At 43.6% G+C, this 57,671-nt stretch carries 50 protein-coding genes and 2 pseudogenes (2 of these 52 only partly in view); 7 read left to right on the top strand and 45 right to left on the bottom strand.

All coding sequences use genetic code 11. From position 1 onward, the window contains the following. The 11 genes from CI595_RS22605 to CI595_RS22555 all read right to left on the bottom strand — a co-directional run. Positions 1-1,158, bottom strand: the 5' portion of a protein-coding gene (locus CI595_RS22605) for a DHHW family protein (protein ID WP_095175876.1). 3 nt of this gene lie to the left of the window's left edge; 1,158 of the gene's 1,161 nt are visible here — the first part of the coding sequence; its start codon is at positions 1,156-1,158; the stop codon falls past the left edge of the window. A gap of 90 nt (positions 1,159-1,248) precedes the next feature. Continuing rightward, a complete protein-coding gene (locus CI595_RS22600) occupies positions 1,249-2,640 on the bottom strand; it encodes an MBOAT family O-acyltransferase (protein WP_095175875.1) in 1,392 nt (463 codons plus the stop codon). 74 nt (positions 2,641-2,714) lie between these two features. After that, positions 2,715-3,185 carry a DUF4358 domain-containing protein gene (locus CI595_RS22595; RefSeq protein WP_095175874.1) on the bottom strand — a complete coding sequence of 157 codons (471 nt, stop codon included), beginning with the start codon at positions 3,183-3,185 and terminating at the stop codon, positions 2,715-2,717. 1 nt (position 3,186) lies between these two features. Beyond that, a complete protein-coding gene (locus CI595_RS22590) occupies positions 3,187-3,966 on the bottom strand; it encodes a GDSL-type esterase/lipase family protein (RefSeq protein WP_095175873.1) in 780 nt (259 codons plus the stop codon). A gap of 174 nt (positions 3,967-4,140) precedes the next feature. Continuing rightward, the gene (nikE, locus tag CI595_RS22585; protein WP_095175872.1) at positions 4,141-5,751 is read right to left on the bottom strand and encodes a nickel ABC transporter ATP-binding protein NikE; all 1,611 of its coding nucleotides are present in this window, start codon (positions 5,749-5,751) and stop codon (positions 4,141-4,143) included. A gap of 19 nt (positions 5,752-5,770) precedes the next feature. After that, positions 5,771-7,354: an ABC transporter substrate-binding protein gene (locus CI595_RS22580; protein WP_095175871.1), complete on the bottom strand. Its 1,584-nt coding sequence runs from the start codon at positions 7,352-7,354 to the stop codon at positions 5,771-5,773. Positions 7,355-7,409: 55 nt separating this feature from the next. Further along, positions 7,410-8,228: an ABC transporter permease gene (locus CI595_RS22575; RefSeq protein WP_095175870.1), complete on the bottom strand. Its 819-nt coding sequence runs from the start codon at positions 8,226-8,228 to the stop codon at positions 7,410-7,412. After that, positions 8,225-9,217 (bottom strand): ABC transporter permease, encoded by a 993-nt coding sequence (locus CI595_RS22570; RefSeq protein WP_095175869.1) that lies wholly within the window; start codon positions 9,215-9,217, stop codon positions 8,225-8,227. Before CI595_RS22570 ends, CI595_RS22575 begins: the two co-directional genes overlap by 4 nt. Positions 9,218-9,370: 153 nt before the next feature. Next, positions 9,371-11,362, bottom strand: coding sequence for an oxidoreductase (locus tag CI595_RS22565; RefSeq protein ID WP_095175868.1), 1,992 nt, complete (start codon positions 11,360-11,362; stop codon positions 9,371-9,373). A gap of 93 nt (positions 11,363-11,455) precedes the next feature. Beyond that, complete coding sequence (locus CI595_RS22560) at positions 11,456-12,319, bottom strand: LysR family transcriptional regulator (RefSeq protein ID WP_095175867.1); 864 nt, start codon at positions 12,317-12,319, stop codon at positions 11,456-11,458. A 75-nt stretch (positions 12,320-12,394) separates the two neighbouring features. After that, entirely contained in the window at positions 12,395-13,135 is a 741-nt protein-coding gene (locus tag CI595_RS22555; RefSeq protein ID WP_095175866.1) for a DUF3784 domain-containing protein, read from the bottom strand. 265 nt (positions 13,136-13,400) lie between these two features. Here CI595_RS22555 and CI595_RS22550 point away from each other — a divergent pair, with 265 nt between their 5' ends. The 4 genes from CI595_RS22550 to CI595_RS22535 are packed head-to-tail and all read left to right on the top strand — an operon-like array spanning position 13,401 to position 16,395. Next, positions 13,401-14,528, top strand: a complete 1,128-nt coding sequence (locus CI595_RS22550; RefSeq protein ID WP_095175865.1) for a helix-turn-helix domain-containing protein — start codon at positions 13,401-13,403, stop codon at positions 14,526-14,528. After that, a complete protein-coding gene (locus CI595_RS22545) occupies positions 14,525-14,725 on the top strand; it encodes a PLDc N-terminal domain-containing protein (RefSeq protein WP_095175864.1) in 201 nt (66 codons plus the stop codon). Before CI595_RS22550 ends, CI595_RS22545 begins: the two co-directional genes overlap by 4 nt. Further along, entirely contained in the window at positions 14,726-15,628 is a 903-nt protein-coding gene (locus CI595_RS22540; protein WP_095175863.1) for an ABC transporter ATP-binding protein, read from the top strand. Then, on the top strand, positions 15,625-16,395 hold the full coding sequence (locus CI595_RS22535; RefSeq protein WP_095175862.1) for an ABC transporter permease: 771 nt from the start codon (positions 15,625-15,627) through the stop codon (positions 16,393-16,395). The genes CI595_RS22540 and CI595_RS22535 overlap by 4 nt, the downstream gene beginning before the upstream one ends. 127 nt (positions 16,396-16,522) lie before the next feature. Here the strand turns inward: CI595_RS22535 and CI595_RS27420 are convergent, their stop codons facing one another. From CI595_RS27420 to CI595_RS22480, 11 genes are all read right to left on the bottom strand, one after another. Continuing rightward, positions 16,523-16,684 (bottom strand): flavodoxin, encoded by a 162-nt coding sequence (locus CI595_RS27420; protein ID WP_162291954.1) that lies wholly within the window; start codon positions 16,682-16,684, stop codon positions 16,523-16,525. A 34-nt stretch (positions 16,685-16,718) separates the two neighbouring features. Next, complete coding sequence (locus CI595_RS22525) at positions 16,719-18,995, bottom strand: glycoside hydrolase family 2 protein (RefSeq protein ID WP_095175860.1); 2,277 nt, start codon at positions 18,993-18,995, stop codon at positions 16,719-16,721. A gap of 200 nt (positions 18,996-19,195) precedes the next feature. After that, positions 19,196-19,609, bottom strand: a complete 414-nt coding sequence (gene atpC / locus CI595_RS22520) for an ATP synthase F1 subunit epsilon (RefSeq protein WP_065542036.1) — start codon at positions 19,607-19,609, stop codon at positions 19,196-19,198. A gap of 27 nt (positions 19,610-19,636) precedes the next feature. Then, the gene (atpD, locus tag CI595_RS22515; protein ID WP_095175859.1) at positions 19,637-21,025 is read right to left on the bottom strand and encodes a F0F1 ATP synthase subunit beta; all 1,389 of its coding nucleotides are present in this window, start codon (positions 21,023-21,025) and stop codon (positions 19,637-19,639) included. Positions 21,026-21,069: 44 nt separating this feature from the next. Continuing rightward, a complete protein-coding gene (atpG, locus tag CI595_RS22510; protein ID WP_095175858.1) occupies positions 21,070-21,969 on the bottom strand; it encodes an ATP synthase F1 subunit gamma in 900 nt (299 codons plus the stop codon). A 4-nt stretch (positions 21,970-21,973) separates the two neighbouring features. Next, complete coding sequence (gene atpA / locus CI595_RS22505; RefSeq protein ID WP_095175857.1) at positions 21,974-23,482, bottom strand: F0F1 ATP synthase subunit alpha; 1,509 nt, start codon at positions 23,480-23,482, stop codon at positions 21,974-21,976. A 5-nt stretch (positions 23,483-23,487) separates the two neighbouring features. After that, positions 23,488-23,991 (bottom strand): ATP synthase F1 subunit delta, encoded by a 504-nt coding sequence (atpH, locus tag CI595_RS22500; RefSeq protein WP_095175856.1) that lies wholly within the window; start codon positions 23,989-23,991, stop codon positions 23,488-23,490. Then, a complete protein-coding gene (atpF, locus tag CI595_RS22495) occupies positions 23,972-24,469 on the bottom strand; it encodes a F0F1 ATP synthase subunit B (RefSeq protein ID WP_095175855.1) in 498 nt (165 codons plus the stop codon). The genes atpH and atpF overlap by 20 nt, the downstream gene beginning before the upstream one ends. 19 nt (positions 24,470-24,488) lie before the next feature. Further along, positions 24,489-24,704, bottom strand: a complete 216-nt coding sequence (gene atpE, locus CI595_RS22490) for an ATP synthase F0 subunit C (protein WP_018594308.1) — start codon at positions 24,702-24,704, stop codon at positions 24,489-24,491. Between the two features lie 40 nt (positions 24,705-24,744). Further along, complete coding sequence (locus CI595_RS22485) at positions 24,745-25,413, bottom strand: F0F1 ATP synthase subunit A (RefSeq protein ID WP_330397474.1); 669 nt, start codon at positions 25,411-25,413, stop codon at positions 24,745-24,747. A gap of 390 nt (positions 25,414-25,803) precedes the next feature. Next, positions 25,804-26,541 (bottom strand): SIR2 family NAD-dependent protein deacylase, encoded by a 738-nt coding sequence (locus tag CI595_RS22480; RefSeq protein WP_095175853.1) that lies wholly within the window; start codon positions 26,539-26,541, stop codon positions 25,804-25,806. 162 nt (positions 26,542-26,703) lie between these two features. Here CI595_RS22480 and CI595_RS22475 point away from each other — a divergent pair, with 162 nt between their 5' ends. Further along, positions 26,704-27,579: an NAD(P)/FAD-dependent oxidoreductase gene (locus CI595_RS22475; protein WP_095175852.1), complete on the top strand. Its 876-nt coding sequence runs from the start codon at positions 26,704-26,706 to the stop codon at positions 27,577-27,579. A 94-nt stretch (positions 27,580-27,673) separates the two neighbouring features. Further along, positions 27,674-27,982, top strand: a complete 309-nt coding sequence (trxA, locus tag CI595_RS22470; protein WP_095175851.1) for a thioredoxin — start codon at positions 27,674-27,676, stop codon at positions 27,980-27,982. A 340-nt stretch (positions 27,983-28,322) separates the two neighbouring features. Here the strand turns inward: trxA and CI595_RS22460 are convergent, their stop codons facing one another. Continuing rightward, positions 28,323-28,994, bottom strand: coding sequence for a Crp/Fnr family transcriptional regulator (locus CI595_RS22460; protein WP_095175849.1), 672 nt, complete (start codon positions 28,992-28,994; stop codon positions 28,323-28,325). Between the two features lie 86 nt (positions 28,995-29,080). Here CI595_RS22460 and CI595_RS22455 point away from each other — a divergent pair, with 86 nt between their 5' ends. Beyond that, positions 29,081-29,773 carry a GDSL-type esterase/lipase family protein gene (locus CI595_RS22455; RefSeq protein ID WP_162291953.1) on the top strand — a complete coding sequence of 231 codons (693 nt, stop codon included), beginning with the start codon at positions 29,081-29,083 and terminating at the stop codon, positions 29,771-29,773. Positions 29,774-29,836: 63 nt separating this feature from the next. Here CI595_RS22455 and CI595_RS22450 read toward each other — a convergent pair whose 3' ends face one another. From CI595_RS22450 to CI595_RS22345, 22 genes and pseudogenes are all read right to left on the bottom strand, one after another. Continuing rightward, positions 29,837-31,234: an MFS transporter gene (locus CI595_RS22450; protein ID WP_095175847.1), complete on the bottom strand. Its 1,398-nt coding sequence runs from the start codon at positions 31,232-31,234 to the stop codon at positions 29,837-29,839. Between the two features lie 40 nt (positions 31,235-31,274). After that, positions 31,275-32,804: a carboxylesterase/lipase family protein gene (locus CI595_RS22445; RefSeq protein ID WP_095175846.1), complete on the bottom strand. Its 1,530-nt coding sequence runs from the start codon at positions 32,802-32,804 to the stop codon at positions 31,275-31,277. Positions 32,805-32,814: 10 nt separating this feature from the next. After that, complete coding sequence (locus tag CI595_RS22440) at positions 32,815-34,029, bottom strand: hypothetical protein (RefSeq protein ID WP_095175845.1); 1,215 nt, start codon at positions 34,027-34,029, stop codon at positions 32,815-32,817. 272 nt (positions 34,030-34,301) lie between these two features. Next, complete coding sequence (locus CI595_RS22435) at positions 34,302-35,366, bottom strand: helix-turn-helix transcriptional regulator (RefSeq protein WP_162291952.1); 1,065 nt, start codon at positions 35,364-35,366, stop codon at positions 34,302-34,304. 202 nt (positions 35,367-35,568) lie between these two features. Continuing rightward, on the bottom strand, positions 35,569-36,036 hold the full coding sequence (locus CI595_RS22430) for a low molecular weight protein-tyrosine-phosphatase (RefSeq protein WP_095175843.1): 468 nt from the start codon (positions 36,034-36,036) through the stop codon (positions 35,569-35,571). A gap of 170 nt (positions 36,037-36,206) precedes the next feature. Beyond that, positions 36,207-36,651: pseudogene (locus CI595_RS27500) on the bottom strand (tyrosine-type recombinase/integrase); the annotation flags it as partial. A gap of 57 nt (positions 36,652-36,708) precedes the next feature. Beyond that, positions 36,709-36,810: pseudogene (locus CI595_RS27215) on the bottom strand (hypothetical protein); the annotation flags it as partial. A 402-nt stretch (positions 36,811-37,212) separates the two neighbouring features. After that, the gene (locus tag CI595_RS22415) at positions 37,213-39,666 is read right to left on the bottom strand and encodes a restriction endonuclease-like protein (RefSeq protein WP_095175840.1); all 2,454 of its coding nucleotides are present in this window, start codon (positions 39,664-39,666) and stop codon (positions 37,213-37,215) included. Beyond that, positions 39,641-41,410 carry an McrB family protein gene (locus tag CI595_RS22410; protein WP_095175839.1) on the bottom strand — a complete coding sequence of 590 codons (1,770 nt, stop codon included), beginning with the start codon at positions 41,408-41,410 and terminating at the stop codon, positions 39,641-39,643. Before CI595_RS22410 ends, CI595_RS22415 begins: the two co-directional genes overlap by 26 nt. 41 nt (positions 41,411-41,451) lie before the next feature. Beyond that, positions 41,452-42,027 (bottom strand): hypothetical protein, encoded by a 576-nt coding sequence (locus CI595_RS22405; protein ID WP_095175838.1) that lies wholly within the window; start codon positions 42,025-42,027, stop codon positions 41,452-41,454. A 4-nt stretch (positions 42,028-42,031) separates the two neighbouring features. After that, entirely contained in the window at positions 42,032-45,289 is a 3,258-nt protein-coding gene (locus CI595_RS22400; protein WP_095175837.1) for a helicase-related protein, read from the bottom strand. A 3-nt stretch (positions 45,290-45,292) separates the two neighbouring features. Continuing rightward, the gene (locus CI595_RS22395; protein WP_095175836.1) at positions 45,293-45,943 is read right to left on the bottom strand and encodes a hypothetical protein; all 651 of its coding nucleotides are present in this window, start codon (positions 45,941-45,943) and stop codon (positions 45,293-45,295) included. 3 nt (positions 45,944-45,946) lie between these two features. Continuing rightward, complete coding sequence (locus tag CI595_RS22390) at positions 45,947-47,422, bottom strand: ATP-binding protein (protein WP_095175835.1); 1,476 nt, start codon at positions 47,420-47,422, stop codon at positions 45,947-45,949. A gap of 172 nt (positions 47,423-47,594) precedes the next feature. Next, positions 47,595-47,930: a PDDEXK family nuclease gene (locus CI595_RS22385; protein WP_147737759.1), complete on the bottom strand. Its 336-nt coding sequence runs from the start codon at positions 47,928-47,930 to the stop codon at positions 47,595-47,597. Between the two features lie 74 nt (positions 47,931-48,004). Further along, on the bottom strand, positions 48,005-49,141 hold the full coding sequence (locus CI595_RS22380; protein ID WP_095175833.1) for a MutH/Sau3AI family endonuclease: 1,137 nt from the start codon (positions 49,139-49,141) through the stop codon (positions 48,005-48,007). Positions 49,142-49,202: 61 nt separating this feature from the next. Continuing rightward, on the bottom strand, positions 49,203-50,588 hold the full coding sequence (dcm, locus tag CI595_RS22375) for a DNA (cytosine-5-)-methyltransferase (RefSeq protein ID WP_095175832.1): 1,386 nt from the start codon (positions 50,586-50,588) through the stop codon (positions 49,203-49,205). An 83-nt stretch (positions 50,589-50,671) separates the two neighbouring features. After that, complete coding sequence (locus tag CI595_RS22370; RefSeq protein WP_095175831.1) at positions 50,672-52,099, bottom strand: Sau3AI family type II restriction endonuclease; 1,428 nt, start codon at positions 52,097-52,099, stop codon at positions 50,672-50,674. A 1-nt stretch (position 52,100) separates the two neighbouring features. Further along, positions 52,101-52,583 carry a very short patch repair endonuclease gene (locus CI595_RS22365; RefSeq protein WP_033140455.1) on the bottom strand — a complete coding sequence of 161 codons (483 nt, stop codon included), beginning with the start codon at positions 52,581-52,583 and terminating at the stop codon, positions 52,101-52,103. A gap of 31 nt (positions 52,584-52,614) precedes the next feature. Further along, positions 52,615-52,956 carry a nucleotide pyrophosphohydrolase gene (locus CI595_RS22360; RefSeq protein ID WP_095175830.1) on the bottom strand — a complete coding sequence of 114 codons (342 nt, stop codon included), beginning with the start codon at positions 52,954-52,956 and terminating at the stop codon, positions 52,615-52,617. Between the two features lie 21 nt (positions 52,957-52,977). Continuing rightward, complete coding sequence (locus CI595_RS22355) at positions 52,978-54,561, bottom strand: DNA/RNA helicase domain-containing protein (protein WP_095175829.1); 1,584 nt, start codon at positions 54,559-54,561, stop codon at positions 52,978-52,980. Positions 54,562-55,388: 827 nt separating this feature from the next. Further along, positions 55,389-56,228 (bottom strand): DUF6602 domain-containing protein, encoded by an 840-nt coding sequence (locus CI595_RS22350; protein WP_162291951.1) that lies wholly within the window; start codon positions 56,226-56,228, stop codon positions 55,389-55,391. A gap of 327 nt (positions 56,229-56,555) precedes the next feature. Then, positions 56,556-57,671, bottom strand: partial view of an aldo/keto reductase gene (locus CI595_RS22345; RefSeq protein WP_095175827.1) — the 3' portion only. The gene runs 63 nt beyond the window's last position; the window shows 1,116 of its 1,179 coding nt (coding positions 64-1,179); its start codon lies beyond the right edge, outside the window — the gene reads right to left on this strand; its stop codon occupies positions 56,556-56,558.

The following is a 57,671-nucleotide window of genomic DNA, read 5'->3' as shown; positions in this document are numbered from 1 at the left end:
GCCGCCTTTGAGAACCATCTGTAAAGAAGTGTCGGAAAAGAACGTATTCGCATTGTACAGATATAAGACTTCCTGTATTTCCTCCACCTGCATCAGCTCCTCCAGATCCCCGTAATAATACCTTGGGTCCACCACTACGATCTTCCTGTACTGGGACGCCAGAAAGGGCAGATAACAGTTGGCATAGGAATCCTTCAGAACTAAAAGCTTCTTTTCTGACTGTGTCGGTGTCTCTATGCGGATGAGCGGATGGTTGCCGCCCAGAAAGCAGGCATATCCGTCTCTTGTATCCAGTTTTTCCGTATCATAAAAACTGGCTGTTTTTTTCTGCTCCTCCACATAATTGACAACAGAGGAAACCGTACCGTCTTTTGGAAGATATACTTCCAGTTCCTCCTTCTCCCCTGAACGAAAGCCGCTCTTTGCGGACAATGTACCCTGAAACTCTCCCGTAACAGGCAGTGCCTCAAACTTTACCTCTGTCCCTTTATAGTCCATCGTCTCCCCGGCCTCCAAAAACGCCAGGTACGCAGCTTCCGTGGTCCAGTGGTGGTCTGTTCTGTAATACAATTTTTTCTCTCTGTTCTTTTCCAGGACACCGCGCATGTCCAAAAATGTGATTCCCTGCCCCTCCAAATTTTTTCCAAGGGCATCCAGATACTTTCCCTGATCTGCAGCCGGGGCAAATGCAGGCAGCTTGTCAGAGAGAATTTCCACCGCATTTGGCACTACCATGGCATACTGTTTTATATCTTTATGTTCAGCAGCGAAATCTCCCATAGCTTTACAGGTTTCCTTCAGATTTTTTTCATCCGGCTCTGTGAAACCTTCGATCAGATATCCGTCCTTTCCCAGAAATACTCCGTTGGACTCCACTTTTCCGGTCAGACGGTCAACCCCGGCTTTTATCTCGATCCACATATCCCGCAGCAGAAACTGGTCACTGAAATAAGTCTCAAATTTCTCCTCATATCTGCCGGATACGATCTGTCCTGCATTTATCACGGGTGCTTTTTCCAACATTCGGTTTTCTTTCTCAGAAAAAGTCCTGTCTTTTGCGATCAGGCTTCCCAGAAAGAAAAAGGCAATGACTGCTGTAAAAACCCAGCCGGTTATAATTGCAGCCCTCCTGTGTAAAGTTTTATTTTTTTCATTCATGTATTACTCCGTTCTTCCGCTGCATCACACACGCGGAATTTCTCAAATTGTCACTGAAAGATCACGGTTCTCACAAAGCAGACCGTTACATTAAAAACGCAGATATAAAAACGGATGGTAAGAGCTGTAGACAAGACAGGCTGTACCCAAAAGGAATAATACTCCATAAAGCACCGCAGAACCCACTGTCGAATTTTGAAACCGGCTCTCCACAAATCGGTATAGTCCGGGTCCGCAGGCCGGTATACACAAAAGAAAGATCAGCAGATTCGTCTTCAGATAATACCATGTAGTCCCATCGGCAAATCCCGAAGCTCCCATTCCCACCAGCCGTTTCAGATAAATTCCTGCTTCCCCCAGTGAGTTGTGCGAGAACAGCATCCAGCCCACCATAACAAAGAGCATGGTATAGATCCTGGACATCCATGCGGGCAGTTTTTCCAGTCTGCTGCCCAGCAAATATTTTTCTGCAATCAGCAAAACCCCATAGTAAAGCCCCCATACCGGGAAATTCATGGACGCCCCATGCCACATCCCTGTGAGACACCACACAATGAGGATGTTACGGATATGTTTTCCCCTTCCCACCCGATTGCCGCCCAGAGGGATATAGATGTAATCCCGGAACCAGCTTCCCAGAGAAACATGCCACCTCCTCCAGAATTCTGTGATACTCTTTGAGGTATACGGATAGTCAAAGTTCTCCTTAACGGTAAATCCCAGCATCCTGCTGATTCCGATGGCCATATCAGAGTAACCGGAAAAATCAAAATAAATTTCCAAAGTAAAGGCAAACATGCCAATCCACGCAGTGAGCACAGTGATATCTCCCGCCCGGGCACTGATGTCTCCATATAAAGAAGCCAGTGTGTCAGCCAGCAGCACTTTTTTTGCCAGCCCCAGAATAAATCTCCTGGCACCATAACCAAGCTGCAGGGCATTCACCCTTCTTTTTTTCATCTGTTCCTTCATATCCTTATAACGCACAATAGGACCGGCGGTCATGACAGGGAAAAACACTGCATAGGCAGCAAAATCCGTAAATTTTTTCTCCGCTTCCAATCTGCCGTAATAGATATCAAAAAGGTAAGATATATTTTTAAACGTATAAAATGACAGCCCAATGGGAAGCGCCAGCTCTCTGACAGCGATCTGTGTATGCAGAAGGCTGTTTACCATCCCTGCTGCCGGTCCAAAATATTTAAAAAAGCAGAGCAGAAACACATCTACTGCTGCGGCAAATATAAGGTCCATTTTCCGGTGCCGTTTGTCCTGTACCGCGTTTTGGATCTGCAGTCCCATGATATAGTGGAAAACTGCTGAAAATATCAGCAGAACAAGATAAACCGGGTCTCCCCAGGCATAAAAAACCAGGCTGGCCGCCACAAGGAAAAGGTTTCTCCCTGCAGCAGGCAGCAGGTAGTATATCAGCAGTACTACCGGTAAAAATGCAAATATAAAAAACAAACTGTTCAGCAACATATATACTCTCCCCTATCCAGACACCGCCCGGAAATTTCTTCACGCGGCCCAAAGTCTCCGTCTTGACCTGTCCACTATCTGATCAAATCTAAAAATTCCTTTTTCCACTGCTGCGCATACTTCCCCGATGCATACAGCACATAACTGCCCCTTGTCTCCACTGCAGCCTCTGACAGAAGGGCCGTCTGGGACACCCCATATCCCTCAAAACTCTTCTTCTGCTCCTCCAGATGTACTTCTGCCCTGTCCAGTACCTCTTCCGCTCCTTGAGGGCTGTCTGCTTTTACAACCAGAAACTCATCCACAGACATGGGAGATTCCGCCTTATAAAAGAAATATCCTTCCAGATTTTTTGCCTCCAGTCCATAGAACCTGCGAAGCTCCCTTGCTCCGCATTTCTCCATGGTGGTAATGGTCTCGTCCTGCTCCATCTTAGCTGCTATTTCATCTATGGGAATGTCCTTTGCCCAGCCCCTTGTGCATAAAAAGCCAAGGTAAAGCGCCAAAAACACAAGGGTTCCCGCTTTCACCAATTTTATCTTCATTTTATAATCCTGCCGTATCCGCCAGATAGGACAGCCATGCCGGATAATAACTCTTGATCACATGGATGCCGTCTGGCTCATATATTCCGTCTTTGCCTTCTATCAGAAACGAACAGTCCACGTAGGTGTACCCGTCCTCCTGGCACATGGCCTGGAGCGCCTCATTAAACTGCCCGCAGTACGCATAACTGGGGGTCTCTTTTACTGCCTCTTTCGTTGCCGGAAGAATACTGTTGATGTAGACAGCCGCATCCGGAAGCCCTGCTTTCAGCCGTGCGATCTGCCGCCTGTATGCTTCAATGAACTTTTGGCTGTCCCCCTCACAGATTTCCATATCATTGGTTCCGAAAACAAAGAACACTGCAGTTGGGCGCAGTAAGACCGCAGTATCCACCAGGTCATCTGCCTGGCCTACACTGAGCCCCCTTTTGTAGAGAACCACATCGGTATCCAGAAACCCGTATTCCACTATGGATTCGGAAAAGGAATCCCCCAGTATTACCGCATTTTGAAACGCTCTTTTTAACTCTACCGTATCCCGCACTTCTTTCCGGCTGCCGCTTTGTTCATCCTGGCCTTCCAGATCTTTTAGAGCATTTTCCGTCTCCGAGATATCTGCTTTTTCCAGCGCAGCTACGGTCTTTCTGTTTTTTTCATAAGGAGTTTCTTCGGCATTTTCCGCCTTTTTGAAGATAACAACAACAGCAATGATGATCATCAGCACCACTGCCAAGAAAACCCATAAACGGGTTTCAGATATGTACGCTTTGATTTTTTTCATTTTTCCCTTCAATTCCTATGTCCTTTTTCCCCTATTCGACAGATTCCCCGATTCCTGTCGTTTAATAAATTATAGACGTTAAAAACTGAAAGTTCAAGGTGAATATCCCATCTTTTTTATATTTAAAAAAGCTGTCACAAAATCGCCTGATTTTTGTAACAGCTTCCCAATATGTTATGTTCCCTGTTCCATCATAATGATCCTGTCGCTGACGTGCATGACCATAGGAAGGTCATGGGCGATCAGCATAATGGTCAGATGATGTTTCTCCTGCAGCTTTTTGAACAGATGCATGATCTGTGCCTGAATGGAAATATCCAGGGATGAAATAGGCTCATCCGCCACAATAAACTCCGGTTCCACAGACAATGCCCTGGCAATGGCTGCCCTCTGCCGCTGTCCTCCTGACACGTCGTAAGGGTGACGCCCGGCAAGGGCAGGGTCCAGCTCCACTTGTTCCATTAAGGAATATACCTGGCTGCGCAGTTCCTGTCTGCCTTTGCACAGTTTTTGTATCCGAAGCGGTTCCCCGATGATCTCCTCCAGCGTCATATGTGGATTAAAGGCAGAGGAACTATCCTGGAAGATCATCTGTCTTCGATAAATACGGGCAGTATCCCCATGATAGAGAATTTGTCCCCCGTCCGGCTCATAAAGGCCCACGATACATCTTGCAAGGGTGGATTTTCCACAGCCGGAAGGACCTGCCACCCCCACGATCTCGCCTCTGTATATATCCAGGGAAAAATCATCAAGAACACGGGATACCGTATGTCTGTCCAACCGGAAATTTTTGGATAAGTGCTGGATCTCCATAAGTTTTTCCGGTTCCGGCTCCTGAACCAACACCACCTGATCATCCCGGACCGACTTCTCCTCTACTTTTGTGACCGGATGGGAAATATCCCCCTCCAGACGGGGATGCATATGGTCATGGGTACCCCCGTGGGTATGAGGTGTCCCGTTGTGGAAATGTATCTTTCCATGGGTATGCCCAATGCCTTTCCCGTAATTCCGGTATCCCAGCAGTTTTATGGTATAAGAATTCTGTGCATGCTGAAAAATATCGCTGACACTGCCGCTCTCCACGATTTCACCCTGATACATCACATAAACCCTGTCCGCCACATTTTCCACCAGCCCCAGGTCGTGGGTGATAAACAGGATGGCAACCCCTGTCTCTTTTCTTATCTTTGCCAAAAGCTCCATGATCTGCTGCTGGGTATCCACATCCAATGCAGTGGTAGGCTCATCTGCCAGCAAAAGACCCGGTCTGCAGGCAAGGGCTATGGCAATGGCCGCCCTCTGCCGCATACCGCCGGAAAACTGGTGGGGATACTGGGAGAAGCGCTTTTCACAATGGTCAAACCCGGTGAGTTCTAAAAGTTCCAGCGTTCTGGCTTTTGCCTCTTTTTTGGATAGCTTTTCATGAAGGAGAATGGTCTCCATGATCTGTTTTCCGATGGAAATCGTGGGGTTAAGGGACAGGTAAGGGTCCTGGAACACCATGGAAATTTCCTTGCCGCGGAATTTCTGCATCTGCTTTTCCGTATATTCTAAAATATTGCTGCCCCGGTACAAAATCTCACCGTTTTCCACGCGTGTCTTCTCCCCGAGCAGTTGTAATATGGTTTTGCACAGTACGGTTTTTCCCGAACCGGATTCCCCTACAAGTGCTGCCATCTCGCCCTTATCAAGACGGAGGTTTACCTGCCTTGCAGCCCGGGTCCCCTCCTTGTCCTGAAAGGTAACGGACAGGCCGCGGATTTCCAATAATGTCTCCATAATAATCTCTCTCTTTTATTTATTCCGTGATGTCCCAGTCATAAATGTTCCAGAAGATGCCCACGCCGTGATGTCCAAGAACGGTATCCTTTGTCAGTCCGGTAATGTTGTCCTTGGAAACATACATGGCATCAATATATGCGATAAAGGTATAAGGAAGGTCTTTGGACAGTTCCGTCTGAAATTCCTTGTACAGCGGAAGTCTCTCTTCCTGTGTCTCCAGTTCTCTGGCCTGCTGCAGAAGTTCATCCACTTTCGCATTGGAATAACTGCTGTAGTTGGCGCCTTTATCCGTGCCGAACACTTTATAGGTGTGGTCATCCGGGTCAAAGGGGCTTCCCCATCCAATCAGGTATGCATCCTGGTTTGCCCAGTCTGTCTCTGCCACCACTTCCACTTTGCAGTTTACACCAATGTCCTGGAAATTCTGGGCACAGATATTTGACATATCAATACGAACCTGGTCTCCCTGCCCGTTGGAGATGGTAAACGCAAGCTGCTCCCCGTCTTTTTCATAATAGCCGTCACTGCCCATGGTCCAGCCATTCTCTTCCAAAAGCTGTTTTGCCTTTTCCGGGTTGTACTCATATTTTTCAATGTCAGGATTGTTGTACGGTCCCATCTGCAGCGGAGAGTATGCCGTCTCGCCATGACCCAAAAGCACGCTGTCCACAATAGACTGACGGTCAATGGCATAGCTTAAGATATTGGGCAGCTCTCTGTGTTTTCCAAAGAATTCGCTTCCGAAATTATAAAGGATCCCTCTGTAATCTGCCGTTTTCATAATATCCACAACAAATCCGTCCGCATTTTCAAACTGCTCTGCGTCTTTTGGGGTTATCTGTGCCAAATCCAGCTCTCCGGATTTTAACTGAAGGGCTCTTGCCTGGGTATCCTCCACAATTTTGAAGACTACCTTGTCAATCTTAGGCGCTCCCAGATAAAAGTCGTCGAATTTCTCAAGGGTGATACTCTGCCCTTCATCCCAGGAAACCAGTTTGTAGGGACCGCAGCCCACCGGATTCCGGTTGAAATCATCTGTCACAATGTCTTTTCCCTCCAGAAGATGTTTGGGCAGGATACCGATGGTAAGGTAATCCAGCATGGCTACATTAGGTGCTGTCAGGGTGATTTTCACCGTGCTGTCGTCCGGTGTCTCAATGCTGGTGATATCCTCATAATTGGATGCGATCTCAGAGGCATTGTCAGGATTCATGATGGTATCCAGCGTAAACTTCACATCCGCAGATGTAAAGGTCTCGCCGTCATGGAATTTTACATCTTTTCTAAGATAAAAGGTATAGGTCTTGGAAGCTTCATCCCACTCCCAGCTCTCTGCAAGGGCAGGCACTACTTTGTCCTCCGCATCATGAGCGGTCAGTCCTGCAAAGATCAGAGAGTTGATCTCTCCATGTTCATAGAGCGCAGGATTGATGTTTGTATAATCACCGCTTCCGTAAACAAGAGTCTTTCCATCCTGTTCCTTATCTGATGCCTCTGTCTTGGTGTCCCCTTTTTCCTTACCGTCTCCGCTTCCGCAGCCTGCCAGCAGTGCGGCGGTCATAGACGCCGCCAAAAGTAATGTCAGTATTTTTTTCTTCATGTCTGTTCTCCTTTGCTTTTATTGCCAAGCCGCCGGATGACCGGCAGCGGCTGTTTTATAGATTGCTGTGTTCTCTGTTATTTCTAAGGCGGATGTACTCGCCCACATTGGTGATGCATACAAGGGTTGTCACCAGGAAGATTCCCGGAATCAGGATGATCCACCAGGAATTGGACAACAGCGCTTTCTGTGAAAGAGACATCATACTTCCCCAGGAAATGATCTCCATGGGAAGGCCGATCCCCAGAAAACTGAGAGTAGCCTCTGTTCCGATCGCCGCACTTACATTGGTGACGATCATAAACATGGTGGAGGAGATAAAATTGGGAAACAAATGCCTGCGCAGTATGTAAAAAAACTTTCCTCCTGCCAGCCTGGACGCCAGTACGAAATCACTGCTCCGTATCTGCCGTACCTCACTTCTGACCACCTTGGAAATGTTCATCCAGCTTGTCAGTCCAATCACTACAGCTATGCTGGTAGCTGTAGCTTCCCCCAGAAGCGCCTGCAGAAAGATCACAAGCAGTATGGAGGGGATACTTAAAATGATCTCTGTGAAACGCATGAGCAGATCGTCCAGCCAGTCCGGCACAAGACCGCTGATGCAGCCGTACACAATGGCTGTCACAGAGGATATCACAGTTGCCAGGAGTCCGATATAAAGGGAAACTCTTCCGCCCTCCCATATCATGGAATAAATATCCCTCCCCATGGTATCTGTGCCGAAATAATGGGCACTGCCGGGTGGCAGACTGACTTCCGTCAGGTTCATATAGAAGGGATCTCCTGTTGCCAGGACTTTGCCAAACAGGCATCCCAGGATGATAAGACCCAAGATCACTAAGGAGAAAATAGGGAATTTTTTCTTTTTCATGCTGTCTTTTCCCCTCTTTCCTGTTTCATTCTGGGATCGATCCATTCGCTGATGATCTGGCCTGCCACATTGGCTGCAATGACCGCAAAACCTGTTATAAGGCTTAAAACCATCAGCATGTTATAGTCATGGTATTGAGCACTTTCCATACTCAAAGTCCCAAGTCCCGGATAAGAAAAGACACTCTCCGCGATATAGGTCCCCCCGATTATGTGGGGAACGGAAATTGCCATGATGCTGATCAGGGAAGGCAGGATCTTCCTCAGGCAGTGGGTGAACATGATGCGGCATTTCCCCATGCCTTTTACCTTACACAGAAGTACATAATCTTCACGGATCTCCTCCAAAAGTTTATTTCTTACCATATAAGTGTAATACCACAGATGGGATAACACCATAACCGTCACCGGCAGAATCAGATGCACCAGCCTGTCTCCCAGGGAATGTTCCCCTCCCAGGGCATAGGCACCGCTGGTGGGCAGCACAGCCAGGTTCACACCGAAGATGAGGATCAGTACAAGTGCAACAAAAAAGGATGGGATACAGTTCGTCACGGTCCCGATTTTACAGATGCACCTGTCGATCAGGGTATTTTCCCGCATCGCACAGAAGATACCCAAAAGTACAGCAAAAAGGAAGGTGAGTACATAGGATAAGCCTCCCAGTATAAGGGTATTGGCATAAACTTTCTCTATGACTGCCCCCACATCCTGTTTATACTTATAGGAGATCCCGAAGTCCCCGTGCAGGGCATTTTCCACCCAGCGTATGTATTGTACCGTCATAGGTTCATTGAGGCCAAGACGCTCCCTGGCTTTATCCTTCTGGCTCTCACTCATCCGCTCCACACTCTCCCCGTAGTAGGATTTTAAAGGGTCCCCGGGGGAAAGACGGGCAATAAAAAACACTAATATAGACAGCACCAGCATGGACAGCAGGATCTGTGCCAGCTTTTTCAGTAAAAATTCAATCTTCTGTGGTGTATTCAATGCAGTTTCCTCTTATCTGATGAGTTTCGTAACTGTTCCGTTCCGCTGCAGTTACGTGTGTTATTTTTTTGACTAACCATAGTATAACAAAGAAAAAATCCCCCCACAAGCCACGTGGGGGGATATAAATTTGTGTTTTTTGTTATACATAACTTAAATATGGTTTGCCACTTCAAAAGCATCCCAGATTGCATACATAATATTGGAAACCTTCTTTGCATCACCCAGAAGATAGATTTCCGGCACATCAAACTGCAGATCCTGATAGAGCATATTTTCCTCTCTGTAGCCAACAGATAAAATGACACTGTCACAGGAAATCTGCTCCTCCTCATCCTGGATCAGATAAGATAATGTACCGTTCTTAAATCCTGTCACTTTGGCGCCCGTCACCACATCAATGCCGTTGTAGGGGATCAGGCGCTCCAGCATATCTTTGTTGGCATGACAGAGCGGGCCGTTGACTGCCATCAGACTGTCCAGTGCTTCCACGATCGTCACTTGTTTCCCATTCTGCGCCAGCCATAGAGCGGTCTCACAGCCTACCAGGCCGCCGCCCACCACAACTGTGCTGCTGCCGCAGTCCTTCTCTTTTGTGAGCACCTGTGCCGCAGTATAAACATGGGAATCATCACCCAGAGGGAATACTTTTGGGCTGGATCCTGTGGCAACTATCACAGCATCATACTCTGCTTTCAGCACATCCTCTTTTCGGACTTCCGTATGGAGATGCACCGGGACATCCAGTTTTTTCAGTGCAGTTTCATACCATTTTGCCAGCTCCAGGTCATCTTCCTTGAAAGCAGGGGCACCACCAGGGATCAGATTGCCGCCAAGGCTTCCTGTCTTTTCAAACAACTCCGGCATGTGGCCGCGGATTGCAAGCACTCTTGCCGCTTCACATCCGGCTACACCGCCGCCCACTACCAATACTTTTTTGCTTTTCCGAACAGGTTCATAGGCCGTTACCCTCTCCCGGGCAGCCTGGGGATTCACTGCGCAGTTGATCATGGAATATTCCTGTACGCGACCCATACAGCCCTCCTGACAGGAGATACAGGGACGGATCTCCTCCCTTCGTCCTGCCCGGAGTTTGTTCACATAGTCCGGGTCAGCCAGAAGGGGGCGGCCAAGGCTTACGATATCGCAGGTCCCGTCTTCCACTGCCTCGGATGCCATATCCGGGTTATCCATACGTCCTGCACAGAGTACAGGTACATCCACCACTTCTTTCACCATTTTGCAGTAAGGGCGGAACAAGCCCTTTTCCTGGTACATCGGGGGATGGTTCCACCACCAGGCATCATAGGTTCCCACATCTGTATCAAGGGCATCATAGCCATAGCTGACAAGGAGTTTTGCCGCTTCCAGTCCTTCCTGGGTATCACGGCCTTTTTCCTCAAAATCCTCTCCGGGAAGGGCACCCTCTCTCCAGTCTTTTATCATGCTTTTTACGCTGTAGCGCAGGACGACCGGAAAATCTTCTCCGCAGCGGGATTTGATCTCTTCCACCACTTCTCTGGCAAAACGGAGACGGTTCTCCAGGGAACCGCCGTACTCATCGGTTCTCTGATTGAACATGGAGATGGCAAACTGATCCAACAGGTATCCCTCATGGACTGCATGTACCTCAATACCGTCAAATCCGCCGCGTTTGGCATTGTAAGCGCCGTCACCGAAAGATTTTACGATGCTGCGGATCTCCTCTTTTGTCAGGGGACGGCAGGTCTTATCAAGCCACCTGTGCGGAATGGCCGAAGGCGCTACCGGCGGAAATTCCCCCAAGTTGGTTGGAATGGTAACACGTCCGAAACCACCGGACATCATAAGAAAGATCTTACTTCCGTATGCATGGACCCGCTCTGTCATCTCTCTGCCGGTACGGATAAAATGCACAGGATTATAGGTGGAATTCGGACAGTTTGGCATACTCTGTGTCTCCACCTGGCAGTCTGAGAAAGTAACGCCTGTGATGATCAGGCCGGTACCACCTTTTGCACGCTCAGTGTAGTAGTCAATCCCTCTCTGGTTAAACCCGCCCTGGGCATCTGCCAGCCCCAGAGGCCCCATTGGCGCCAGTGCAAAGCGGTTTTTTAAGGTAACGTTTCCTATCTGCACAGGGGTAAATAGATTTTTATATTTCATTGCGTCCTCCTTTGTTTCTCTTTAGGAACAGTATACAAAAGGATAACGCATTTCTGCCAGCAACCTTTCTTTGTCAGGTGGAAACTTTTTGTTTTAGTTTAGAAAGCAGTCAAACTGCTGTATGGTTTCATAATTTTTCGTATCTTCCTTATAGACGCCGAACACATCCCAAGTCAGATCCTCTTCAAATGGGATGGCACGCATATGATCCATGCGGAAATCCTCCAGCATAAACTCCGGTATGACGGCAAGTCCGATCTTCTGGCGGCAAAGCTTATACAGGACCGCACCGTCTGATGTTTTTGCGATGATATTGGGGGAGAATCCTTTTGCACGGCAGATAGCTGTAAAATCATGGAACATGTGGAAATGTTCATTCATGAGTATCATATTTTCTTCTCTCAGCATGTCTGCATTTATCCGCTCTTTTTTATAGAGGGGATGGCCCTCATAGACCAGCAGCAGGACCTCTCTTCCATCCAGCTTGCGCTGTATCATTTCTTCCCCCTCATGCCTCCCCACGATAAAACCATATTCCAGCATGGAATCCTCCAGCAGGGCTTTTACCTCCTCGTTGGAGTATTCGTTCCACTCCACCCGGATATTAGGGTTATCTCTCATGAAGTTTAAGATCAACTGAAAAGGAAGGACATTGAAGACACCACAGGCGTATCCGATGCGGAGGACTATTTTCCTGTTTTCCAGCTGTCTGACGCCGTTCTCCAGTTCCTCCAGCTCCTGTATGATCTTCTTTGTCCTTCCATAAAGAAAGTCCGCGCTCTCTGTGGGGCGCATGCCCTGCTTTGTCCGTTCAAAAAGTATGGTTTCCAGCTCTGCCTCCAGGGTTCTGATGTTTTTTCCCAGTCCCTGCGGGGTGATGTACAGACGTCTGGCGGCTTTACTGATACTCTGCTCCTGATACACAGCCTCGAAACATTTTAAATCTTTTGTGTTCATATTAATGCCTGCCTTTTCTCTCGTGATACTCCTATTGTATAGGCAGATAAAATACTCTGTCAACTGTTGTCTGCATCAGCTTTCCCCCACTTTTTCAAGCAGTTCCTCATATAATTCTTTTGTTGCCGCCTTATCTTTTCCATTCAGCACCACCGTTCCCTGCTCTGTGTCCAAAACCACAAAACTGTCACATGAAGTATAGGAATAGAGCATATAATCCCCAAACTCTGCATTCTTGAAATGACCGGCCTGCAGGGTTGGACCTCCGATACCTCCTTTTCGGCTGCCCCGCTGCAAATCCTCCATGTACGCAACGGATCTGATGGAACGGTAGGCCACTTCATTATCCGACCAATAGGACACTTGGATCTCCAGAGAGTCCTCATGCAGGACCGGAGTGACATGACCTGTGAAGAGCACAAAAGTAACTCCTGCCAGAATGACTGCCGAGAATATAAAGGAAGCCCGCCTGTATATCCGGTCTCTTGATGTTTCTTTCTTTTGCTCCCCTCCGTCAGTTACCTGCGCCCGGCAGATGGTACTGCTCAATACTTGTATGAGGATCACGGTAACTATGGTGACGATAACAAAGACAGACACAGGAAATTTTTCACCCATAACACCCCAGCCAATCAGCATAAGTGTGATAACACCCATGCCTCCCCCCATGACCCGGCACAACCTTTTTTCATTATATTCTTTTTTCTCTTCTTTGCCGGAAGTATTATATCCGGCGATCAAAAAACTCCCTTTCCCCAGCAGCAGAACCACACTCAGCACACCCATTAAAACTGCAATCCCCCAAATGATCAACATATAAATCCCCCTTTTCTAAAAACAGATCCTATTTTCCTGCCAATAACTAACTTTCTGACGGCTTTGTTCTTATCCGTTAAAAATATTATAACAGATTGAAAAAAGATTGAAATCCATTTGCACAGAATACACTTTTTTAAGCCTGAAGGACAGAACGTACCGGACAGTTTCCTTGCAGTTGACTTTGTATCTCAAAGTATCGCCGCAATCTATTGATAATTTTCAGTTACCTGCTTATAATCAACCATATAAGGAGGGTTACAGGATGAATATACTAAATTTTTCCGAAAACATTGTAAATTTACGCCATAAAAAAGGAATTACCCAGGAGGAACTGGCTGATTTCGTCGGTGTCACCAAAGCCTCTGTATCGAAATGGGAAACCAAGCAGAGTTTACCGGACATTATGCTCCTGCCTCAGCTTGCCGCTTATTTTGAAGTGACCGTGGATGACCTTCTGGGATATGAACCGAATCTGAGTAAAGAGCAGATCCAAAAAATATATTTTGACTTTATGACAGAATTTGCGGAACAGCCCTTCGGGGAAGTGATGGAAAAGAGCCGGCGGATGGTTAAAAAATACTACTCCTGTCATTCTTTCCTTTTCCAGATCTGCGTACTTTGGCTGAATCACGTATCCCTTGCCCCTGACCCCCAGAGACAGACGGAAATCCTGGAAGAGGCATCCGCCCTATGTTCCCGCATCATCTCTGACAGCAGAGATATCGGTTTATGTAATGATGCCATTCTCTTAAAAGCCAGTATTGACCTTCTGTGCAATAAGGTCCCGGCAGTGATCGACACGCTGGAGGAACTTCTGAACCCATACCACTATTCTTTTCAGGGGGAATCCATTTTGGTTCAGGCCTATGCCATGTCCGGTCAGAAGGAAAAGGCCAATAAGTACAGCCAGTACGGTATGTACATCCATCTGCTCGCCCTTGTATTCGGCGCTGTACAGTACCTTTCCCTTCATGCGGATGATTTGGATGCCTGCAGGGAAACCATTAACCGTATTGACCGTGTGATGGAAATTTATGACCTGGAGCATCTGCACGAGAACACAGCCGCTCAGTACCATTATCAGGTTGCTGCCATTTACTGCATACATCAGAAACCGGAGGTGGCTATGGAACGTTTAAAAAAGTTTGCAGCCATCACAGACTCCCTTCTGAGCCATGATAGGATCTATTTAGGAGGGGACAGTTATTTCAATTCTATTGATGATTATTTTGAGAACATGGATTTGGGCGGGAACTTAGTCCGTGATAAAAAAGTCATCTTTGGCAGCGTAGTTCAGGCCTTAGAAAATCCTGTATTTGAAATACTGAAAGACAAGGAAGACTTACAGAAAATGAAAAAGATGTTTCAAGCGAAAGGAGAATCCCTATGACATTTTCAGACCTTTTACCGTTTCTCATTCCATTAGTCATTGTACAATTTCTTCTGCTTTTTATCACCCTGCGGCATGTTCTCACCCATAAAAATTATAAGAGGGGCTCACGGGCCTTATGGCTGGTGGTTGTCATTATCGGAATGGAATTTATCGGTCCGGTACTGTATCTTCTCCTGGGAAGGGAGGACAGTTGAATGAATATGCTGACCCTCTCCCATGTATCAAAATCGTTTGGGAGCAAAAAGATCATAGATGACTTAAGTTTCACGGTACCGGAGCACTCCATTTATGGATTTATCGGGCAAAACGGAGCCGGAAAAACCACCACCATGAAAATGATCCTGGGGCTTCTGCCGGTGGACGGCGGAAAGATCACAGTAAACGGGGAAACGGTCCGCTATGGCCAGAACCGAACTAACCGTTTTATAGGCTACCTGCCGGATGTCCCTGAATTTTACGGATATATGACGCCGTCTGAATACCTCAAGCTGTGCGGTGAGATCACAGGAATGCCTGCAGGGAAAATCCGCCGAAAATCCCATGAACTGCTGCAGCTTGTGGGACTGGATAAAGAAAACAAGCGGATTCACGGTTTTTCCCGAGGCATGAAGCAGAGGCTCGGAATCGCCCAGGCACTTTTAAACGAACCCAGGCTGCTGATCTGTGATGAACCTACATCCGCACTGGATCCTCTGGGCAGAAAAGAGATCCTGGATATCCTCCTCGCTGTAAAAAACCACACAACTGTGATCTTTTCCACGCATATCCTCTCAGATGTGGAGCGAATCTGCGATGAGATCGCCCTTCTTCACAACGGCAGGACCGCGCTTAAGGGTTCTTTGGAAGAAATAAAAAGCAAACGGAAGGGAAACGGATTCGATATTGAGTTTTATCATCCGCAGGATGCCGATGCCTTCGCAGCCTCCATGTCCGGCAGCGAGAGGACCGGTGCTGTCCGCCTGTTCTTCCCGGAAAAAAGTGAAAAGGACATGACAAATGCCATGAGGATCCTGGCAGACAATGAAATCTGTGTCCAGAAGTTAGAAATGCGGGAAGCCACACTGGAAAACCTGTTTATGGAGGTGGTGGGAATATGAGGCAGCTTACAGCTTTTACTAAAAAAGAATTTATGGAATCCACACGCACCGGCAGAATGCCGCTTCTTGTGATCCTCTCTGTTTTATTTGGAATTATGAACCCTCTTGTTGCCAAGCTGATGCCCTGGATGATGGAAGCCTTCGCCGGTTCCCTGGAAGAAAGCGGTATGGTCTTGACCGGGATCCGGGTGGATGTCTTTACATCCTGGACGCAGTTTTATAAGAACACCCCCATGCTGCTCCTTATATTTATTGTGATCATAAGCGGTATTCTGACCACAGAATATCAGAAAAGCACTCTGGTAAATATTCTTACAAAAGGAATGCACAGATGGAAACTGATCCTTTCAAAATCCATCTCCGTTTTCCTGCTCTGGACGGTCTGTTACTGGATTTCTTTTGGGATCACATATGCTTACAATATGTATTTCTGGGATAACAGCCAAGCTTCCCATGTGTTTTTCGGGGCATTTTGTCTCTATCTGACCGGCATATGGCTGATCACACTTATCATGCTGATGTCCTCTCTGTGCAGCAGTAATTACATGGTGCTGGCAGGAACGGGCGGTGTTTTTTTCCTTCTTTACCTGCTGGCAATGATACCTGATCTGACAAAGTATATTCCCACAAAGTTAATGTCCTCATACAGTCTGCTGCCTCAGGCTGCTGAGGTGTCTGATTTCACTTATGCGGTGCTGGCCGCTGCTATCCTCTCTGTGGTGAACATACTGCTGTCCGTACTGATATTTAACAAAAAATCTATTTAGTATCACAAAAACAACTTACAAACTGTAAACAAACCATATTTCTTCATGGAGTATAAAATAATACAGGACATCAGACCTTAAATCATCTGATGTCCTGTTTATTTTTGATCTGATCAATCTCTGTTGATCAAACCTGCATTTTTTGTGCAGCCCATTCTGAAAGTTCTTTGCCATTTACACTTGCTGTAAAGCGTCTGCCTTCTGCCACTTTAGCTCCCGGTGTAAGGGCCGCCATATTTCTGCCGGAATCTCCTAAACCGCTGCCGCCGGACGTTGCAAAAGGGATCAAGGTCTTTCCGTTAAGATCATAGGCTTCTACTCTGCTATTTTTTAATCTTATTTAACTGGGCATTGAGGATCAGCATGGCATTTTCCGGTAAATCCCGGCCCATTCCCCCCATCATATCAGCCATATCTTTGAGTGTCTTCTGGCCTACCATTTTAAGCATACTGCCTTTGATCTTCATGCCCGTCATGGCACTGATGGAATTGGACAGTATGTTGGACGCATCTTTGTTCTTCAGAATATCATCCACGGTATCGTTGATAGAATAGTACCCTTCCGGAAATTCCAGAGAGGTCACATTAGCCATCTCCGCAGCAGCCTGGTCAAACCAGTTGGCCGCACCGGCATTATCGTCCTCCTCCTCTTCCTGGGGAAGCGTATAGATCCTCGGTTTTTCTGCCACCTTCTCCAGCGTAAGGCTGTCCATACAAGAATCAGCCTTTGCCGTCACTGCAGTGAACCCTTCTTCCAGGGGCACATGTTCAAATATAAAAATCTTATCCGCCTCTTTCGTCTCAAAAAGCCTGCCACCCACATACAGACTCACTGACGGCCGGTTGGAATATACTTTCACGGTAGTGGTGTTGTCCGCTCTCCTGGCATAACGTTTTCCGCAGACGTAGACAAACGGCTCCGTGCTCCAGTATGCCTTATAGAGATAGAAGGCCTCTTTTTTGATCTTTCTGTCAAGGGTGACAAGGCCTTTGTTGTTGCGGCCTGCCACACCGCCCTCATTTCTGGCAGCGCATCCGAAATCAAACATATTCCACACATGGCTGCTCCAGATATACTCCCGCTCCATAAGGATCTTGGCCATATGCTCGTGGTATTCTGCCTGATAGGCCTCGGAATAGTCACGGCATTTCGGTTCATCCGGCTGATAGGTAATGATTCCCTCCGCACCGTATTCTGAAAGGCCGATACAGCGTTTTGGATACTTGCTGTGGTAATGATCCAGCCATTCCTCATTTTTTGTATATTCCCCGCCGTACCAGCCGAAATAGTGGTTATAGCTCTCAATATCTGTTATATCATGCAGAGGGCTGTCCTCCGGTGTGACGCTTACATGGGCTATAGTGGTCAATCGGGTATCATCCAATTCTTTTACAAGGGCATTTAAGTCCCTGTGGTTCTCCGCCATTCCCGGTTTTTCACCGCAAATTGTAATTTCGTTGGAGATTCCCCAGAAACAGATGGAGGGGTGATTATAACTCTGGCAGATCAAATCTTGCATCTGGCTTCTGCAGTTTTCATGGGCTGTAGGGTCATCGCTCTGGGTGCTGATGTACGGGATTTCTGCCCACACGATAAAGCCATACTCATCACAGGCATCATAAAAATCCTGGCTGTGCTGATAATGCGCAAGGCGCACAGTATTGGCACCTACTTCCCGGATCAGCTCTGCATCCCGGTAATGATCTTCCCTGGTAAGCGCATTTCCTCTGTAAAGGATATCCTGGTGTCTGGATACACCGCGCAGCTTCATGGGCCTGCCGTTTAGGAAAAATCCTTTCTCCGGGTCAACGGAAAACTCACGGATGCCAAAACGCTGTGTCACTTCATCCACCACTTCATTTCTCCTCACCAGGGAAGCTGTGCAAGTGTACAGATATGGGTCATCTACCCCCTGCCACAGATGAGCCTCCGGGAGAAACTGCTGTACATTGGGCGCATCTGCCGGACGCCATGCTTCCGCCTCTGTCACTCCAAGTGCATTCTTTATTTCATAACGGACGGTATAATCTTCATCCGCATTTTTGACCCAGGCTTCCAGACTAAGCATAGCTCCCTGCCCTGTCACTTTAGGGGTGATCTTCAGTCCCGGTGCACCAAAAAAATCCAGATCAAAATGAGCCTCTGACACTACGATCAGATTCACTCCCCTGTACAGACCGCCGTAAAAGGTAAAGTCAGCCATCTGGGGATATATATTGCTCTTCTGGCTGTTATCCACCTCTATTGCCATGAGATTTTCCCCGTTCTCTTTCAGCAGATCCGTAATATCCGCACGGAAGGAGGAGAAACCGCCCTCATGGTATACCGCTTCTGTCCCATTGACATAGACCCGGCCCGACAGGGCAGCTGCAAGGATCTCCACATAGACGCGGCTGCCCTCCATGCGTTTTGGCGCCCTAAAACGTTTCGCGTACCAGCATGTTCCTCTGTGATAATCCCCTCTTCCGTCCTGCCCGTCCACCCCATTCCAGGTGTGGGGCAGGTCCACAACTTCCCAATCCTCAGGCAGTGTTTCCGGCATGCCTGTGTTCTCTTTCTGAAAATACCAGTTATGATCAAAATTTATGACTTGTCTCATTAAGAATCCTCCGTTTTTCCCAAATATGGTAGTTATTGAACTTGTACTAATCATATATTTTGGCCAAAAAATTGGCAAGGGATAATTCTTTGAAGATTTCATACAATTTTACTTTTCTGTTACAAAACGGCAGTTTTTATCACTTTCCCTGTGACAAAAAAAGAGACGAGGAATCTCTCCTCATCTCCTGATAAAACGTCTTATACGTCATGCTTCTTTGCTGCTTTCATACGGGCCATGGCTCTTGCCAGGGATGCCTTGGATACATAGTATTCCTGCAGGCTCTGCTGCTGCCTGAGCTGTTCTTCGGCGCGGTCCAGGGCATCCTGCGCACGCTTCAGGTCAATATTCTCAGGATATTCACAGCTGTCAACCAAAACAGTCACACGGTTATTGATGATCTGCGCAAACCCGTTTCCCACTATGGCTGTCTTCCACTCTTCACTGTCAGCGGGTTTGAAACGCATCTCACCGGGTACAATGGCAACCATCATATCCGCATGGTGGGACAGAATGGAAATCTGTCCGTCCTTTGCAGGAAGCATGATACTGGTTCCTCTGCCGTGATAAAAATCTTTATCACTGGAAACGATATTCAGTCCGAATGTATTCATATACATGCACTCCTTTTCATCCCGGCATTACTGCTCGGCTTTTGCCTTCTCCACCACCTCGTCAATACTGCCCACATTAAAGAATGCATTTTCCGGATATTCGTCCATCTCCCCGTCCACGATCATCTTGAAACCGCGGATGGTCTCTTTCAGAGGTACATATTTTCCGGCAATACCGGTAAATACCTCAGCCACATGGAACGGCTGGGACAGGAATTTCTGGATCTTTCTGGCACGGGCAACCACTTTCTTGTCGTCCTCAGAAAGCTCTTCCATACCTAGGATTGCAATGATATCCTGCAGCTCTTTGTACTTCTGCAGATACTCCTGCACCCTTCTGGCCACTTCGTAGTGTTCTTCTCCAACCACATCAGCTTCCAGAATACGGGAAGTGGATTCCAGCGGATCGACAGCCGGGTAGATACCCTGCTCCACAATCTTCCTGGACAGGACCGTGGTGGCGTCCAGATGGGCAAATGTGGTAGCCGGAGCAGGGTCCGTCAGGTCATCGGCAGGCACATAGACGGCCTGCACACTTGTAACAGAACCGTTCTTAGTGGAAGCGATCCGCTCCTGAAGCTCACCCATCTCCGTAGCCAGCGTAGGCTGGTAGCCAACGGCTGAGGGCATACGTCCGAGAAGTGCTGACACCTCGGAACCGGCCTGGGTAAAGCGGAAGATATTATCAATGAACAGCAGCACGTTCTGGTGCTCCTGGTCACGGAAATATTCAGCCATGGTAAGCCCGGTCTCAGCCACACGCATACGGGCGCCCGGCGGCTCATTCATCTGTCCGAATACCAGAGCTGTTTTCTCCAGAACACCGGATTCCTTCATCTCTGTCCAAAGGTCATTTCCCTCACGGGAACGTTCCCCAACACCGGTGAAAATGGAATATCCGCCGTGCTCTGTGGCAATATTGCTGATCAGCTCCTGGATCAGAACGGTTTTTCCTACACCGGCACCGCCGAACAGACCAATCTTACCACCTTTTGCATAAGGTGCCAAAAGGTCGATCACCTTGATACCCGTCTCCAGGATCTCCACTACCGGGCTTTGCTCCTCGAAGCTCGGGGGATCTCTGTGGATGACCCAGTGCTCCGCATTCTCAAGCTGTTCTCCGTTGTCAATGGTTTCGCCCAACACGTTGAACAGACGTCCCAGCGTCTCTTTTCCTACCGGCACGGAAATACCTGCTCCTGTAGCTTCAACCTCCATATCCTTACTAAGGCCGTCGCTGGAAGCCAGCATGATACAGCGCACCGTATTATTTCCAATGTGCTGTGCCACTTCCATTACAAGCTTCTTTCCATTATTCTCTACGGTAAGGGCATCTTTGATATACGGAAGGTTCTGGTCTTCAAATTCTACGTCTACAACAGGTCCCATAACCTGTACGATTTTTCCTTTTTCCATAACGATTGCATCTCACAGTCGTGAGGAAACCTCCTTCCTGCTTGCTAGTTTTTATTCTTCTGTGCCTTGGCACCGCTGATGACCTCAGTGATCTCCTGGGTGATCGCAGCCTGACGCACACGGTTATACTTAATTGATAAATCTTTCAGCATGTCTTTCGCACTGCTGGTAGCTGCATCCATGGCCATCATTCTGGAATTATGCTCACTGGCATAGGATTCCACCAGACAGCCGTAAATGATACCGTGCAGGTAATTGGGAACAATGCTGTTCAGGACTTCTTCCGCGGAGGGAACCATCTCGATCTCCTCCTGATGAATATCCACCATCACCTGTGCCGGTGTATGGAAACTTGCCTTTTTAAGGGGAAGGAGCTGCTGCATCTCTGCCACCATATTGGCGGCATTCGCCATTCTGGTGTAGATGATATACACCTCATCCAATTCCCCTGTCACATAGCTGGCGATCATTTTTTCCGAGATCACCCTGGCCCTGTGCATGGTCGGCTTCTGGACTGTGAACCTGAAATTTGTATCCACATCCACGTTCTTTTTATAGAAATACTGCCTTCCCACTTCACCCAGCACAAAGAGCTGGGGATGGGCGTCTTTTTCCATACATTCCTCTGCTATCTTAAACACATTGTGGTTGTAAGCACCGGCAAGGCCCTTGTCAGCGGAAACTACAATATATCCGGTTCTGCGCTCCTCTTTCGGCACAGAAGCCCGCTCGTCAAAGTAGCGGTTCCCTTCTGTATCGGGAGGCATATGGCGGAGAACACGGCCGATCGCAGACTGCAGGGCGTAAAAATACGGCTCCGTATCTGCCAGCACTTTCCTGGCTCTCTTTAACTTGGAGGAGGAAATCATGTACATGGCGTTGGTGATCTTCATTGTGTCCTGGATACTGTTTATACGGCTTTGTATCTCTTTTGCACTTGCCATCTCATCACCTGCTCTTATTCTTAAATTCCTCTGCCGCTTTTAAAATCTTCTCACCCAGTTCGTCAGAGAGGACCTTTTTCTCCTCTATCTCCTGGCCGATCTCAGGGTGGTTCTTCTCAAAATAAGCCAGCATATCCGCCTGGAATGCTTTTACATTCCTGATGTCCACATCGGAAAACACCTTATGTGTGGCAGTCCAGAGGGTAATAACCTGCTCATGGTTGGACAGCGGATGGCACAGCGGCTGTTTTAAAAGCTCCATCAGCGTCTTTCCATAGGAAAGCTGCTCTTTTGTAGCATCATCCAGATCAGATGCAAACTGTGTAAATACTTCCATTTCCCTGTACTGCGCCAGGTCAATACGCATACTTCCCGATGCCTTTTTCATGGCCTTTGTCTGTGCCGCACCGCCTACACGGGATACGGAAAGACCTACATTGACAGCCGGACGGTTGCCGGCAAAGAACAAGTCACTTTCCAGGAAGATCTGTCCGTCTGTGATGGAAATCACATTGGTGGGAATATAGGCGGAAACATCACCTGCCTGAGTCTCGATAATGGGCAGCGCTGTGATAGAACCGCCGCCTGCCTCCGGACTCAAACGGCTGGAACGCTCCAGCAGTCTGGAATGCAGATAGAACACGTCACCCGGATAAGCCTCACGTCCCGGAGAACGTTCCAGGAGCAGAGAAAGGGCACGGTAAGCCACCGCATGTTTCGACAGGTCATCATAGACGATCAGTACATCCTTGCCCTGGTACATAAAATACTCTGCCAGAGCAGTTCCTGAATAAGGAACAATATACTGAAGGGGCGCACAGTCACTGGCTGTTGCCGCAAAGACCGTGGTGTAATCCATAGCGCCGTATTTTTCCAGGGTTCCGGTGAGTTTTGCAACTGTGGAGGCCTTCTGGCCGATCGCCACATAGATACACATAACATCCTTGCCCTTCTGGTTTAAGATAGCGTCAATAGCAATGGATGTCTTACCTGTCTGACGGTCACCGATGATCAGCTCACGCTGTCCGCGGCCAATGGGGAACATGGAGTCAATGGCCAGAATACCGGTTTCCATGGGAACGGAAACCGATTTACGGTCAATGATGCCGGGGGCTTCCTGTTCGATGGGTCGATAGTCCTTAGCATCAATCTCCCCTTTTCCGTCAAGGGGTGCGCCCAGGGCATCCACGATTCTTCCGATATAGCCTTCGCCAACCGGAATACCTGCCCTTTTCTTCGTACGGACAACTTTTGTCCCCTCTTTGATCCCCATGTCCTTGCCGAATATGATGACACCGATCTCATTTCTCTTGATATCCTGCACCATACCCTTGACACCGTTCTCAAATGTCACGATCTCTCCGTACATCGCATGGTCAATTCCATAAACAGTCGCAATACCGTCACCGACCCAGATCACGTTTCCCACTTCACGGACACCCGTTGTCATATCGAAATTTTCTATTTCTTCTTTCAGAATGGAGATAATCTCCTCTGAATTGATTGAACTCAAAGCGTTCACCTCCAGGTCAATTTTTGTTGTAGTGCATTGATCTTGCCTTTCAGGCTGTAATCAATCTCCTGGTCACCTACGCGGAGGGTAAATCCGCCTACCAGGTCTTTTTCTTCCTGTAACTGAAATGCTACATCCTTTACATGGTATTGCCTGCAGAGAAATCTCCTGATTCCTTCAAGCTGCTCCTCTGTAGGAAGTACCACATAAGACAGAGTTGCATTTATAATATTATTTTGCTCGTTGTTATACTCCTGATATGCCTTAAAAATCTCCTGTGCCTCGCCCGCTTTGTGGTATCTGCACAGTATTTTCATAAAATTATGTATCTCTTTCGGAAAAATCCGGTCTACAACCCTCTGCTTCGCCGCCAGGGATACAACAGGGCTTGAAAGCACTTCTGACACCTGTGGAACTTTCTCTAAAAGTTCTCTTGCGCCGGCTGCAGATTCCGGTGAAATATTCAGCTCATACAGCACTTTCCCGTAATTATTCAGACTCTCTGTCATCTGCATCACCTGCTTCTGCTAAAAATGTGTCGTAGAGCATTCTGCTTCCCGCTTCGCTTCCGCCTGCAAGCATTTTCTTCGCTGCTTCCACTGCAAGACCTGCGATCTCGGTTTTTGCTCCTGCCAGGGCATTTTCCTTTTCCTGTTCTGCCGTTTTTCTGGCATTTTCCAGGATTCTGGCAGCCTGCTCATTGGCTTCCCGAACGGTACGCTCTGTCAGGGTCCTCGCATCCGCTTTTGCTTCCTCGATGATCTGTGCGGACTCGGATTTTGCGCCGCTTATTGCCATTTCATACTGGCCCTTCAGCTCATTCGCCTTTCCTTCTGTAGTTCTGGCATTTTCAAGCTGCTGTGCGATGAGTGTCTTTCTTTTTTCCATGATTCCCAGTATCGGTCCGATCAGGAATTTTTTCAGTAAGAGATAAAGAACTATCAGGTTAATTATGGTCCAGATAAGGCCCCAGCCTAAACTCAGCACCTGTCTTCACCTGCCTTCCTTATTTTACGAATAAGAGTAATAAAGCGATAACGAAACCGTAAATAGCAGTTGCCTCTGCAAGTGCACATCCAAGTAACAGTGCTTTACTGATCTTACCTTCTGCCTCCGGCTGCCTTGCGATCGCTTCTGTTGCCTTTGATGTTGCAAGACCGATACCTAAACCTGCTCCTAAACCTGTTAAAACTGCCATACCTGCACCAATTGCTGTTAACATATCTCTGTTCTCCTTTTCCAAATATATTTTGAATGATGACTTACTCTTCTATCTGTTCCTTGATAAAGAGCGAAGTTAAAAAAACAAATACGTAGGCCTGGATCAGACCATCGAAAATGTCAAAATAAAAGCTGAATGGAATGGGTAAAACGACCGGTAAGATCATTTTGATCAGTTCCATTACAACAAATGATCCGATCACATTGCCGAACAACCGCATACAAAGCGATACCGGGCGGATAAATATCTCCATAATGTTGATCGGTGTAACAATGGCCATGGGTTCTGCAAAACTGTGCATGAACCGCTTGAACCCTTTCTGCTTCCATCCTGAATATTCAATCAGGAAGATGCTTATGATCGCCAGCCCTGCTGTCACGTTTAAGTCCTTTGTGGGCGGTTTAAAGCCCAAAAGACCAATTAAGTTAGCCACGCCAATGTAGATGGCAGCGGTAATCAAGTAAGGAATATACTGTTTTCCTCTCTCGCCCAGAATATCTGCGAAAAAGTCATTCAGAAATCCAATAGCTGATTCCAGAGCCAACTGTTTCTTACCGGGATTTTCCACCTTCAGATTTCTGACAAGAACGATCGACAATATTGTCAATGCTGCCATAATGATCCAGGTCACCACCACGGACTCCGTGACTGGTATCCCGCCAAAAATTGGGATGGTAAATACGGTCTCGCAGTTCAGCTCTTCCGTAATCCTATCCGCTATAGTTCCCGTAGGACATCCTCCCTTTCTATTTTATGATTTTTTAACTTCTCCTTTCTTATTTATTTATGATTCCAGAAAACATTACAGCTAATTTTTTCATTTGTCAATCTTTCTTTATATTTTTTTAGATGTGGCTTTCTTGTGATTTTCAACACAATTTTTCAGACATTTTTTCAATTTCTTTTATGGTTTTCTCTCCGTTTTTGGAAGGTTTTCGTGTACCAATCGGTATACAGAAAAATACAACTGCTTTTTTTCATAAATACAAGTCGTTTTTATGATTAATTTTTGTGAAATATGTGAGTGTTTCCACAGAACCCACACATAAAAAATGCCCCATTCACGAAAAATGGGGCATTTTTTTGTTAGGTTTACACATTAATAACCTAGTTTAGTAAAAACATTCCTCGGTTCATCCCAGATTACAAGGTCTGCCCTGCTGTCTGAGTGGTGATGCTCTTTATGAATGATCACCAGATTCGTCCCCTCAAAGTATTTGATATACTTGGAAAAGACTTCCGAATCCAGAGTCGTCCCCAGAAGGATCAGGGTATCCGCATTCTCAATCTCCCAGGTTGCCCTTGTCATGAGCTGGCTGTCCATCATCTCTCCAAAGAGAGCCACCTGAGGGCGTATCACCCGGCTGCAGTCCTGACAGAGGGGCACCTTCTTTGCCGTCTTTATATACTCCAGCGGATATTTCCTTCCACAGTGGGGGCAGATATTCCTGTGAATATTTCCGTGCAGGTCTATCACATTTTTGCACCCCGCCTTCTGCGGATATCCATATATATTACCCGTAATGATGCACTTGAGTTTTCCGATCTTTTCCATCCTGGCTGCCACCCGGAAGGTATCACTGGTATCCACATCCCCCTGAAGCACCTCGCTGCGGTAAAACTTAAAAAACTCAGCAGGCCTGTTATTATAATAGACACTGGTAAAAATATCCTCCGGGGACACTCCATACCTATTCTCAATCTCATATGCCTTTTCCGGCGTCTTCATTCCCATGTATCCGCACTCTGCCATCATTCCGGAACCACTTAAAATAACGGTATAGGAGCTGTCATCAATGATCTTTCTCAGCCTTTCAATCTTTTTTTCCTCATCCATAAATCTTTCCTCCTCCCGGCGTTTCTTATGTTTATATTTTACCATTTTTCTCTGTTTTTATAAAGCTTTTTTCTTTATGTAACCAGGTCACCAACAAATTCTGTGTCTTTTGGTAAAATTTGTGATAAGATAATAGCAGATAGAAAGGAAGTGCCTGAATATATGGAAAAACTTATTATCGCCGGTGCAGGACCTGCCGGAATCTCTGCCGCGTTATATGCGGTCCGCTCCGGTATCACACCGCTTATCATACACAAGGGGATTGGAGCCCTGGAAAAAGCCGTTAAGATAGAAAATTATTACGGACTGCCTGAACCCGTCTCCGGACAGGAGCTGTACGAAAACGGCTTGAAGCAAATGAGATCCCTGGGGGTTCCGGTTGTGGAGGATGAAATGCTGTCCGTGGAATACGACGGTGATTACACGATCCATACCATCTCCTCCACCTACCAGACAAAAGCTTTGATCTTGGCAACCGGTACCAAACGAAACACCCTTGCCCTGAAGGAAGCCCGCAGATATGAAGGCAGCGGCATCAGCTATTGTGCCATCTGCGACGGTTTTTTTTACCGCCAGAAGGATGTGGCAGTGATCGGCAATGGGGAATATGCCCTCCATGAGGCAAAAGTTCTGGAGCCTATGGCAGCCAACGTCACGATCCTTACCAACGGCATGGAACCCACTTTTGAAAAGGATGCCCTGGGTACCATCCGGGTTGAGACAAGAAAAATCATTTCCGCCGGAGGAGACCCCACTTTAAAATGGCTGGAGCTGGAAGATCATGAAAAATTCCCGCTGGACGGACTCTTTGTAGCCCTCGGAACCGCTGGGAGTACAGATATTGCCAGAAAACTGGGATTAATGATAGAAAACAATCATATCATGGTAGAGACTGACACCAGCACAGCGCTGCCCGGACTTTTTGCAGCCGGGGACTGCACAGGGGGTCTGCTCCAGGTATCCAAGGCTGTTTATGAAGGTGCCCTTGCAGGAACAAGAGCTGTGAACTACTTAAAAAAGATACCCGGCGCAGTGTGACATGGTCACAGAAAAACGGGCCTGTGTCTGATAGAATAGGCACATAAAGATGAGAAACCAATAATTTATGATAAAAAATAAGGAGAGTATAATTATGGCAATGGTATTTGATGAGAAAAACTTTAAAAGCGAAGTGCTGGAATCTGATGTTCCCGTAATGGTGGATTTCTGGGCAACCTGGTGTATGCCCTGCCGTATGCTGGGACCGGTCATTGAGGAGATTGCGGGAGAGTCTAAGGGCGCGTATAAAGTAGGCAAAGTAAATGTGGATGAGAACCCGGGGCTGGCTTCCTCCTACGGAGTTATGAATATTCCTACCGTTCTGGTATTCAAGAATGGAAAGGTTGCGGAGAAATCTGTGGGCGTTGTTCCGAAAGGACAGCTTGTGAATCTGCTGAAATAAAAGCAGTGCCGCCAGATATTTTAATCAGGAGTAACTGTTCAGTAACCTCACAGTTACAGGCAAAAATCCATGCAAAATCGCCTTTGGGGATGGGATTTTTGCTTGGCCGCGGTACACTTTCTTACGGTCAGCGCAGTGAATGCGCAGACCTACTGAATAGTTACAATCAGGAACAGCCGGGAATTATAAAAGGGTGTGGCTTTTTTGCCGTATAACCGGAGTACAGGCAGCTGATCCGGTATAGGGCAGATGCCACACCCTTTTATATCTGTCAGTAAATGAGCAGCGTCACTTTGCAGCCAGTGTGGTATTGTATCCAAGAAGCGTTTTTTGACAGGCATTACGGGAGCAATTCATACAGGCTGCTCTTATTTTCTATCTTGATCCCCCCGCGGAACAGAGAGATATCGCCTTTTTTTACCATTTGCTTCAGGGTTCTGCTGACCGCCTCCCTGGCACTGCCGATGGCTTTTGCGATCTCTTCGTGGGTCATGTGGACGCTGTCATTCTTCCTCTGGGCAGATTCATCAATAAGAAACGCTGCGATCCTCTGGGTCAGGCTCATGAACATGATCTGCTGAAGGGCCTCCACAACACTGGAAAAACGCTCTGTAGCGATTTTGTAGGCATAGTTCTCCACATAGATATTGTCCGCCGCAAGGACAGAAAATACGGGAGCCGGTATCAACAGGACTTCGCAGTCTGTCTCCGCCTCGATCTCCACATCAAAAGTGATGGCAGAGAGGGCACAGGAGGCTGTCAGCACACAGGTATCCCCTTCCCGAATCCGGTATATGGTCACTTCTTTGCCCTCATCCGACAAAAGGTAAGCGCGGATAACCCCCTTTAAGATAAACACGGTGCCCAGACATTCCCTGGTGGGGGAATAGATCAGGCTTCCTGCAGGATAGTGCACTTCCCTGGAATCCCGGCACACGTTCTCCTGCTGCTCTTTCGTCAAATGCTCCCAGAAGGGGGTCTGTTCCAGAACTTCTTTTATTCTATCTTCCATTTTTATATCCTTCCCTTGCAATTCCATTTTTTTGCCCTTACAATAAGATATGCGTGTGAAATATGAAAAAAGGAGAAAATTCCTTTATGAGACAAAAGAAACTGTCTTTTTACCTGTTTCGTTTTACTGTTCTTTTGGCATTGATACTCTCTGTCCTCTGGCTGGATCATTCCTCCCGGCTGCGGATTGCATGTGTGGGGGACAGTATCACCTATGGTGCTACGATCAAAGACAAAAGCCATGACAGTTATCCGGCCCGGCTTGGAAAAATGCTGGGACAGAATTATACCGTCAAAAATTTCGGTGCCAGCGGATACACACTTCAGGAGAGCTGTGACAGACCCTATACAAGCCATAAACGCTATCAGAAAAGCCTGGACTTTAAACCTGACGTTGTGCTGATCATGCTGGGGACCAATGATACAAAGCCTTATAACTGGATCAGCGCTGAAGCTTTCAAGGATGATTATATGCAGCTCATCTATTCCTATCAGGAACTGCCCTCCCGGCCAAAGGTCATCCTCCTGTCACCTGCAGCCGTATTTCCGGAGAATTTCAGTCCCGCAAAGCCCTATAAGATCCAGGCCCATGTGGCCTGCGAAGCGGCAAAAGCAGTCCGTGAGCTCGGGGCGGAGCTGGGACTGCCTTTTATTGATATTCATGAGGTGACAGCCGAACACCCGGAATTCTTCCTTCAGGACGGGATCCATCCCAATGAATTAGGTGCCGAGACCATTGCCCGGACCGTTTATGAGAAACTGAAGGAATTGGGGTATTAGGCTCTTCCCCTTTTTTCTTCAATATACCATATACGGGGAAGTTATTCCAGTACGGAAATCATTTTATCTGTTCTGTCTGCATTTTATCTGTTCTTCGCGGATTTTTGGCATCTCTTTATCCAGGCGGTAAAAAAGCATGAGCACAAAACAAAGAGCCACACAGATGACCGGAATCCAGTTATAGCAAAAACTGATGGCACTCTGAGCACCCGCTGACTGCACAGCTTTGGCTGCGTCAAACCCGCCGGCTGCAAGGATCCATCCCATAACCGCCTGTCCAAGACCGAGTCCCAGTTTCTGGGCTGTGCTGACGCCTGCATTGCCCATTCCCACAGCAACAACACCTGTTTTCCACTGACCATATTCAATGGTATCCGACACCATCCCAAAAGCCATACCTCCTGCCGCCCCCAGGCCCACACCTTTCACTGAGTTAAAGAATATGAGCAGCGGAAGGTTGGTACCGCACAGGCCTGTGCCTGCAAAGCCTGCGATCATGGCAATAAGCCCAACCTGATATGTTCTGTGTTTTCCAAACTTCTTCATGAACGCCGGTGTAAGGAACATAATGGCAAACTGTGCAATGGATAACGCATTGTTGATGGGTGTATAGTACCCTATATCTCCAAGCACATACTGAGCATAGTAGGCGGCAGCCACTGCATACATGACAATAACGAAGAAGATCAAAAACATACAGACGGTCATCAAAACCCAATATTTGTTTTTAAACAGAGATTTTACAGCTGTCATTACAGATACCGATCTATCCCCTTCTGCCTGTTTTTCCATATTTTTCACACGTTCTTTTGTCCCAAAAAAGCATAAGATACTTGCAGCGATCACGATCAGCCCCACTATGACAAAGGCCTTTGTCCATGCTCCCTGTTTGTACATGTCCCCTCGCCCAAATCTGTTCAGCCAGGTAAGGAAGAAGGTGTTCATGGTGATGTTGGCCAATGTCTGAAAAATCATATTCATATTTCCCAGAAGGCCGCGGTCGAAATCATTCTGTGTCATAAGGTAATTCATGGACGTATAGGGCACATACATGGCGGTATAAAATACTGCATTTACCAGATTATACATAATAAAAATGTAGACATATTTTATCAATCCGGTCATAGATGCCGGAATACAGAACAGCAAAAGCGTGGAAACAGCCAGCGGGATACACATACGCACCAGCCAGATCCTGGCCTTGCCGTGCCTGGATCTTGTGCGGTCTACAATCCCTCCCATGATCAGGTCACTGACACCGTCAAAAACCTTTGACAGGGCTATGATAGTACCTGCCACGCCTGCATCCACAAAGGATACATTCGTCAGATAGATCATAAAGAAGGCTGACATGATGCCGTTTACCCATGCCATACCGTAATTGCCTATGCCGTATCCAATGCGTTCACTCCAGCTTAATTTTGCCTTTGGGTCATTATGTTTTGATGCATAACTAAACATTTCTCTCTCCTTTTCAAGGTGGTGCCAGGTCCGCCTTCTCTCAGTTTTCGTAAAATCTCATGTCCTTCCATACTTTCATAAGTGTGCCGCAGTCCCGTGCTTCGGTTCTGGTCACTCTGTCAAAAATGCGGATTTTGGAATCATATCCTGTATATTTTGGCCAGTTCTTCTGATCCGGTTCCCCTGTTTTTATAAACTGCACCCAGGAAGTGTGCATGGCCTCTATGAGTGCATCTATTATTTCCTCAGATTCCCGCTCAAAGATAAATCTGCTGAACGCAAAATCTTTGTCGGCAAACATACAGGGAAGTTCGTAAGCGTGAGAAGCTTTCATTCCGGTGGCCTTTCCAGATCTTGACACAAACTCATAATGGTACACCCATACATCCCCGTATTTTTTTTGAGCCTGTGCCACCTTCAGGGACGGCACACGAAATGCATAGTCTGTGGCAAAATTTATAAATGGTTCTAATTCGTTTGCCGGAATCTCTTCCGCACTGTTTAAGACGGCTTTTAACTCCTGATCTTTCATAGACGGCTGGTAATGGTGCATGATTTCCGGTACCGCCTGGGTATGTCCGTTTTTTTCAAACATTTCAGCGATCATGGACCAATTGTTTGGAAAACCGGTCTTTTCCGGATGCACGAACAAGGTTCCCTCATGTTTATTGGTACCGATGATCAGCTTGACACCCTCTGCGCTTCCATTTCTCACAGCATCTATGGGCCGTACGGGAATCAAATCGTCCTGAATGGGTCCCGGCAGAAAAATACCGGGGTTTTTGTATTGATGTTTTTCCGCCACATAGGTATTGCCCTTTTGCAATCCATATGGGTCTGCTGTGCGCAGCTTCTGTAGATCCTCAACACGCCATCCCATGCCTTCTAAAAATAAATCACTGTTCTCTCTGGCTGTCTTATGTGTTGCTATGCAATTTGGCAGTGGGCTCTGGGCGATTGCCTGCGTGAACATCCCTTTTACGGCCGGGATCGCCAGCATGTTTATCACAGAAGCGCCGCCTGCGGATTCTCCTGCGATCGTAACGCGGTCAGGGTCTCCTCCGAATGCTTTTATGTTTTCGTGGATCCAGGTCATGGCAAGGATCTGGTCCGAGATGCCGCAGTTGCTCTCAAAATCTTCACAGCCGGGATAAGTTGTAAAATCATAAAATCCCAGTACATTTAAACGGTACTGAAAAGAAACAAAGAGGATGCCTTTTTCCGCGAAAGAACCGCCATTGTAAAGAGGTACTGATGCCGAGCCGGTATTATATCCGCCGCCGTGTATCCACACAAAAACCGGCAGATTTTCGCCCTCCATGGGGCGCCGTATATTCAGCGTGAGGCAGTCTTCGCTGCCTTTTAATCTTCCATCCTCTAACTGGACTGCTTCTTTTCCGTACTTTCCGGCATCAAAAATCCCTTCCCAGGGAGCTGCCGGCTGTGCTCTTTTAAAACGCAGATCTCCAACCGGAGGTTTTGCAAAAGGGATGCCAAGATATTCTACCAGATTGTTTCTCAGATGGCCTCTTATCTTTCCGTTTGTTGTGTTTACCACGTATTTTTCCATTATGCTTTCCTCATAGTTTCCGCTTAGACAGTGCCACTTTTTTTCCTACTGCAGTCAAGTCTTCCAGACCGCCTGCTGCCTCCTGCAAAACATGTGCCTTCAATCTCGGCCTGCAGTTTTCATCCGGTTCCGTAAAAAATCCAAAGTATACTTCTGCCTGACCGCCAATCTGATTTTTTTCAATCCCCTGTTTTTTCAGCATTCCTGTCTCCGTCAGCAGTCGAAAATTATAGATTGTCCGCACATAGGGAAGTTCCGCTGCAAGCCGCAGCAATTTTCTTGTGTATTCTGCCTGCTTGATTTCCAATTCCGGGTCCCCGCAGTCTGTAAAACCTGTCTCTGTCAGAATGACCTGTTTCTTGGCATCGCCGTATTTGCACATGACCCGGTATGCAGCATCGTTGTAATCCTTCCACAGACAGTCCGGCTCCTCAATATGTAAAAAAAGATCTGCATCCCTCTCCATCTGGCTGGTGCTCATCTGATACGGATGCCATGCTACAAGGTCAAAATAATCATCCGGGTCTTCAGACCAGAATTTCCCCGATTTAATACGGCTGTATATCTTATCAAGTGTCCATGCGATCCCATACATAGGCGGAAGGTAATCCGGCAAATCCCCGCCAAGCCAAGGTGTACTCAGAGCCGGCGAAAAGGAAACCACCTTGGCATCCGGGTTCGCTCTTCTAATACCTTTTGCGGCAAAGTACATAAGATCAACAGCTATGTCCAGTTTTTCATCCGGGCTGTAGGGCCGTGACATATCGCTGTCAAGGAATCCGTCAGGCTGTAAAAATGCATTGATGTTCCATTCATTTCCCACCTCCCACTGAGATACCTGCGGAAACAGGGAGACCATGGTAAACCAGGACTGCTCCAGCATATCCAAAGTCCGGCGGTAAAGACTTCCTTCTGTCAAATCTCTGTTAGGTACAGCATGCCCGGTGCGCTGTCTGCATCCTTTTGGCAGAAACCATTCGTGGCTCATTCCGGTAACTTCCAGATGTAATTCCTCTGCACGGTTTAAAAGTTTTGTATGTGCCAAAACAGCACCCTCATTTGGCGTTACCGGGTCCATAAGGATTTCCGTCAGGTGCATCCAAGAACGGTATGCTGTACAGCCTAAGGCTTTCACTAGATTCAGATATTCTGCGGCAGATACATAGGTATCCTGCTCACGCTGAATCAGCGGTTCTCCGATTCCGTAAAAATATTCTGATCTCATGCACTTCCTCCTAATCATGATGTGTCGGTTTTGTGTTTTGCTTTGATGTACTTATGATAGCAGGGGGCGAGAAGTTTATATACTGTTATTTTGTTGTTTTTATAATTATTTTGCACTGATATAAAATTGTAGAAATGTGACAGCGAACAACAAGCCCCCTTTCGGATCAAGACTACAGTGTTTTCATTGTGGTCTGCATCCAAAAGAGGGCTTGCAAATTTTGCCGGTGGTATTATTCCGCTGCTCTACGAAATCAATAAATGAGCGAGATTCTATTTTTCCTCCAGAAATTCTGTGGGCTTATAGGATTCTCGATACTGTCTTGGTGTCATATTCTTTTTGGCTTTGAATATTTTACCAAAATAGCTCTGCGACGGGAAGTTGACATACTCAGCGATTCTGGGTATGGATTCTTCGGAATAGATCAAAAGATTGGCAGCACGTTCAATCCTCACATCATTCACATAGTCTTGAATACATATTCCTGCCTCTTTTTTAAAGAGACGCGACAAATAACTGCTGCTGATTCCCAGCTTGCCTGCAATATCATCCAGATAGATTTTCTCTCTGAAATGCTTTTTGACGTAATCTTTGCACTGTTCCGTATAACTGGAAGTATGGCGCCTGGTTTTCAGCTCTTGGACACGTTTTGTAAGTTCTTCTATGGCATGATTACGGTAGGCAAGAATCTGCATGATATCTTTGCACTCTGAACCTTTGTTTATGTAGTATCCGCTGAGACGATAGGCGGCATATGGCATCAGCCCACCCTCTATAGCCGCGCGGGCGCACAGGGTTACTCCGATAACCAGCATATTCCGCCAGTGGGTTAATTCACTGGCTCCCAGCTTTCCAACTTCCGGATCCATTTCCTTGGACAGGCGGACTGCCTCCGCAACATTTCCCTCTCGCACCATATCCAGAAGTTTCCTCTCTTCCTGGTAGGAATGGCGGTAAAAATCTTCTTCATCAGATTTTAAATTGAAGAGGATCTGCTCTTCGGCTTCCTGCTCTTTTGTGACTGGAATCAGATGATTGGCATTTAATAACTGCCGGTCGGTATATTCTGTGTCAGTTACTATTTTTGCAAGGATACAGACCAGATGGAGTATTTCTGTGACGGTAAACAGACGGAGGTTCTTTTCAACAGCTTCCGGTATTCCATATGTGCGGTAGAATTTATGTCTCTGGGTTTTATTGAAGAAAGTTGTGCACATAGGGCCTGCCAGATAGTATTTCTGTGAAGTACGGATGCAGGCAAAGTAGGCCTGGTGATCATCTTTACAGATGTACGGAACTGCCTGGTTTTTTGCGTTTTCTATTAAATATGCTTGCAATCCTGCACAGTGATGTAAGGGGTTATGGGCAGAATTCTTTTGATATGAAACGATTCCAGTATCCTTTATAGCGAATATCCCTATGTTTTGGAGTTCTGACAAGTGTGTCAGTAAGTAGGTGGAGTATTCCGCTTGGCTTTTCTGCATAGTCTCAGGCCTTCCTGGGTGTTTTTAATAGATTATTTTGATCGCATTTGGTATTTCATCTGATTTTTTTCTGCCGCCGCAATGTCTCCAGGAATGCATGGCAGCCTTCTACAATATCAGAATAAGTTGCCTCGAAATTTCCTGTGTACCATGGATCTGCAATGTCTCTTGCATTCGTAGAAAAGTCCAGAAGACGGCAGATTTTGTGTTCCGGATCTCCGCCTGTAATGCGGTTCATATTGCGGATATTCCATTCATCCATACCTATGAGATAATCATATTTTGCGTAATCTGATTTTTTCATCTGCACCGCGTATTTGCCAGCTGTGGAAATACCCACTTCACGCAGTTTGCTTCGGGTTCCGTGGTGTACCGGGTTGCCGATCTCTTCTGTGCTGGTGGCAGCGGATGCGATGTGGAAATTGTCTTTTTGGTTTTCTTTTTGGACGATGTCTTTTAGGACGAATTCGGCCATGGGGGAACGGCAGATGTTGCCGTGGCAGACGAATAGTATTTTTATCATGTTGCTATATACCTCTATTTTACTGGATTTTCTTATATTTAAGCCACTTTCAGAGCTTTTATGACAGAAGTGTAATCTCATTATTTTTGCATATCGCGGCATAAGTTAGCATATCTTAGCCTTTAAAATTAGTAAAAACATTAGTAATTTGACCACTTTATACTAATTTACTAATCGCTATTTCCTACTCTTTTCATCTCTTTTTCTGCATCTTCGTAGCTTACATGAGTATATGTATTTAATGTAACAGCTATATCACTATGCCCCATGATGTATTGCAGTGTCGTCGGGTTCATTCCAGATTTCGCCATGTTGCTACAAAAAGTATGCCTACATACATGAGGTGTTATTTTAGGTAATTCATCTTTGTATGTCTTGTTATACTTCTCACATATATGTTGAAAATATTTCTCCCAATGCAGTGCAACCATTGGCATATCATTCTTATCCAAAAACAGGAATTTTTTATATGCAATACCATTTTTATCATAGATAATAGGTTCTATCTTAGGCTTTTTTCTGTTATTAATGGGTTTTGGTGTCCTCTATGATACAGTGAAAGCATTCCATAACCTCTTTTGTCATAGGGACGTATCTCTCGCCACTGTCTACCCGTTATGTATATCATTTCCAATTCCTTTCCGGATGCCCGCCCTTGGACGGCCCCCCTTATTATATCATATCATTTTCCTCTTCATACAGAACTGTCACCGGAGTATTCTTTGTAAATCCCCAGTCCTCCAGCCATGCTCCTTTTAACATAATTGCTGGTGTCGGCTTATAATTATATCCGGACTGCTCACACTTTCAATGCTCATTTATCTTTCTTCATAATTTCGGCCATCCTTTCTGTATATTCCGATAACACTGCACTATTTACACGGGATTTTAGGGCTCTTCCGCAGAATTCTGTCCTTAGTGATTTAAAATTTTGACCCCATTTTTCCGGAACAACGGTTTCACCGCATCGGTATACCCCTCTCTCTCTGAGAAGGTTCCTTCGGGATGCTTTTGTCTCCTGATTTTTACCTAAGTGAATGATATCCATACTTTTCTATATGATACAGACATCATTCACTACCAGAATATCCATTATTTTTCTGAGTTGTTCCTCAGTTTGAATGACTTTATCTGGGCTATTTTCAATAACGACCTTCTGCTATTTTCTCATGCTTTTTAATCCATTTCATAAAGCTTGTTCAATTTACTCATGCAGCTTTGCAGCATCCTAAATGTTGCATTCGGACGCTTATTAAATTCTGCGACATTTTCACTCTTCACGATGCTTCCATCACGAATGATATGAATCATGTCACTCTCAATCAAAACTTTCGTCTCCCCAAACTCAAATGCAGTGAATCCCTCTTCATCCAAAATTTTGGAATCTGTTCGTCTCTTTAATTCTATAAAGAAACGATAATCCGCCTCATTACGCAAACGTAGTTCTGAGTATGTCTTTGCGGTACTCAGCAGAAAATAGTTTGTATAAGCAATCGGATTAGGTCCGGTCTCTTCCATGGTAATGATTTCCGGAAGTTCATGCCATTGTAAGACTTCAAACACATGATAATCCTTAGAACTATGTTTGCTGGCTCCGGGCAACTGTGACCGTTTTCTCTGACCGTAAGATATGAGTTCTCCGTAGTACCGAACACCGGAGCCTTTTTCATATAGCGCTACATACCGTATTGGCAGGTTCACTTTATCAAATCGACGAGTCCAGTACAACTTAGATTTCAGGAACAACTGCAGGTGGTCCGAATCTGTAACAAGACCAATCAGCACATCTCTCTTATTCCAATCTACAGTACGAATGCGCTCCTCCATACCTGCAGGAAGAGTCGCTCTTTCAAACGCTGACTCGGGTGAATCCGTAATCAGATCGTCCAGCAACTTTGTAACAAGTGAAGTTGCACACGGAAGAAACGGCAATCCGCCAATGTTGACACTTTCTATACTTCGGTAAAACCTATGATTCTTATATACTTCCTCCTCTGCATATGGAAACAAAATATAAGCGCCGAACATAGTTTTCTCAAAAGTAAATCTGGAATCCGGATTCTCATAAACAATAGAATCACGATAACGATGCATCGTATTGATATCATCCACTTTGGGACCTGGTTTGGTATCCGGATAAAATGAGCTGTCCGGGTTCATTTCAATGCGGTACTTCGCATCAAAAACATATTTATAGGCATTCTTCGATCCTCGTTTTTCAAGTTCAAGAACATTATCCGGACGCTGATGCACTGTCTGAGTCTTTGCCTCAGAAGGATTGTAGGTAAGATAGAACCTTTCATCGATTTGGGTATTTACGAATGTTATCTTCGAAGGCTTTCCCTTGACCAAATCTACTGTGACCCCCTTCCGATCAACCTTGATAATATCGGGTGATTTCAATTCATATCGCTCTTTCAGAATGGCATAAAGCTTAATGAAACACCAATATTCATAGAGCTGCGCAGTTTCTCTTACAGACATTCGGAAGATGTCGCCACCAACAGAAATGCCATTCTGTAGCATCAGATAATACTTGTACAGTTCACGATAACCGGGAGCCATACCGAATACAAGTGACATACTTTGTGCTGCACTGTACTCAGATACATCCGCCAGAAACGAAGAGGCAAGAATACGCTGCAGTTCTCGCTTTATTCTGTATGCCTTATCCAAAATCGACCGCCCAGGTTTTTGGGTGCTCTCGATATATCTTTTCAGGAAATCATCAATGTGTCGTATGGTAGAACGCAACATGAACTTGACCAAACGGTTTTCCTGTGTGTCATAGGTAATCTGCTTACGCACAGAAAGCACACGCTCCGCCAGAATTCTTGTACCCCCCTTTCTTATGTATTCAGGATGCTTCTGTAACCACTTTTCAGAGTTTGAATCTGTTCTCCGTGCTTTATAATGCGGAACGACTTCGTGAATCGTTACCAGTTTGTGATGGGGAACAGCAACGATTCGATTTACCGACTGAAGATATTTGCTGCATATTGTTTCTAAAACAGTAAAAAATACGGCCGGCACCTCGTTCTTTTTATGGTTCGGAACGAACACTTGATAAGTCTTCTTCATAAAGTCGAGGACACTTTCACTGATCAGGTCATTAATGTCCGCCATCATTTCTTGATAATCCTCTTTATAATTGACCTTAGTGGGATAGACTTCTATCCGAATGGAAATTACTGTCTTATTATTTGCAGCTACATTGAAATTGCAAAAACCGACATTGTTTCCGAAATTAATAACTCCGGATAATAATGATGCATCATCGTCAATCACCCGGCAAATTCGTTCTTCAATTAGATTGCTGTTACTAAAGAATTCAAGCGCTTCTCCATTTCGAGCCTTTATGGTGACAACATAATCAGTCTGCTCAAAGAATAACGATTTTACTTTGAATTCATGCACCGCCATTCCTTTATGGTCAAAATATTCCTCTGACATTTCCTGTACAGGAACACTGATTCGTTTGATATCTGAAGCAACGACTTTCAGGGAAGAAGACGCATCACTGCTTACCACAGCACCTGCATTCTGCTTCCCTTTCGTTTTTATTACTATATCAACATACGCTGTTCGGACCTCTAATAACTTATCAGAGCCAGTAGGAAGTGAAACCATCGTCTTCAAACCTCGTCATCATATATCCAATCTTCTTTGCGCTTTCCGGGTATTTTGCAGTATCTGCCATAACTCGCATCTGCTCGCCAACATTACCTGTATCTGCATCGATTCCGGAAGCAGAACCACTACAGAACTTAAAGAGATCAATCAATAAAGTTTTAACTATGAAAGAACTGCCCTGGATTCTCGGCAGGATCTTCTGCATGATCTGGTTATCCATTGCCTGATTATATGTAAGCAGTTCTCCTGCCTTCTTATTATTCAGCATATAGAAAACAATCTCATCACGTACACGGAATCCTACATTAGCATTTGCCTTGGCAAGAAACTTGTTCATTTCCTGAAGTTCCACGCAAACCTTCTGTACAAAATCTTCTTCCTCTGCACAATCAATAGCCAGAATCAGATACTCTGTGCACAGGAAGCTGTTAGATAATGCCTGTGGTTCAACTGTACCAACTGTACGTTTTTGCGGAATCAGATCCACATAGCTGAATTCTATGGTATTGGCACGATCCAGGACTTTCTTGCTGAATGGGAAGGTCGTTTCATCCATATTGACGGTACCGACAACATAAAGGTTATCCGGAATTCCGCCTTCATACTGTGCTATGCCTTCTGTTTTGATTCTACCCTCACTCTTATAACGAGACTCGATAACTGACAAAAAATCACTCAGATAATACTCCACACGTGCCAAGTTCATCTCATCGAAACAAAGAAGTACGGGCTTGTCCGGATTTTCAACAGCTGCATCAAAAGCACTGCAGACAGGACCCGGAATAAAATGACCGTTAAGGTCTGTATGTCCGAAAAGGTCACTGCCATCACTCCAGTCCGGACGCACAGATACGAGCCTATAGTCAGCTTCGATGGCTTCCGCAAAGAGTTTTACCAAACGAGTCTTTCCTGTACCGGAAGTACCGGCAAGAATAACAAAAGGCTTGCTCTTCAAACTGAGGTAGAAGTTTTCAACCATGCCAACAGGGTAATCGAATCCTCGATTAAAAATATAATTTTTAATTTCAGTAACTGCCTCCTTCGAGCTAACAATAGACTTCATACCAGGCATAGGCTTCTCCCCTTCCTTTGACTTTGGTTTTGAAGGTTGATGTAACTCGAAAAGTTCATCATAATAACTAACCAACTTTTCTGCTGCACCTAGCAGGGACTTGCACAGAGCGGCATCACTAGTGTAATCATCTTCAGTAATAATATAGGAAATCTGAACCTTTTTTAGCTTCATAGCCTTTACTACAGTGTTATCGCGTTCATCTAATATACGAAATTCAGATTCGTTATTGCCTCCAGACACATATACGAGCATTGGATCAAGCGGGACATTAAGTAAACCTGCATAAGTTGTAATATCGCTTGTAGAAGCAGCTGCCATTGCTAGTTCAATGCTCAGACGAAACCGGAGAAAATCGTTTCCTTTTTCAGCAAATAATGACATGCTGATTTGGCTATCTTTATGCTCTTTGCGCTTCATTTGACACCATAAATAGCTTACATAAGTGCCGCTATTTTGCCATTGCGTAACCTTGTCATGTTCAAACGAACATGATTTCTCAATGATTTCCACTAGCTCTGTAAATTGCGCTCTTGCAAATTTTCCAGCCTCACTTCCAGAAACCATATAGTCACGCTCTTCATTTGAAGAGCATTTATCAAGCTTCTTATATTGATTTCCTCCATATTTTTTTAAAAATGACAAGATTTTCAGATAGTTATCAACCATTTTGCGGTACCTCAAGTTCTAATTTTAAATTATATAGTCAATCATCGTCTAGTTGGTATGGTCAAATCTCGATACCGTTCTTTTTTCAATTCAGCCACAACATCTTTCGACGCACTAGTAAACGGTGTAAGCTCTCCAATCAACAAAGGAATATCCAATGCCCCATAAAGAGACAGAATCTCCTTCTCCAATTTTTCAAACGAAACGATTGCTGCTGCATCATTAGGTGAGATAATATTCAGTGTCTTTCTATTAGCGGCAAGAATCACAGCTTGTTCAATGCCTTCCTTCTTACAAACTTTCAAAGCGTCCAAAATATCAGACCCTAGACTCATCTGATGTCTGAAAGTAACCCTAATCCATGTTTTTTCTTTTATGAAATAACCCGAATCACCATCCCATCCATGATAGTTAAAACGTTCAACCAAAATCTCATTTAAATAACGCTGCATTCCTTTAGGAGCACTCTTTCCAGCTTTGATTTTTGCATCTCGTTCAGCTGAAAAACGAACAGAAGCATCTTTCCATACATTGCTACTGATTATTTCTAATGCTTCAGATGTTTCATCTGTTAGTGTTGGTTTTGTCCATGGAGGTGCAAGTAATCGAGTTTTCATAAAATCACATCCTTCTCAAAGCCCAAAATTCCGGGCATTTTTCTAGTTCAGTATCCACGCTATAGCTTAAATCCAAGTTTTTACTATTAGGCAACATAATAGGCCTCCCCTGAAGTTCATCACTTGTACTAAACTCTTTATCCAAAAGAAACTCCGTTATTGATTCATGCTTGATCAGAATCTGATTTCCGCCATCTTTAATCGCAAAAGCGATATCTTTTCCATGCTCATCCTGAAGGATTTCTATTCTAGAATCAGTAAAATCTATGAATTTCCATGGTATTGATGTGAGAGAAATACTCTCTTGCATACCGTCTTTAGCCGTCAGGTCAACTATCGTACCATCTGGCATCTCATATTGAACAATAATTCCATCTAGTAATTTTCCGCGAACAGGAAATATGTTATTGCACAGTGAAATCAGATTTTCTCGCATTTTGCTTGTCACAGTTACAGCCAATGTTTGTGACCATAATTCTTCCAGCGCACGTCTTTGAACAGAGTTACGAATCTCTTTTAACTCCGCTATCCCCGTAGCATCCTCATCCTTATCTTCTATAACGGCATCGCGAATCTCAGTTGCAACGATTTCTGGAAATTCTCCTATAGCCAAATTTGTCTCTTCGAGACGTCGCTGTATTCGATGGTACATCCGTGCCTCTATACTATTAGGATACCAAACATTATAAACATCAACTTGCTCAGACACTTGACCAAGTCTTGCAATACGACCAATTCTCTGCTCTAATCTAGCTGGAGTCCAAGGCACATCGACATTGATTAACATACGAGCAGCTTGCAGATTTAAGCCTTCAGATGCTGCATCCGAGCAAAATACGACCTTCATTCGTCCGGAGAACAAAAATTTTTTTATTTCAGTTTTACTGCATGGTGTTTCTGTACCGTTTTCAACAATTATAGATTTGTCACCGGTATAGATGCCGTAAGCATACTTGCTGTTAGCTCCAATACGAGCAAATTCGTGTAATAACGCATCGACAGTGTCTGTATATCTTGAAAATAAAAGAACTTTATCATCCTTCTCCAAACACCTGAGCGCGATTTGAATTGAACGCACAATCTTCAAATCGCCAGAAGCCTTCAAAAGGGCATCCACTTCTTTTAGCAACGATGATAGCGCTGTTGTTTCGATGCCAACACTCCTACGTAGAGCCACCACATCTAAATCTCCACAATCAATTTCATCTGTACCTTCAAAATCAATATTCAGCAAATCATCCAATTCAATATCGTCTGAACTTGAAAGGATACCGAATGACTGGCCAAGTGTAGAGAACTTTTTCAGATGCTCATCTAATTTATCCTTTAGCTTGGTGATTTTTTCGTATCTACGTTCTAAACTCTTTTTACAGGATAAGAGAGAAGAAGCCATTCTCTGTTGATAACTAACTCGTACAAATCCTATTGACCTAAATTGGTCCGGGTATAAGACTTGCTCAACCTGAAAACAATCATTCGATAAATACTGATCTAGTTTTATGTAAAACAACTGAACTCGCTCGGAATCAGTAACAGATTCTTCAATAAGATTTCTGGTTGGAAACTTGTATCCAACATTTGATAATGCTCTACGAGTATTTCTGACTGTCAGCAAATGAGCCGGATGAAGTTTTATGAATGCAGGCCTGAGTATATTCCAGTTATTTTGCACCATGTTACCCAGTTCGTATTGATCCGCAGTATCCTTGATATCAACTATCTTCTCAACTACAATCGTTTCTTCTTTTGTAAGACGGCTCATATCTGGTTTCATCGACGAAATTGTACTGAGAAGTAGCTTTGCAACACTGGCCGCATCTGAAATATCTGGTGTCTCAGCAGACGCGATAACTTTTAATGAAGTTGTATAATTACGTGGTTTTTGCCAAATTTTAGGCAACCCTAGTAATTTTAATATGGCATGATATTCACTTGCTTCTTTTTGCATAGGTGTAGCTGTGGCAAGTATAAGATGTGGAATCTTTCGAACCACGTTTTCTAACATAGAATACATGCGAGTCTTCTGTGAAGTTCCTGCAATAGATTTGCTTATACGCGCAGAATGAGCTTCATCAAGAATCAATAAATCAGGCAAAATGCATCCAGGTTGCGAAAATAGGTCCTTATTTTTTCCACTACCGCGAGCAAACTGTGCTGACATAAGTACAATACCTGGAGCCCTCTTCCCTAATGGATTGTCAGCACCAATACCGATGCTCTTGCCAAAGCAGTCATAGTATGCCTTAGAGCTAGAATTATACAAATATGCATTTATGTGAAAGTGTTCAAAGAGTTCGTCTTGCCACTGTTTCAAAACTGATTTAGGCGTTAAAATGACTACTCTCTTGATGCCACAATATTTTACAAGGAAGTTCATCGTTGCAGCGACTTCGAACGTTTTGCCAAGTCCCACTTCATCAGAAAATAATACACGCACAGGCCACCTTGAAAGAGCGTCAATCACAGCTCTTTCCTGATGCATATATAGTGCAGGAATATCTCCTGAAACAAAGTAATTAGCGAGCATTTTAGAAGCCGCAGAAAGAATTTCAGCAGAACCATGGCAAACTTCAACACCAGGCTTAGGTGAAACATAGTCCTTACCCAACGCCACTTTAATCATTTCTGCAGTATCTTCTGTAATATCTAATACGTCCGCTTCTTCATGTTCATTGTTCCAAAGCGTTTCAAAAAAATCCTGCTGCGTTTTCACTGCATCCCGTGCTAGCCAAGAAGTAGCGACCATTAGCTGCTCAAAATTTCCCCCAAGCCCACTACCGGTCTCATTCGGACTTCCAACAGCGACCAGTGTATCTTTATCATCTGAAAGAATTAGCGTTTTCGGGTGAAAAATACCATCACCATTAACAGCAGCAGCCTTAATTTCAAGCAACTGATCTTCAACCATCCAAGTGATAGTGGCCAATCGCTTTTTCTTCAAAGAATCCGAAATGGAATTTATTCCTTTTTTAACTTCTTCACGTACTGAAGCAATCTGCTTCGTCAAATATTCTCGTCGCAAGGATGCCTCAACAAATTCTGCAGGTACGCTATGAATCCCTATAATGAGACGCATTCTTCCTTTTTTCTGATATAACGCTTCGATTCCCTGAGAAATTGCCAGCAGAGACTCAACTGTATAAAAACTTGTTACCCTGTCATAATGTACTGATTCGCCAATGGCAGGTAATAAAAAATCTTTTAAAATCAGTTCACCTCTACCGGCATAGCTCAGTTGGATATTGATTTCTTTTAGTCCCATAACTTATTTCCCAATTGCGTCCAAGATTCTGTCGCATATCTCTTCATCACCGTCTATACTGTTGCGCTTAATAGCGCCCTTTGAAGACAGGTTCTCCAAAATTTTTAATACGATATCTATCTGCTTTCCAGAAAGAGTTTTTCCGCGTTTTTTCTGAGTCACAACACTTTTAAAGAATTTATTATCCCACTCAGAAAGTGCATTGAAATCCTGTCCCTTTTTAAGTGCATGTGCCAAATCAGCTCCAGTCAACATTCCCACCATTTGTTCTGTAGTAAGTCCTGCAATTTCCATCATTTGCTGGTAAACAAACTCACTATGCGATGTACCATTATTTGAATGTGAATCCTTACTATTCAATAATGCATTTAATGCCTGTCTCGCCTCTTCATCACTAGCGTTCGCTATCAGTGCCCATGTAGTTTTTGGCGGCTCAGCCTTAGAAATCAATTCAATAAGTTCTTCATCTAAAGCACCCAAAGATAATAGCGCGTCCAATTCAGAAGGTGTTGCTTTAACAAACGCAGCTGCAGTAGAAAGATCCAAACCCACAGCATAAAACGCTTCTGAGATTTCGATGATTTTCTGTCCTAAATCTACACCTACGGAATTCCAAAGGTCTTTGATTTTCTCAAGAGCTTGATATTTATCCACAGCTTATTTCATCCCTTCCGTGCGCTTAACTACCCATTCATTTCGAATTTTCAGGGCCTTGGACGCATCATAACTAAGTTTTTCCACAAGTAATCTATAAATAGCATCAGATGTTGCAAGTACTTTCTTTACATCGTCATCAACCTTCTTCTTCCATAAAGGGTGATTCTTAAACAGTAGCACCTGCAATTCTGCAGTATCGTCATCATCACTTTCAGCAAAAATATAGTCAAATGGTGCATGTATACTGCTTCCACTCTCTTTTTCAAGATAAGTAATGATAATTTCTCCTTCATCTTCCAAAGTCAGAGCCTCTTCAGTAACGATATTCTTGATGGTATCATTGATACTTGGCTTCTCGTCTCTTTCACCTTTCTTTGTAGAAGGTTTTTTTTCGCCAAAATCCTCCTCACTCACTTCACCATCAACCTCATAATCGTCACGCAGCGTATTAACTATTTTCTTAAGCTCGCTCGGATTATTAATATTTCCTTTTTTGCTCACATTATTTGATGCCGTAACAATACCTTTCAAGTATTCTTTCATATGAGCGGCAACGAACATCCAGTCTTCTGATTGCTGAATACCCTGCTTATAGAAAGTTGCATCCAAAAAGTCCATATTAACTTCACCAATAATTCGGCTTGTCATCAGATGTGCTCTAAACCAAGTCTTGTCGTATTTTTCTACTAGCTGATTATGTCTATAAATATTAAATCCATAAAAACCGTTGTTATGAGTCTGAGAATCCAATGCCATCCAGCCAGTAATATGATATTTGTCTTCCGGCCCAAAAATCTCATCAATTTCGACTTTTGTTCCTTTAATGAAATTATATTTGATTGGCTCCGCATCATTAGTACCAGATTCATCAATAATGGTGATTCTATCGCCATGATCTAGATGAGCCTTAAAAGCTTCTCCCATGTAAGCTAGTATTGCACTTACCATAGGATTTTTATTTTTTAATCTGCTTATAACAAAAGCAGTTCCATGTCCAGCTGCGCCTAAAGGGGAATTTTCAGAAGGCAGGAAATCTTCAATTTCCACGTCCCATGCATCTGACCCGGCTGGTCGTGTTCCGTAATCACTAATATCAAACGACGTATAATATTCGACATTCCCATCTACTGGTCTGGTGTAGATTTCATAATAATTACCAAGGGTTGAACAGGATGTCTTAAAACCCATTCCGAAATGGCCCTTTGCCCCTTCTCCTCTTTCAATATATCTAGACATATCTTCGGCAATACATACCGCTTTTTCCAGAATGGAAAATTCCATACCTTTTCCGTTATCAATGACTGTGATGCTTCCATTTCGCACGTCGATGGTTATTGCAAGTTTTTCATCCTGATAACGGGCGTCAAAGCAATTTGCAACCAATTCTCCAATGGCCTCAGGAGTCGTTTGATTCGTTGCACCAATTGTTTCCATCAAACGTGGAGAAGGATAATTTTTCACAATACGCTTGCCCATTTATCACACCTCATTTAAATAATCTTCTGTTTCTATTGATACGATATCATCCTAATGAACATCCAAGATACACGCCAGTTTAAATCTTCAATAGTCTGCACCGCTTGCCATAATTTCTTTGCAAGAAGATACCTCATCCGTGTCATTATAATTTGGATGCTTCATAGCTTATTCAGCCTTTTTCGTATTCTCCTAAATATTTCATCTTATTCAGTAGTTCTACAACATAAGTTCCTTTAACCCAATAATTTTGTCGGAACATTTTTAAGCCATTAACGATCACTTTATCAGTCGCATCTTTTCCTGTTCCACGAAAAAAAATCACATTATCCAATGCTTTTGGAAGATTTGTTTGTAACATCTCAATTCCTGTTTTAGCTGTATAACGAACAGATCCATCTTTTCTCCTCATAACTGTTACTGTTAATTCACCCGTTTGTACTAAACGTTTTGCTTCTTCCCAGGATGCTCTTACCGATGACATAATTTCATCTGTCCCCAATTCCAAGATTTTAACCCCCTCAAAGGTATTCTCACCATAAATAACCTGAGTGATCATTTTCTTTCCATCGGGGCCTACTATCATTCTTGGATGTTCTTGGAATACTGGACACAACAATCTGTAATCATTAAAAAAGCTATAAACATCTGTATCTTCAAATTTTTTTGTTCTCCATCTATAATTTGAAAATCAGAAAAATCCAAAGGACATGCAGACAATTTCAAGTTTTCTGTCCTTCCTCCATTTTTATTTAAAACAACGATCTGCCCATTTAATCCAAACATCGCAAGCTGCTCAATCCGAGAAATCTTTTTAGTTCCTCCAAACATTTTTGTAATTATTTTCTCACCGGCTTGTTTACAACTAATGTTATTATCCACACCAAACTCACGACATAACTCATTTAAGGTCATACCTTTATATCGTCTTGTATATTCTATACACTCCTTTTCGACATCATTTATACCAAAATAATGACGGTCAGATTTTTCATATGTATTATTGATTGAACTCTGTACGATAACCGTAACAAACCTTGCTCTAAAACGAAACCTAGGTGCATTAGGATATTTCGGAGATGTATCCAAATACTCCAAATGCTTATTCACAACTGTAGAAAGATTAGGATATTCTTTTTTTCTGCTTTCTTTATCTGGATATCTTTTATGAATATCAGCAATAAAATCATGTACTTTTTGCCAATCACTTGCTATAATCACTTTATCATCATCAGTACAATTATAGAAATAGAAATTCTTTACTTGAAAATCCTTATACCCTGCTGCTTTTACAGTCATCTCCGTTAGATAATGATAATAAACAAATAAAATCCTCTGTGATTTATGCCAAAATTTAGATGTTTCAAAAGTCTCTTGTTCTATCGTAGATATAGATACAGCGGTAATACTGCAAGGCTCTTTCGCATACCATAAACCGCGAGATTTTTGCTGAATACCGATAGTCTTTAACTCTACATCTTCATTGTCCACATTCAAATCCGGTATCTGCTTATTATTTGCCTTATAGCCAAACACAGACTGTTCAATTACATCTCCGGCAATACCTGTCACCTTTGGATTCATAACTGTCTTATCAAAAACTCGATTGATATCCAGCTCTTCAAGTGTTTTACCTATGGTAGGAATTAGGATTCCATATACCTGTTCTTTAGTATAATGTGGAATCTCTTCCTGCATATTTATTTCACGAATACCCATATTCTATTCACTTTCTCATATTACTTAGTTTTCAACCCATAAAAATCCTCTGCTTAAGTTGTTACTCCTGGTCGAAAATAGCATCAAGGGTTCTTTCCATATCCTCAATCAAATTTACCACCAATGCATTCCCCATCATAAAACGCCTTTTCTTAACTGGCATTTCGACAACTTCTTCATTGACCAAACAAAATTTTGTATGATCTGTTGGAAACCCTTGTATACGTTCAGTCTCCGTAGCTGTTAACAATCGGATTCTTCCTGTCTGTTTATCTTTTACAATATGCGTTGTCCTACTAAAACCACCTTCTGATGTCAGCATGGTACGGGCAGGTTTATCATAACTATCCAACATCGCAATGGCTCCCTCAGAAAAAATATACTCATGACCATTCGATGATTTTCTAGATAGTTTTTTCCCCCCTTTCAAATACTGCCATGTTTGACGGTCTTCTTTAGGTAGCTTTCCCTTTGTTTCGTCACTTCTCGTAACCAATGGATCCGTATAATAAAGCTTTTCTTCTGAGATAAAATAGGATTCATCTACATCTCCTGTTTCCATAATATCTCCTAACGTTATCTGTGTACCATCAAATTTTGGAGTTGTCTTAACACTATATACAACTCCATCTTTCATAATCCCTGTATTTTCAAATCCAAAACTAAAGTGCTCAGATAACTCTCCTATCCCATCCGGAAGTTTCGTTATCAAAATTTTTTTATTATCAACATCGTTGACAGGAAATGTTTCAGCAAAGAATCCATCCTTCAGCAAAAGTTTACCCATGCTTATTCTCTGTGCTTCTAAACTATCACTATACTTATATCCAACTTTTTCTTGAATGGTAGTACAGTATTTCATATCATCCCTATAGGCAAAAATAAAGGTACGTCTTCTACGCTGTTGATATCCATAATCTGCCGCATTGATCACACGCCATTCGACCGTATATCCCTGATCTCTAAGGCAAGCCAAAATAATCCCAAAGTCTCTTCCCCTCTGTTTCGCTGGGGATTTTAATAATCTATCAACATTTTCAAGTAATATAAATGGCGGCTGCTTTGCTTCTATAGTGTCTCGTATGGACCACCATAAGATACCTTTTTTCCCTTCTAGACCCTTTGATGTAGCCAATGATGAAGCCACCGAATAATCTTGGCAAGGAAATCCACCAACCAGAAGATTAAAATCAGGAATAGAAGACTTATCAACCTCTTCTATATCGACATTTGTAGTATCATTTCCATTAATATCGTATCTATTGCCAAATCGATATACATAACAATCATGTGCATACTGTGTCTTCTTCTCTGCTGGCTCCCACTGATTAAACCAGACAGTATTCCATTTTTCTTTTTTATTTACATCCTCCAATGTTTTTATATGGTTTAACCCACAACGGAATCCACCTACCCCTGCAAATAATTCACAAACAGTTTTTTTCATTCAAAACACCTCAATCTATTATTTTACATGTAACTATTCCGATTAATTGTATGATAAATATGGCACTTTGTAAAGATCTTTTTCTATTTTTCCAAAAATCTTTTTTCTAATTTACTCAATATGTACGAATTATTTAGCCAAAAGCATTGTTTTGGAAACTCTCTACCGTCTGGTAATTCATAGGTATCTTTAGCATTTCTTGCGTGTGGTCTGACATGACATACTGGATTATCAGATGCTTTAGGAAAATTATTATAATGTTTCCCATTTCTGACTTTTATCTCCAATCCGTCCAGCACCACTTGCTTTGTAGCTTCCCATACTGATTTAACATCACCTTCCAAATCCTTGTATGGAATATTCCAAAATTGACATCCCTTCAACCTTAATTCATTTTCTCCATTATATTTATAGACAACGAACAAAAAACGAGTCTCGCGAAGATAGTTTCCAAAAGTAGATTCATCCCATTCCTCTTCTACTAATTCTTTAAATTTAAACGTAGGAAATGACATATTTTCTCTGATTTTATTATTCTTTTCTATCCTAATCGTCTTTACAACAATATTAGCTTTTTCAAATTCTTCTGCATGATTTCCTTTAATTCCCAGGATTCTATACGCTAGCATTGCTTCCAAATTTTTTGTTTTTTTATGGAAATCAACCTGAAATTCCTCACATAAATCTCTGACGGTATACCCACAATATTTATTTATCTTCTCTACGACATACTCCTCAAAAGAGGCTTCCGCTATTCCTTTGATAATTGGTTCATAAGTAATCTTGCCTGGAATGACGTAATTATTCAATACATAGGTCATATAAGAATTCTTAAATGCAAATGCCCTCGGTTTTGCTAACTCGCTACTAAAAGGTTGTTTTCGTCTATCTCTTGAGCTAGACGCCTTTGGAGCTGCACCCAAATAAAGTGTATCACTCTCAGACAATTCATGTGCCTTTCCAGCCTTTATCTTTTCTTTTATGACATAAAAATCATGCTCAATTATCTTGATATCCTGTTCTGCCGGTGAAAACAATTTCACATAACCAATTTTATAATCCAATCTATTTTCAATCTCTTTTCGATACAAATAATAAATCAATAAAATCAATCTTGCCTTTTGCCACATATGGCTTTCTACAAAGGTTTCGTTAACAACTGAATAGTAATCAATCATAGTAAGAATAAGCCTCTCCTTTGCAGATATAGTTCCATTTTTATTCACCTTATACGGTGTTACTTTTAATTCTACCCCTGCTTTGTCAAAATCTGGTTTAGCATCATTATTTGCCTGATAGTGAAAATATCTTTCTTCTATTAATTCACCAAGTCCACCTTTTCTCTTTTTATTTTCATGTTTTACTTCGTAGTTATTAATTTCTCGAACCACCATGGCTTTTGTGATATCATCTTCTTCACATACCTCTGCAAATGTTTTTCCAACCAATTTTTTTCCATATTCTTCAATTGATATGGGATCAGTCTCATCATACTCTAATATAAAATCCATTTTAAATCTCCTCATCGAAATCTATCTTCTCCATTTGTTGATCAAAGATCACTTCCTCTATCACTTGAACACATTCCTCTGGTTTTTCTAGTATATCTTTCCCCCAAAAATGAATAACCGACCATCCCAGATACAGTAATGCTTGATCTTTTTCAATATCCCGTTCCATATTACGCTGGATTTTTTTCACCCAGTAATCCGGATTTCTTCCTTTTTCCAAGCGGGGCCGTAGAACTTCCCAATCTTTCCCGTGGAAAAACTCACTGTCACAAAAAATCGCAATACGATACTTAGTTAAAACTATATCTGGTCTTCCCGGTAAATTTTTATAGTTCTTTCTATATCGGTATCCCTTTTTCCACAATGCCTTTCTTAATTTTGTTTCAATCGCTGTATCTTTGCCACGAATATGGCTCATGGTTTTATGACTTTTTTCTGTCACTTCTCCATAAAATCTAGGTTCAGTAGGTTTTTTGGTTCCCACTAAAAATCAACTCCTATTATAAAGTACAAAATCATTTATCTTTTAATTCCGTATACTTCTCCTTATTCCCAAACGCTTTTTCCACCGGATATTTTTCATTGTTCAACTGCACTTTTTCATGAACAATCTCATCCAAATCCAGCCCACAAGCATCTGCCATGAGAATACAGTAATTCACTACATCAGCAAGTTCTTCTCTTATCTTATTAAGCTTATTTTCGCACACCACATCTTCTGCACTCCACTGGAACACCTCCAATAATTCAGCAGCTTCCAGACTGATCGAAATCGCCAGATCCTTAGGATTATGGAATTGCTTCCAATCTCTGTCATCCCGGAATTTTAACACTTCGTTTATCGTATCCTGCGTCATTTTGCCATACCCCTTTTCAAATTATACTGTATCTACATACTGTGAAATATATTTTCGTAATTCCTGGTCACATACATATAAATAAGAGCCTCGGATTCCTCTGGTCATAAGAACATAATAGATGTGCTGTATGTATTCCTTAAGCTCCTCATATTCTACAGTCTTTTTACCATTTTGATCATAATAGTTTTGTGGCCGGATTATGATACTTTTACTAACCGGATCATAGCCGATTTCTTCGCCAAAAATGATAAAGGCATAATTCAGATCATAACCTTGTGTTGAGTGAATACACCCCACCTCGTTAATCGCTTCGCTTGAATGAACCCATCCCTCTGTACAATGGTTCCATAGTTTCTTTATACCCTGAATTTCAATATCATAAACTGTTTTGTCATTCTTGCTGATCCATTCCCAGGCATATCCGGCTGCCATTCTTACAAGCTGTACTTCTTCCTCCTTTTGGTACATCAGTTGATTAAATGCCTTAAAATCCGTCATCAGTTTAAATTCATACTTATCAAATGTTTTCTTTTCCCTAACATTACCTGACAAAATATTTTTCACATATTCAATATAATCATTGCCACCATTTACCCGCATCTGTGTCAATAAATTATAGTAGGAGATCATACGCTTCGTCTGTTCAATTTCCATCTTTTTATGAAATCTTCGCACATCAATTCCAGATGGGCCGACTACCTGCATTTCATCATAAAAAAGTACCGGGCATTTGCATTGATGTAGTATCCAATCCAGTTCATCGCTTTCTATTGTCAACCCGATTTTTTCACAGTTCTTCTTAAAAGCGCCCATGTATGAAATATTTTTATACTGATGCAGCCTATGGGCTTCATCAACAAGCAGAATATCATAAAACTGTTTTGTCACATCCGATGGCGATAATACATCTGATGACTTTAATCCATAAATACTTTTGAAAATACCTTTTAGTGTTTTTCTAAGCGAAGTCTGCGGAACAACAAAACCAATCTTTTTATCCTTAAACGATTCACTGTCCCGTAAATACTTAAGTAAAAAGATTGCAACAATTGTCTTTCCGCTTCCCGGCCAGCCATTTACAACAACTGTCTGCTTCTCATCTTGTTTCAAGGAATTGATTATCTCTTCTACAGCAGTTCTTTGATCATTATTCAGTTCCTTGTACGGGGAATACTTAAACAGATCGGAATTTTCTAATTCTTCCAGAGAATGCTTTACTATTTTTTCACGCTGTAATCTTCTCCAAAGGACCTGAAACTTTTCATCATACTCTTTTTTTCCATAATATTCTTTTTCAGCCATTCCGGCATTTTTGTTGCGAACCTCATAAAGTTCATCTGCTGTGATATACTGAATAAGTTTTGACTCATAATCAAATGTAACTGACTGATTAAATTTTGAGGAATAAATAAAATGCACCTTGTCAAAAATTCTCTTATCTAAAGAATTATGGTGCTGAGACATACGATTTTTTACATGATTAGACTCTCCAATATAGGCTTGCTTTCCATTGTCCAGTATATAGAGCATCGGCCAATTTGACAGATAAACTTCCTCTCCGTATATCTGATTTTTAAAGTCGCCTTCTGTAATTTTAAACATGTTGATCTTCCTTCATATAATGATCCATTTTCTGATCGTCTCTTGATTTACGGTCAACCTTTATACCGTCCGACACGTCTTTCGTAAACCATTATGTTAATTTGCGTTTTTCTAAGGTTAAATTATCCGGTTTCTCGTCTATTCCACCACTATATTTAATAATTTTCTATACAGTCAAACAATGTCCGCGATCTCGTCTGATTTACATTCCGGAATCTCACATACCCTACACAACACTCCCACGCGAACATCTTCATCTTCCCATGATTCACTAGCACATTGGTATGAATTTTTGCAGTTATGATCAACTCCATTACCAACTTTTTACGTTCTTCATGTATTTTCCATAATTTATTGTAATCTACAGGGATTGGTCCCCCCCTATTTTTTGTATGACCAGCAAGTCATTATTTGTATTTTAACATCTTGTTCACTTGTACACAATCGAATAATTCTAAATTGCAATCTTCATTGGCAGCCCTTTCCCTTAATCATTATGCCCCTAAAAATCTTATTTTGCATTTCTGATTCCCGGAATACCTTTTGCAGCGCTATCAGTATTACCATATATCATACTGGCTCTGATACAAAAGCACCATGCCTTTCCATATAACGGTTTTTCAAAAACATTTTCACTATAACGATTAGCATTCCCATGCTTTAAATATAACCTATTATCCCCTTATGTTCACCTTCACAATAATTCCAGAATCTACGCAAAACTTACCGGTACCATTCTTGGCGTAACCCACTAAGTCCTTTCGGAATCAAAAAAGCTCCCCGCATTTTACTGCTGCTACTTTACTTCCGGCAAAGATTTTACCCCTTTAGGGTTCCCTTTTCCCATCATAAACTTCAGTATCTAACTGCAGACTATTGATTTTTTCAGCATATTTTAAAAAATCAATGGCCGGTACGGTTCCGATATCCTGTAATTTTTTCAATAGATTTAAAAGCAGATAGACCAATGATTTCTCTGCTTCGCAGTAATGAATCTTCGGTTTGATAGATTCCTTGTATTCAGTAACAAAAGTGTTGTTGTCAATCACAAAAGTATTATTGGAAATTGAACAAACAAAATCTAACCGTTCCTCTTTTTCTCTCTCATTAATGTACTTCACAACACTATTTTCAATTGGTGCTCTCCAATCGCTTTTCGTTGTTAAAATTCCGGCAAGGATCTCATGTAAGATCTTGGGCGGGTACTGTCCTCCCGCATGCTTTATTGGTGCAGAAGTTCGTGACAAAGCTCGAACACTTTTGGCTTTTTTACCCGCGTATTCAATCCTGTCTTTATTCAAATTCTGTTTCACTTCAAACACTGCGTAAACACTTTCAGCTGGAATTAATTTTCCATCACCATGTTTAAAAACCAGATAGGAATACTGTGCATCGTAAATAACCAAATCTATTTGATCACTTTGTTTTCCTGTGGAATCTATGATAATAGCCTTATCAACTTGATATCTCTGCGGAAGATATTCTCTAAACCACTCAATCCAGTTTAATTCCGTATCGTCTCCTTTTGTCCCAGGATGTACAAATGCTTCTGCACCTGTGTTTAATTTCTGGATCATTTCTTTTTGCATGTTCTCATACAACTTTGACAAATCTATTTCCGGCATTTTTCTTCTTTTCCTTCCCCTTGATTTTGTGATATGATCCATCTATCTGCTGTAAACCTTCGATTACACTATGCAGTCCAACTGCATTAAGAAATATACTGCTGCCGTCTTATAGGAATCATTTATTAGCTGGATGTATCATAAGGAGTTTCCTCCCAGGCATGATGTACTGCGGAATTGTCATATTCCAATGACAAAATTTTACCACAAGTGACAAATGATTGCTACAGAACATCTGCAATAATTTTCCCATCCCCTACCACTCCTATGCAAATATAAAAGCGATCATAATATCAGGCTCACCCCCAATACCATGACCGCTAGATAGCCATACCTGATTTTGTTTTTACCCCCCCATTTACATCCTTCTTAATACAAATGCAGTAACCTAACCGCACTTTTGGCAGCTTTATATGTGAAATTTTCCAGCTCTCTTGCTGCATTTTTTAATTCTTTTCTTATCTCTATCTGCTGCGGACAGTGTTTTTCGCATTTTCCACACGCAACACACTGGGAAGCGCTGGAAAAATTCTTACGAAACGCCGTACATCTCAAATAATCCATCCTGGCAGCGCTTTTCCCCTCTGTGTAAACAGCATTATAGCAAAGAAATGTTCCGGGAATATCCACGCCTTTGGGACAGGGCATACAATAACCGCAGCCTGTGCAGCCCACCTTTACACTTTTGTTAATCTCTTCTTTTACCTGTTCTATCAATTCCTCTTCTTCTGATGTCAAACTGCCTGCAGGACTTTCTGATGCTGTCCGAACATTTTCTTTCACCATCTCAATGGAATTCATTCCCGAAAGAACACAGGTCACTTCCGGCTGATCAAACAGCCACTTGAAGGCCAGACCGGCCGGGGTGATTCCCTTCCCCTGCTGCCTGATAAGCTGCTTTGCAGAATCAGGCAAAAGATTTACCAGACGTCCTCCCCGCAGGGGCTCCATTATAATAACAGGCATTCCCTTGGCATGGGCATACTGTAACCCCTCCCTGCCTGCCTGAGAATTTTCATCCAGATAATTATACTGGATCTGACAGAAATCCCAGTTGTAGACATCGATCAGTTGTTTAAACATCTCTGTATTTCCGTGATAAGAAAAGCCAATATTCCGAATGGTACCGTCTGCCAATTTCTCTTTGATCCAGTCCGGGATTCCCATCTTGACCAGCTTATCCCAGGTAGAGGTATCTGTCAGCATATGCATTAGATAATAATCCACATAGTCTGTTTTAAGCCTCTTTAGCTCCTCCTGAAACGTCTTCTCCACACCGTTTATGGATTTTATCATATAATGAGGCAGTTTTGTGGCAATATTTACTTTGGAACGGCAGTGATTCTGGTACAGTATTTCCCCCAAAGCGGCTTCACTTCCAGGGTAGATATAAGCTGTGTCCAGATAGTTCACTCCTGAGGCAATTGCCTCCATCACTTCCTTTTCCGCCTTATCCAGATCAATACTGCTGCCCTTTCTGGTAAA

Source organism: Blautia hominis (assembly GCA_002270465.1).
Classification (GTDB): Bacteria; Bacillota; Clostridia; order Lachnospirales; family Lachnospiraceae; genus Blautia; species Blautia hominis.
This window is presented reverse-complemented; position numbering and strand designations above follow the sequence as displayed.

Excerpts from the sequence above, each read along its gene's own strand:
- CI595_RS22600 (WP_095175875.1), bottom strand. The coding sequence starts at position 2,640 with ATGTTGCTGAACAGTTTGTTTTTTATATTTGCATTTTTACCGGTAGTA.
- CI595_RS22595 (WP_095175874.1), bottom strand. The coding sequence starts at position 3,185 with ATGAAGATAAAATTGGTGAAAGCGGGAACCCTTGTGTTTTTGGCGCTT.
- CI595_RS22590 (WP_095175873.1), bottom strand. The coding sequence starts at position 3,966 with ATGAAAAAAATCAAAGCGTACATATCTGAAACCCGTTTATGGGTTTTC.
- nikE (WP_095175872.1), bottom strand. The coding sequence starts at position 5,751 with ATGGAGACATTATTGGAAATCCGCGGCCTGTCCGTTACCTTTCAGGAC.
- CI595_RS22580 (WP_095175871.1), bottom strand. The coding sequence starts at position 7,354 with ATGAAGAAAAAAATACTGACATTACTTTTGGCGGCGTCTATGACCGCC.
- CI595_RS22575 (WP_095175870.1), bottom strand. The coding sequence starts at position 8,228 with ATGAAAAAGAAAAAATTCCCTATTTTCTCCTTAGTGATCTTGGGTCTT.
- CI595_RS22565 (WP_095175868.1), bottom strand. The coding sequence starts at position 11,362 with ATGAAATATAAAAATCTATTTACCCCTGTGCAGATAGGAAACGTTACC.
- CI595_RS22560 (WP_095175867.1), bottom strand. The coding sequence starts at position 12,319 with ATGAACACAAAAGATTTAAAATGTTTCGAGGCTGTGTATCAGGAGCAG.
- CI595_RS22555 (WP_095175866.1), bottom strand. The coding sequence starts at position 13,135 with ATGTTGATCATTTGGGGGATTGCAGTTTTAATGGGTGTGCTGAGTGTG.
- CI595_RS22550 (WP_095175865.1), top strand. The coding sequence starts at position 13,401 with ATGAATATACTAAATTTTTCCGAAAACATTGTAAATTTACGCCATAAA.
- CI595_RS22545 (WP_095175864.1), top strand. The coding sequence starts at position 14,525 with ATGACATTTTCAGACCTTTTACCGTTTCTCATTCCATTAGTCATTGTA.
- CI595_RS22540 (WP_095175863.1), top strand. The coding sequence starts at position 14,726 with ATGAATATGCTGACCCTCTCCCATGTATCAAAATCGTTTGGGAGCAAA.
- CI595_RS22535 (WP_095175862.1), top strand. The coding sequence starts at position 15,625 with ATGAGGCAGCTTACAGCTTTTACTAAAAAAGAATTTATGGAATCCACA.
- CI595_RS22525 (WP_095175860.1), bottom strand. The coding sequence starts at position 18,995 with ATGAGACAAGTCATAAATTTTGATCATAACTGGTATTTTCAGAAAGAG.
- atpC (WP_065542036.1), bottom strand. The coding sequence starts at position 19,609 with ATGAATACATTCGGACTGAATATCGTTTCCAGTGATAAAGATTTTTAT.
- atpD (WP_095175859.1), bottom strand. The coding sequence starts at position 21,025 with ATGGAAAAAGGAAAAATCGTACAGGTTATGGGACCTGTTGTAGACGTA.
- atpG (WP_095175858.1), bottom strand. The coding sequence starts at position 21,969 with ATGGCAAGTGCAAAAGAGATACAAAGCCGTATAAACAGTATCCAGGAC.
- atpH (WP_095175856.1), bottom strand. The coding sequence starts at position 23,991 with ATGACAGAGAGTCTGAATAATTACGGGAAAGTGCTGTATGAGCTGAAT.
- atpE (WP_018594308.1), bottom strand. The coding sequence starts at position 24,704 with ATGTTAACAGCAATTGGTGCAGGTATGGCAGTTTTAACAGGTTTAGGA.
- CI595_RS22480 (WP_095175853.1), bottom strand. The coding sequence starts at position 26,541 with ATGGATGAGGAAAAAAAGATTGAAAGGCTGAGAAAGATCATTGATGAC.
- CI595_RS22475 (WP_095175852.1), top strand. The coding sequence starts at position 26,704 with ATGGAAAAACTTATTATCGCCGGTGCAGGACCTGCCGGAATCTCTGCC.
- trxA (WP_095175851.1), top strand. The coding sequence starts at position 27,674 with ATGGCAATGGTATTTGATGAGAAAAACTTTAAAAGCGAAGTGCTGGAA.
- CI595_RS22460 (WP_095175849.1), bottom strand. The coding sequence starts at position 28,994 with ATGGAAGATAGAATAAAAGAAGTTCTGGAACAGACCCCCTTCTGGGAG.
- CI595_RS22455 (WP_162291953.1), top strand. The coding sequence starts at position 29,081 with ATGAGACAAAAGAAACTGTCTTTTTACCTGTTTCGTTTTACTGTTCTT.
- CI595_RS22450 (WP_095175847.1), bottom strand. The coding sequence starts at position 31,234 with ATGTTTAGTTATGCATCAAAACATAATGACCCAAAGGCAAAATTAAGC.
- CI595_RS22445 (WP_095175846.1), bottom strand. The coding sequence starts at position 32,804 with ATGGAAAAATACGTGGTAAACACAACAAACGGAAAGATAAGAGGCCAT.
- CI595_RS22440 (WP_095175845.1), bottom strand. The coding sequence starts at position 34,029 with ATGAGATCAGAATATTTTTACGGAATCGGAGAACCGCTGATTCAGCGT.
- CI595_RS22430 (WP_095175843.1), bottom strand. The coding sequence starts at position 36,036 with ATGATAAAAATACTATTCGTCTGCCACGGCAACATCTGCCGTTCCCCC.
- CI595_RS22415 (WP_095175840.1), bottom strand. The coding sequence starts at position 39,666 with ATGGTTTCACTTCCTACTGGCTCTGATAAGTTATTAGAGGTCCGAACA.
- CI595_RS22410 (WP_095175839.1), bottom strand. The coding sequence starts at position 41,410 with ATGGTTGATAACTATCTGAAAATCTTGTCATTTTTAAAAAAATATGGA.
- CI595_RS22405 (WP_095175838.1), bottom strand. The coding sequence starts at position 42,027 with ATGAAAACTCGATTACTTGCACCTCCATGGACAAAACCAACACTAACA.
- CI595_RS22400 (WP_095175837.1), bottom strand. The coding sequence starts at position 45,289 with ATGGGACTAAAAGAAATCAATATCCAACTGAGCTATGCCGGTAGAGGT.
- CI595_RS22390 (WP_095175835.1), bottom strand. The coding sequence starts at position 47,422 with ATGGGCAAGCGTATTGTGAAAAATTATCCTTCTCCACGTTTGATGGAA.
- CI595_RS22380 (WP_095175833.1), bottom strand. The coding sequence starts at position 49,141 with ATGGGTATTCGTGAAATAAATATGCAGGAAGAGATTCCACATTATACT.
- dcm (WP_095175832.1), bottom strand. The coding sequence starts at position 50,588 with ATGAAAAAAACTGTTTGTGAATTATTTGCAGGGGTAGGTGGATTCCGT.
- CI595_RS22370 (WP_095175831.1), bottom strand. The coding sequence starts at position 52,099 with ATGGATTTTATATTAGAGTATGATGAGACTGATCCCATATCAATTGAA.
- CI595_RS22360 (WP_095175830.1), bottom strand. The coding sequence starts at position 52,956 with ATGACGCAGGATACGATAAACGAAGTGTTAAAATTCCGGGATGACAGA.
- CI595_RS22355 (WP_095175829.1), bottom strand. The coding sequence starts at position 54,561 with ATGTTTAAAATTACAGAAGGCGACTTTAAAAATCAGATATACGGAGAG.
- CI595_RS22350 (WP_162291951.1), bottom strand. The coding sequence starts at position 56,228 with ATGGATCATATCACAAAATCAAGGGGAAGGAAAAGAAGAAAAATGCCG.